The organism is Streptomyces sp. NPDC014727 (assembly GCF_043083485.1).
Taxonomy (GTDB): Bacteria; Actinomycetota; Actinomycetes; order Streptomycetales; family Streptomycetaceae; genus Streptomyces.
On sequence record NZ_JBIBYR010000005.1, the window covers coordinates 1 to 56,863 of the forward strand.

Sequence of the window (56,863 nt, forward strand, 5' to 3'; positions counted from 1 at the left end):
GGTCCGCTCCCCGCTGCGCACGAGAAAGCCGCCCAGGGGCAGGCCGAGGCTCCCGTCCGCCTCCCGGTGGTGCTCGTGGCAGGCCCACGGGTCGTCCACACCGGGGCGGGTAAGGATCTCCGCCGCAATCTCGGTGCCCACCCCGTCCGTGATCGCCAGAACCTCGATGTCGCCGACCTTCATGTATGCCCTCCCGCAGCTGTCATGAGCCCACACCGAACGGGACGCCCGTTCGTGGGCCCTCGGCTTCAACCGTTCTCGACGGCAGGGGATTCCCACGGGCGACGATCTTTTGTCCGGCGAACTCGCCTTCTGCCTGTGCTGGTCACCCACCGAAACGCCCCTGTCCGAACAGGTCCGCGTCGCCGGTGTCCGGCTGGAGCGTCGAGGAGTGCTTCCAGGCCGCCAAGAGCCAGGTCGGACTCGACCACTACCAGGTCCGCAACTGGACCTCCTGGCACCGGCACATCACGCTCGCCATGCTCGCCCTGGCCTTCCTGACCGGCCTCGCCGCCGACGCAGCCCCCGAACGACCCGCCGATACGCACCAGCCCGCCCGCAGCAGCGACCCGATCGTGCTGACCGTCCCGGAGATCCGCCGCCTCCTCGCCGCCGGTCTTCAACCCAACGGCCGTGTCGGCGGCCAGGCTGCTGCACTGGTCCACCTGGCGCAGACACCACCAGGCAACAGCCTGCCGCAGCCACTACCGACGGCGATCCGCCGACGAACCCGCTGGACAGATCACGAAACCACACGGGAGTACTAGCGTCCCTGGACTGACTGCCTGCGCGTCATCGCAGCTCACGGTCGCCAGGACACACGGTGCTCCAGGAGGTGAAGGTACGTGGTGAACATTGCATCCCAGCCATCCGGAAACTTCACCGTGACCCCCAGCTGCACGGGCTCCGTCGACGGGTGCTCGTCCAGGAGCTCCGTGACGCCCGCCCGGCACACCACGACGCAGGCGTGCCGGTGGCGCGAGGCCAGGACGCACAGCCGTCCCGTCTCCAGATGGAACGCCGTGGCGTCCGGGCGGCCGGACAGCGGGTGCAGGACCACCGTCACATCGAACTCGCGGCCCTGGAGCCGGTTCGCCGTGTCCACCGCCACGCCCGTCACCCCCAGCTCCGCGAGCGCCGCCCGTACCGCCGCCGCCTGGTCGCGATGGGCGGTGCCGACCGCGACCCGGTCCGCCGTCACCGGGACCGGCTCGGCGGAACGCTCGCTCGTCGCCGCCCCGCCCCGGTCCAGCAGCCGGCGGACGACCAGCGCCACCGCCCGCACCGCCTCCGGGTCGGTGCGCGGGGTGTGCCGGGCCGGGAGCTCCAGCAGGCCCCAGCCGGACTCCGCGGCCTCGTCCAGCACCCGGTCCGGTGCCGAGCCGTCGGACGCGACGCCGAACGACAGCCGCCGGTCCCCGTGGTCCGTACCGCTGCGGAACGGGGTGTACGGGTAGAACGCGTCCGAGACCAGCGGCGCGGCGGAGGCGGGCAGCCGCCACGACACCGGCAGCCGGTGCTGCGGCAGCCGGGGATTGTGCGCGAGCAGCGTGGAGACCGCGCTCGCGGACGGGTCGTACGACAGCCCCGCCCACTGGTCCGCGCCGACGATCGAGAACGGGTCCAACTGGCCCGGGTCGCCGACGAACAGCGCCCGTTCGAAGAGCCCCGCGACGGCCAGGAGGGCGTCCGAACGCATCTGGTACGCCTCGTCGACGATCGCGTGCCCCCACGGCTCGACGTTCTTCACGTGCGCCCACTTGGCGGCCGTCGAGATGACGACGTCGAGTCCGGCGAGGTCCGACGCCTTGGCCGACTTCCGCACATTGGCCAGGCCGTCCAGCACCTTGTCGTAGGGGTCCGTGTCATTGCTGTGCAGCCGGCCGACCGGCAGTCCCGGATCCTTCTCTGCCAGCCGCACCACCAGGTCGTCGACCTGGGCGTTGGTCTGCGCCACCACCATCAACGGATGCCCGGCCGAAGCGAGTTCGAGAGCGGCGCGCACCACGAGCGTCGACTTGCCCGCGCCCGGCGGGGAGTCCACCACGATGCCGCGCGACGTACCGCTCAGGGTGTCGGCGAGGATCGCGTCGGTCGCCCGCGCGGCCTGGGCGCCCGGGTCGAATGCGGCCGTCACCTGACCTCCCAAGGCATTCCTCGGCCTCCGGGCCGGGGAGGAGTCCGGTTTCTCAGGTGTTGTTGGCGGGGCGGGTCAAGCCGATTTGCCGTCGGGTGAACCTGCGTCTCCCGCAGCGGCTCCGAGCGCGACCTCAAGCAGGTGCACGATCTCAGAGTTGAGGGACCGCCGGTCTCGCTTGGCGTGATCGGCCAGGCGGGTGTGAAGGTCGGTGGGGAGTCGAAGCGTGATGCGGGTCTGTTCATCCATGCCTCCAGAGTAGTTGTGTAGCGACACTGTGCTAGTGGTAGTGTGACACTATGACGACACTGGTAGGGCGGGTTGAAGGTATCGGTATTGCCCGGTACACCTACCGCCTGCGCGTGTCGTCGACCGCCGTGGAGGCGTTGCTCCGCGAGTGGGGTTGCTGCCGGTGGGTGTGGAACGAATGCGTCGCCCAGTCCAAGGCTGCGAGCAGGGCCCGTGAGAAGTGCGGCCCCGCCGGGCTGGACAAGCGGCTAACCGGCTGGCGTGCCGAGCACGCCTGACTTGGTGCTGGGGCTTCGGTCCCGCAGCAGCAGACCATCCGTGACTTCGCCGCGTCCCGTGCCAAGGCGCTGAAGGACATCAAGGACCGCCTCCCCCTGCGGCAGCGCGCGGGTATGCCGAGGTTCAAGAAGAAGTCCGAGGCCAGCTTGACGCTGAACTACAGCATGCGCGGCTTTCGGCTGAAGGACGGGCGCCTGCACCTGGCGGGCGGCATCGCCCTCACCGTCGTCTGGTCCCGCGACCTTCCTGCGGCCCCGTCGAGCGTCCGGATCTACCGCGACAGCCTCGGGCATTGGTATGCGTCCTTCGTGGTCGAGCCCCGGACGCAGCCCCTGCCGGAGACGGGCCGGGTGCTCGGTATCGACTGGGGTGTGAAGGAGACCGCGACCACCACCAGCGACGACCATGACCTCCCTCATCCGGAGCACGGCCGGAAGGCCGCCCAGTGCCTGGCCCGCTACCAACGGCAGATGGCCCGCCGCAGACCCCTGCGGGGGCAAGCCGCCTCCAAGGGCTACCGGGAAGCGCAGCGACAGGCCGCCAAGGTCCACAAGAAGGCCGCCCGGCAACGTCAGGACACCGCTCGAAAGTGGGCGAAGAAAGTCGTCCGGGACTTCGACCATGTCGCCGTCGAGGACTTCCGTCCGAAGTTCCTTGCCAGAACCACGATGGCCCGCAAGGCCGCCGACGCCGCGATCGGCGCGACGAAGACGGCCCTGATCGAGATGGGTCGCAAGCATGGGCGCACGGTGTACCTGGTGCACCCCGCGCATACCACCATGGACTGCGCGCACTGTGGAGCGAGAGCCAAGCACGCACTGCCGCTGTCGGAACGCACCTACACCTGCACCGCGTGCGGAGCCGTCTCCCCGAGAGACAAGAACTCCGCCCGCGTGATGCTCGTCCGGGCAGGTCTGAACCCGGCTGGCGCTGATCGCAGAAGACCTCTCGTCCCGCCGGGGCAAGAGGCAGCGTGAGCCAAAAATCCCCGCACATCCCAGGAAGGGAGGGCAATCCCTCCCTTCGGAGAGGGGAGCAGTCAAAGAAGGTCCTCCGCGGTCACTGGATCGGGGCTCTCGGCCTGCCCGGCAGTGGCGCCCGGCGGGCCGCCGTGCGTCCAGGGCGTTTCCTCGGGGTCCGGCAGCTTCGGGCCGCCGCGCTGATCGTGCTCGAACAGCGTCCAGGAGATCCGGTCACCCTGCTCGGGCACCGAACCCGGGGCCGGTTCCTTGCTCCTGCCCATCCGGTCGGTGATGCGCAGCACCAGCGGCGGCGGGCCGCCGTCCTCGGGTTCCGCGGCGAATCCCACGAACTCGGCGGTCTGCGGCCTGCCTTCGAGCGAGCGGTACACCTTGGTGCGCTCGCCGAGATGCGGGCGCTCGTCCGTGCGGACCGTGATCAGTGGACGCGGGGACGGGCGCTTCGACTCGCTGTACGCCATCACCACCTCCGTCACCTCGCCGACGAACGCCTCACCGGCCAGCCGCCGCCCGGCCAGCACCAGGGGATCGTCCAAGGCCTCCTGCGCATCCAGCTGGGCCTGCGCCGTCTCCCGCGAGGCCAGCTTCTGCGCCGCCGTCACCGCGTCGTCCCGGCGCGGCTGCGGCGGCTCACCGGAACGCACCCGGTCCCGGTGCCCGGTGAACGACCAGCGGTCCCTGGTCCAGCGGTCCTCGGCCCTGGCCCCCTCGGGCAGCTCCCTCAGCAGATCGAGCCCCCGCCACACCGCATCCCACGTCGGCCGCATCACCCCGGCCAGCAGCGCCCGGATCTCCCGCTCGGCGGCGGTCAGTTCGCCGAGCCGGGCATCGGCGGCGAGACCGTCCTCGGCCGCCGCGAGCGAGGTGCGCGCCCGGTCGTACTTCTCGATGGCGGGCGCCAGCAGCCGGTTGTCGAACGCCGGGTCCGTGGCCGGGCCGGCCGGCGGGCACAGCAGCTGGCCTTCGCCGTCCCGGTCCCGTTCCGCACAAAGTGCCGCCCGCGCCCCGGACTCGCCCGCCGGGGCGTCGATCCAGGCCAGCAGCGCGCCCAGATGCTGGTCCTCCAGGCTGCTCTGCCCGGTCGCCCAGTGCCGGTTCAGCAGATCCGTCGTGGCGAGCAGCAGGGAGGAGCCCGGCACCCTGGCCCGCTCCCCGTAATGCGTCAGCCAGCGGCCCAGCAGCGGGACGCGGGCGGGCGCGGGGTAAGGGGCCTCGGGGTCGTCCTCCGCGGTGCGCCGGAACCGCATCGAGCGGCCGAGCAGCCGTACGAAGTCGATGCCCGTCCGGCTCGGCACGATCAACTGCGGTGCGTCCGCGCACAGCTCGACCTCGACCTTGACCTTCTTCCCGGTCTCCGGATCCGTCTCGCTCCGCTCGGCGGGCTCGACGACGTCCTCGTACGTCTCGATGTGCGGCAGCACCGCCTCGGCCAGCTCGGCGAGGAACGCGAACCGCAGATCCCGGTCGCGCGGCTGTGCGACCGTCAGCAGCCGGGGCGCCTCCCGGTCGGTCCCGACGAGCGCGCCCAGTGGGGCGCCGGCCTCACCGGAGGTGGTCAGTGGCACCAGGACGAGCGGCCGGTCGGTGAGATGGCGGTGCAGGACCGTCGTCATCGGCTGTGCCCGGCCGCTCTCCACGGCCTCCAGCCGGGCCAGGGTGCTGATCAGCGACATGCCGGACCGCCCTCCAGGGCCTCGGCGCGCAGCGCCGCCGCCCGCCGCAGGGCCGCGACCGTCGGATCGGCCGGGTCGCCCTCCTTGCCCGCGGCGGCGGCCAGCACCGCACCCACCGTGGTCAGCCCGCCGAGCTCGCCCCGCACACTCCGCCCCAGGGTCTCCACCGCACCGGCCGCGCGGGACTTCGCCCGGCAGTGGAAGGCCAGCTCACAGGCGGACAGACACTCCGGGGCGTACGCCGCGCCGACCGATTCGACCGCCGCGTCCAGCTGCTGCCGGGGGCACTCCGGGTCGAAGGTGGCGCCCTCGGGCAGGGTCGCCGCGATGTCCTCGATCCGGGTCAGCCTGGTCAGCTGGCGCCGGGTGACCGCACGCTGCTTGCGTACGTCGACGACCGAGGCGGTGGGCAGATTGGAGAAGTCCTTCGGGCAGACCAGCAGGACCCGGTGGCCGACCTCGGCGCCCTCGGTCAGCTCCGCGATCCGCTCCAGGGCCAGTACGTAGACGGCGGACTGCCGGGCCGCCGCACCGACCTTCGCGGCATCGGCAGAACCGTCGATCATGGGGAAGGACTTGATCTCGATGACCGTCCAGGTGCCGTCGGGATGCACCGCCACCGCGTCCGGCTCCAGGTAGGCCGGGGAGCCGGCCACCTCCAGGGCCAGCATCGGGTGGTCCAGCAGCGCCCAGCCGCCCGACTCGGTCGCCTCCCGCAGTGCCAGGGCCGTACGCGCCGCGCGGCCCTCGGGACCGGCCGCGGTCAGATCGGGGACCAGCACCTCGCGCGGGGCCTCGCCGTCGCCGCCGAGACGCTCGTGCAGCAGCCGCATCAGCTCCGTACCGCCGTCGGCCTTGACCTTGGCCTCGAAGGCGTTGCCCCGGACGAGAGCGAACTGGGACTGGCCGAAGGGGGCCGGCGAACCGAGCGCGGCGGCCAGCGCGGCCTTGTCCACCCCCGCGCCGTCCAGCAGGGCGCGGCGCCGGCAGCCGGGGTTGGCGGCGAGGGCCGCCAGTGCGCGGGCGTCCAGCGGACGGGCCGCGACGGCCGGGCCCCGCAGCTCAGCGAGCCGCTGCCGGAGCGTCGTCCTGTGCTGGTCGAGCGCCTGTGGGGGCTGCGGTGTCGGCCCGGGACGCGCGGCCGTCCGAGGAGTCTGCGTCGGCCGATGCCGGGGCGTCGGTGGAATCTGCGGAGGTGGTCCGCTGGCCAGGGATTCGCTCACCCGCCGAAGTGTTGCATCCGGCACTGACAACCGGGGACTTCGTGGTCGGGACGAGCCTCGGGAAGCGGGCTTCGAGCCGGTCCCTGATCCGGTCCGCGAGACGCATCACCGGTCCGGCCAGCAGGGCTCCGACGCCCATCACGGCGGCGCCCGCGACCGCGTCGAGGAAGTAGTGGTTGGCCGTGCCCATCACCACGAACGTGGTGACCAGGGGGTACGCGATGCCCGCGGCCCGTACGAGCGGGTGGCGGCCGTGGCGCCACAGCAGGATTCCGCACCAGAGCGCCCAGCCGACGTGCAGGCTCGGCATCGCCGCGTACTGGTTCGTCATCCCGCCCATGCCGCGCGGGGCGCTCGCCTCGTTCCCCCACCACCCGTACGAGCTGTACTGCGCCATCGTGTCGACGAAGCCGTGGCCGGCGTGCAGCAGCCGGGGCGGGCAGGTCGGCAGCAGGGTGAAGCCGATCAGGCCGAGCAGGGTGGAGGTCATCAGCCAGGTGCGGGCCCGGCGGTACAGGGCCGCGCGGCGGCGGAAGAGCCAGACCAGGACGGCCGGGGTGACCAGGTAGTGCAGGGACGCGTACGCGAAGTCGGCGGGTATGCCTATCGAGGAGTGCGCGGTGAGCAGCCGGTTGAGCGGGTGCTCGAAGTTGATGTGGAGCGCCTGCTCCAGGTGCAGGATGCGCAGACCGTGGTCGACGGCCGTGGACACGTCGCCGCGCGCCACCAGCCGGCCCGCCGAGTAGGCTGCGTACACCAGGGCCAGCAGCGGCAGCTCGGTCCACCAACGGGGCCGGGGGCGCGCCACGGGCGCGGTGCTGGCATGCTGCATCCGGAAGCTCTCCATCATGTGTTAATGCGACCGACGGCGGGCGTTCAACCGTACGGTGCGGGCCTGCCGCGATTCCCCCGGGGGTCCCCGTCGAAGTCCTCGTGCGTGTACGGACTTTTCCGCCGGATTTCTTCGCCGGATGTCTCCGCGCAGAGAGGGACGCCTGTTCGGCCCCGGGGGTTGCCTCCCGTACGCGTGCGCGATGATGGGAAAACCGGACGATCCGTTCTGTCCCGATCTCCGGCCTCAGATCTCAGTTTCAGGGAGAGCCGTCATGGCACCGCGTATCCTGCTCGCCCGGCACGGCCAGACGGAATGGTCCGTCAAGGGCAATCACACCGGCAGGACGGACATCCCGCTGCTCGACACCGGTCGTGCTGGCGCCAAGCTCCTCGGCGAGCGGCTGCACCGCGGGCCTTGGGCGGACCTGCCGGGCCTCGAAGTGCGCACCAGCCCACTGCTGCGGGCCAGGGAGACCTGTGAGATCGCGGGTTTCGCGGACCGGGCCGAGCCGTGGGACACGCTCATGGAGTGGGACTACGGGGCGTACGAGGGGATGACTCCGGCAGAGATCAAGGCGATCCGTCCCGACTGGTTCATCTGGCGCGACGGCGTGCCGGAGGGGGAGACCCTGGCCGAGCTGTCCGCCCGCGCCGACGCGATCGTGGACTGGGCCCGCTCGGCCGACCGCGACGTCCTGGTCTTCGCCCACGGGCACATCCTGCGGGCACTGGGGGCACGGTGGCTCGGCGAGGACGTGTCGTTCGCGGCGCGCATCCGGCTCGATCCGACATCGCTTTCGGTGCTGGGGTGGGCGTACGGGGCGCCCGCGCTGGAACGCTGGAACGACACCGGCCACCTGGACCGCTGACCCGGCGTCCGGGACGGCATCGGGCGCTCGCCGGACGACGCCACGCGCCCGCCGAAGCCCCTACGCGCCCGGCTCCGCGACCTCCGCGTACCGCTCCAGAAACCCCCGTACCTCCACCGCACCCCGCTGCGCTGCCAGCACCGCCCTCGCCTCCGCCAGCATCGCCCGGATACGGGACGACTGGACACGGTCCAGCAGGTCCAGCACCTGATGGCCCGCCGTCGCCGCCTCCGCGGCCCGGCCGGCCTGTGCGAGGTCCGTGGTCAGTTCGGCCCGGTACAGCGCCAGGTTCCGGGTGAAGTGCGGGTCCTGGAGCCGCGTCGCCCGCAGCGCGTGGCGGGCCGCCCGCGACCAGTCGCCCAGTGCCGACCAGCACTGGGCCTCCAGCATCTCCAGCTCCGCCTCCCGGAAGAAGGTCATCCACTCCGGATCGGCGTCGCCGGGCCCGCGCCCGAACGCGGTGTGCGCGCGGCCGATCGCCCGTTCGCAGCCCGTACGGTCCCCGAGCCCCGCCCGGCCCCCCGCCTCCCGCAGGGCGAGCAGGGCCAGCAGCCGCGGCGAGCCGAGCGGCTGTGCCGCCCGCTGCCCGGCCTCGGCCGCGCGTACGGACTCGCGGGGCCGTCCCGTGTCCCTGGCCAGGAACGACGTATTGCAGAACGCATGGGCCTCCAGCGCCGCGTCGCCCGCCACCCGCGCGGTGGCGAGCGCCTCCGCGTAGTGCGAGCGGGCGTCCTCGAACCGGCCCGAGTCATGGGCCAGCCAGCCCACCGAGATGGCGAGTTCGCCCGCTCCGGCATGCAGCCGGTCGGCGGTGGACCGCTTGGTGGCGGTCCCGGAGTCGAGCAGCGCGTACGCCGCCCGCAGCGGCCGGGACGCTCTGCGGTACAGGCCGTCGCCGCCGTGCCGGTCGTCGAGCAGCCGGATCTGCCGTACTGCCTTCTCGACGGCGCTCACCTCGGCCTCGCCCACGCGTCGCGGGTCGGGCAGGGGGGCGGCGGCGGACGGGCCGTCCAGGCCGAGGCCCAGGGTCGCGGCCGCCATCGCGGTGGTGCCGCTCGTCATGAATACGCGACGCAGCACGTCGCTCTCCTCATCGGTGTCGCTGTGGAGCGCAGGGGGCGGTGGGGTTTCGGCAGCGGCCCGCGCAGCCCGGCCGCGTACGGATTCGCGCGGCGAGAAGCCCAGGTCCGCCAGGGTCGTTCCGGGGAACATGTGCAGGAAGACCCGCTCGTACGCGTAGTTGGGGCAGCGGATCTCGCCGGACTCCACGCGTCCGATGTACCGGGCGTCGCACGCGACCTGCTCGCCGATCTCGCGGGCGGACCTGCGTACCGCGGCAGCGAACTCCCCGGCGGAGCGCGGGCCGCGCAGCCGCCGGAAGGCGAGGTTGGGAACTGCCCCTGTCGACACCATGGGCTAGGACCTCTCTTCTGCAGCCGGGGTTCCTGCTTCCGGTGTCCCGGCGGAGCAAGAAGGTACCGGCTGTGACGGGTCACACATTCAGCGTTTATGTGCAAAAGGGATATCTCGCCCACGATCCGCCATGAACTGCCACCCTTTGCGGCGGCGTGGCACCGTAGCCCTTGACGCCGTCGCCGCGTTGGTCCATGCGGAGACGGAATCCGGCTCCGCCCGGCGATGAGAGGAGAGGTCCCTTGTTGCATCTCGGCACGGAGACCGGCTCGCGGACGACCGCGACGACCCCGGCCGCAACGGGTGCCACGGCGCCCGCCGCCCGCACGGAGGATCACGGCGCCGAACCCTGCGACCTGGTGACGGTACCGGCCCGCCAGGGCCTGGAGGCCGTGGACATCCTGCGCCGCGGCGCCGACCTGGAGGCCGTCGGCCCGGTCCTGCACGACGGCGCCTGCGACACCCTCGGCTTCCTGGTGCCGCCGGGCACCGCCGAGGCGTGGGACGTACCGGGCAGCGCCTGTACGCAGACCGACGGCCGCGGGCTGCGCGTCCCCGCCGAGCCGCCCGTCACCGGCAGCGGCTGGCTGCTGCCGCCGGGGGAAGACGCCCCGGTCACGGACCCGGCCGCGCTCCGGGCCGCGCTCGACCAGGCGGCCCGGCTGATCGAGGCGGCCGACAGCTGCCGCTGACCACCGCCTCCTTGCCCGCGCGCCCATAATGGGCCGGTGGCCGGATCCCCCCGGCACGGCCGGTTCCGTACCGGCCCGGAACGATGAGCGGTGAGCAGGCGCGAGCAGCAGTGGCACGTCGAGGAACGCCGGGCAGCGGCGCGGGCGCCCGCAAGCGGTCCGACCGCAAGGCCGACGCCAGGTCCGAACGCGTGGGCGGGCGCAGGGCGGAACCCCTCGCCGAACCCGTGGACGGTGGTCTTGCCGAGCTGGTGCCCGACCGGGAGCGCCCGCACGCCTGGACGCTGACGCTCGACGGCGCCCCCCAGTCCCATGTGGACCTCGACGACCCCACGTATCTGTCCTTCGAGTACCAGCGCAGGATCGGCCACGTCGCCGACCTCGTCGCGCCCCCCGGTCAGCCCCTGCACGTCGTGCACCTGGGCGGTGGCGCCTTCACGCTCGCCCGCTACATCGCCGCGACCCGGCCCCGCTCCACCCAGCAGATCGTCGAGGTGGACGCCGCGCTCGTCCAACTGGTCCGCCGGGAGCTGCCGCTGGACCCGCAGGCCAGGATCCGGGTCCGGTCCACCGATGCCCGTGCCGGGCTCGGGAAGATCCAGGACGACTGGGCGGACCTCGTCATCGCGGACGTGTTCAGCGGGGCCCGCACACCCGCGCACCTCACCAGCACCGAGTTCCTCGCCGAGGTGCGCCGGGTCCTGAAGCCCGGCGGGAGCTACGTGGCCAACCTGGCGGACGGGCCGCCGCTGACCCATCTCCGCGGCCAGATCGCCACCGCGGCCACGGTCTTCCCCGAACTGGCGCTCGCCGCCGACCCGACTGTCTGGCGCGGCCGCCGCTTCGGCAACGCCGTGCTGCTCGCCTCGGACCTGCCGCTGAAGGTCGCGGAGCTGACCCGCCGGGTCGCGACCGATCCGCACCCCGGACGCGTCGAACACGGGCGGGGGCTCGCCGACTTCACCGGTGGCGCGGCGGCGGTGAGCGACGCGGACGCCAGACCGTCACCGGCCCCACCGCCGTCGGCGTTCGGTTGAGGGCCCGGCGGCCCCGCTAATCCGCCCGGTTCACCGCCGACAGCACGGCCTGGATCGACGCGGTGAGGACGGACGTGTCCTGGCCCGCCCCCCAGTGCCGCTCCCCGCCGGTGCCGACCCGGCACTGCGTGTACGCCATCGCCGGGCTGCCCCGCCCCGCCGACGTCGCGTGCTCGGTGAAGTCGAGGACGTCCACCTCGATGCCCGCCGCGGCCAGCGCATGAGTGAACGCCGACACCGGGCCGTTGCCGGTGCCCTCGTAGTCGCCCTCCCGGTCGCCCACCCGCAGCGTGCAGATGAACCGGTGCTCGCCGGCCGGGTTCCGGTCGGTGGACCAGGAGGTCAGGGCCACGTTCCCGTCCCGTCCGGGGGCCAGGTACGCCGCCTCGAAGAGCTCCCACAGATCCTTCGGCGTGGCCTCCAGACCGCTGTCGTCGGTCGCGGTCTGCACCGTGCGGGAGAAATCCGCGCGCAGCCCGGCCGGCAGGTCCACCCCGTAGTTGCTGCGCAGCAGATGGGCGATGCCGCCCTTCCCCGACTGGCTGTTGACCCGGATGACCGCCTCGTACGTACGCCCCACGTCCGCCGGGTCGATCGGCAGGTACGGCACCGACCACAGGTCCGAGCCGCTGCTCGCGTGATGGGCCAAGCCCTTGCTGATGGCGTCCTGGTGGGTGCCGGAGAACGCGGTGTGGACGAGATCGCCGCCGTAGGGGTGGCGGGGTGGTACCGGCAGCCGGTTGCAGTGCTCGACCGTGCGGCGGATCTCGTCGATGTCGGAGAAGTCGATCATCGGGTCGACGCCCTGGGCATGCAGGTTGAGGGCCAGATTGACCAGGTCGACATTGCCGGTGCGCTCCCCGTTGCCGAACAGGCAGCCCTCCACGCGCTGTGCGCCCGCCAGGACGGCCAGTTCGGCGCACGCGGTGCCGGTGCCGCGGTCGTTGTGCGGATGGACGGACAGGATCACGGCGTCGCGCCGTTCCAGGTGACGGTGCATGTACTCGATCTGGTCCGCGTACACATTCGGCGTGGCGATCTCCACCGTGGCGGGCAGGTTGTGGATGACCGGCCGGTCCGGGCAGGCGTCCCACAGCTCGGTGAGGCCGTTGCAGAGCTCCAGGACGAAGTCCGGCTCGGTGAGGACGAAGACCTCGGGGGAGAATTCGAACCGGATGTCCGCCGCGGGCCGCGCCCGCGCCAGGCGCTCCATCCGCGTCGCCGCCTCGCGCACCACGCCGTGCAACTCGGCACGGCTGCGGCCGAGCACGACATCGCGCCAGACCGGGGCGGTCGGGATGTACAGATGGACCACCGCGCGGTCCATTCCCTCGATGGATTCGAAGGTCCGCTCGATCAGATCGTGCTTGGCCGGGGTGAACACGACCACGGTGACGTCGTCCGGCACGGCGCCGCTCTCGGCCAGATGCCGGACGAAGTCGAAGTCCGTGCGGCTCGCGGACGGATAGCCGACCTCGATCTCCTTGTACCCCATGGCGACGAGCAGATCGAACATCCGGCGCTTGCGCGGGGTGTCCATGGGTTCGGCCAGTGCCTGATTGCCGTCTCGCAGGTCGACGGGTACCCAGAGCGGGGCCCTCTCGATACGGGCCTCGGGCCAGGTGCGCCCGGTCAGCGGGACCTCGACGCGGTCGAAGGCCGAACGGTAGCGGTGGGACGGCATGGAGCCGGCGCGCTGCGGGTTCCAGCGGGGCGCGTCGGCGGGCACGGGCCCGCGCGGGGTGCAGATGGTGGGAAAGCTGTGCATCGGTGACAGACGGTCGGACATGAAGGCGGTCTCTTCTCGCATCGCCGGATGCGACCGGCACAGCACGGCACCCCGCGGCGGGGTGCCGGTCGCTTCAGGCCCCGCCGCGGCAGCCGAGAAGAAGGAGACCGCTGTGCGTCATGCCCGGTAGAGTAGCCAGGAATCAAGTCCTCAGACAACCTGACAGGTGAAACCCGTGTCCTCGCTCGGTCCGCTCCGCCCCAGCCCCCTGGTCGAACAGGCCACGCACCATCTGCGCGAGCAGATCACGGAGGGGCACTGGCCGGTCGGCACGAAGATTCCCGGCGAGACCACCCTGGCCAAGACACTCGGAGTGGGCCGCTCCACCGTCCGTGAGGCGGTGCGCACCCTGGCCACGCTCGGCCTGCTCCAGTCCCGTCAGGGCGCGGGCGTCTTCGTCATCGCCGACCGCGTGACGGAGGACTGGCCGACGCGACTGCGCCAGGCCTCGGTCACCGACGTCTACGAGGTGCGCATGCTGATCGAGGTCCAGGCCGCCCGGCTGGCCGCGCGGCGCCGCACGGACGAGGACCTGGTCGCCCTCGACGCGGCACTCACCGCGCGGCGGGCGGCGGGCGCGGGAGGGGATGCCGAGTTCGTCGACGCGGACATCGCCCTGCACCGGGCCGTGGTGGTCGCTGCCCACAATCCCGTACTCACCGACCTCTTCGGCGAGTTCGCCCCCGCGCTGCGGCAAGGGCTCATCGATCTCGTCGAGCTGTTCGGCCTGCGCCGCGAGGATCCGCACCACGGCGATGCGAGCCATGACGCACTGGTGCGGGCCGTCGTGGCCGGTGACGCGGATTCGGCGGGCCGGGCCGCGCAGACCGAGCTGGAGGCCACGCTGGCCCGGCTGCGGGCGGCGTAGGGCCGACGGCTCCGACGCGTCGGGGAGGCGCGACCGGCCGCGGGGTGTAAACCGGCCCCGGGGGTCAATGGCGCCGTTGTTGACGCCGAGATCGCTCTCGGCCGTCCGGTGCGGGGCCGTGGTGCCGCGCCGGGTTTCTCCGGAAGGTCATGGGGGCGACCCGGCCACAGCGCCAGCCGGACGACGACGGCGCGGCAGGGCGGTCCGGCGTCGGCCTGCGCCCCGGCGAGATTGAAGATCAAATGAGAAAAATCAAGATTCATGGCTTGGCATCTTAAAAAACTCAAGGTACAAATGAATGACGAACGCGTCGCCGAGAGAAGGGGGCCAGTGTGGACTGGCAGGAACTGACGGACCTGACGCAGGGGCGGCCGTTCGTGGTCGAGCGTGTCCGCCTCACCGGGAGCGGTATCGCGGTCGAGGGGCAGTTCGAGCCGCCGCAGCTGGCTCAGCTCGGCGTCGACGACCAGGTGTTCGTTGCCGCGTTCGTACGGTCGCACGGTTCGATCAAGGAGATGGAGCGGATCTTCGGGGTGAGCTACCCGACGATCAAGTCCCGGCTGAAGCGGATCGGCGAGGCCCTCGATTTCGTCGACACCGACCCGGCGCCCACCAGCGCCGATGTCGTCGACCGCCTGCAGCGGGGGGAGATCAGCGCCCAGGAGGCGCTGGCCGAGCTGGAGAGGCCCCGATGATGCCGTTCCTGGTGACGGTGGGCTATCGCCGTCCCGACGGCCGCCGGTGGCGGCTGCACGTCCCCGTCCTGCCGGTACTGCTGGTGCTGTCGCCGCTGCTGCTGCTCGCCGTGACGGCCGGACTGGTCGCATGCCGCGCCACCCGGGTGAGCCCGGCGGGCGCGCTGCGCGTCACCGGGCAACTGCTGTGGGCACTGCCCGGCACCCGGTTCGAGATCGAGCAGGGCCGAACGGCCGTGCTGGTAAGCGTCAGATGAGTCAGAGGGGAAGAGCAACGATGAACGAGCAACGCCGCCAGATCCTGCAGATGCTGGCCGAGGGCAAAGTCACCGCGGACGAGGCCGAGCGGCTGATCGGCGCCCTCGAACGCCAACAGCCCGAGTCCCCGGCGGGAGCCGCGCCCCGCCCGAAACCCCGACCCAAGTACCTGCGCGTGGTGGTGAACTCGGAGGACGACCCCGGCGGCGACGGGCCGAGCCGGGTCAACATCCAGATCCCGCTCCAGCTGCTGCGCGCCGGGGTCCGGCTCGCGAGCCTTGTCCCTCCGCAGGCGCTCACCAAGGTCAACGCGGAGCTGAACAAGTCAGGGGTACCGATCGACCTCACCGAGCTCAAGCCGCAGCACCTCGAGGAGCTCATCGAGCAGCTCGACGACGTCATCGTCGACGTCGACGACCCCGACGGAAAGGTGCAGGTGTTCTGCGAGTGACACGTGCCACGGCGCCGGACGCCGGCCCGGTCTGCGGATCGGGCGCGGTCGGTCGGCGGCCGCGGGCGTTCAACCCGTCACGCGACGGAGTCGCATTTTCCGATCCGGCCACCGCGCCACTGAGTCCTGGGGTGAAGGGGTGCTCCGGGGCGCTGGCCCCGACGGCGTGGTGATCCAGCTCGTGGAGCGGGTGCCGCCCCGCGGCGCCTGACGGCCCTCGATCCCCGCGCGAACGCCGTTCGCCATGACGTCCGCGTCTGCCACTGAGCGCTCTCGTCTCCCGCGCGGCCTCAACTCACTCGCTCCGCCCAGTCACTTCAGCCTTCGAAGGAGAGAGTTCCATGGCTTCATCTGTCATGCCCACGTCTAGTCGGGGTGGCGGTCGCCCGTCGTCGGCCGCCGTCTGCGCCGTCGGTCTGCGCAAGTCGTACGGCGACAAGACCGTGCTCGACGGCATCGATCTGCACATCCCGGCCGGGTCCGTGTTCGCGCTGCTCGGGCCGAACGGCGCGGGCAAGACCACCGCCGTCAAGATCCTGTCCACCCTCATCACCGCCGACGGCGGTCAGGCCCAGGTCGCGGGCCACGATCTCGCCGCCGATCCGCAGGCCGTGCGTGCCGCGATCGGTGTCACCGGGCAGTTCTCCGCCGTCGACGGTCTGATCACCGGCGAGGAGAACATGCTCCTCATGGCGGACCTGCACCACCTCTCCCGCAGTGAGGGGCGGCGGGTCGCCGCTGAACTGCTGGAGCGGTTCGACCTCACCGAGGCCGCGAAGAAGCCCGCCTCCACCTACTCCGGCGGCATGAAACGCCGCCTCGACCTCGCCATGACCCTGGTCGGAGGCCCGCGGATCATCTTCCTCGACGAACCGACCACCGGCCTCGACCCACGCTCCCGCCACAACATGTGGCAGATCATCCGCGAACTCGTCTCCGACGGCGTCACCGTCTTCCTCACCACCCAGTACCTGGACGAGGCCGACGAACTCGCCGACCGCATCGCCGTGCTCAACAACGGCAAGATCGCCGCCGAGGGCACCGCCGACGAACTCAAACGGATCGTCCCCGGCGGGCACGTCCGGCTCCGCTTCACCGACCCGGCCGCCCACCGAAACGCCGCCTCCGCACTGCACGACACCACCCGGGACGACGAATCCCTCACCCTGCAGATCCCCAGCGACGGCAGCCAACGCGCACTGTTCTCCATCCTCGACCGGCTCGACACGGCCGGCATCGAAGCCGACGAGCTGACCGTCCACACCCCCGACCTCGACGACGTCTTCTTCGCCCTCACCGGCGGCGCCGGCATCCCCAACCAGCCCAAGGAGAACGTCCGATGAGCCCCCTCTCCCTCGCCGTCCGCGACTCGAACACGATGCTGCGCCGCAACCTCCTGCACGCATGGCGCTACCCGTCCGGAACCCTGAACCTGCTGCTCACGCCGATCGTGCTGCTGCTGCTTTTCGTCTACATCTTCGGCGACGTGATGAGCGCGGGCATCGGCGGCGGCGGTGCGGACCGCTCCGCGTACATCGCCTACATCGTCCCGGGCATCCTGCTGATGACCGTCGGCAGCACCGTGATCGGGGCCGCGGTGTACATCTCCATGGACATGACCGAGGGCCTCATCGCCCGCTTTCGTACGATGGCGGTCTACCGCGGCTCCGTGATCATCGGGCATGTCGTCGGCAGCGTGCTGCAGTCGGTCGCCAGCGTGGTCCTCGTCGGCGCCGTCGCCGTGGCCATCGGCTTCCGCTCCACCGATGCCACCGTCCTGGACTGGCTCGCGGCGTTCGGACTGCTCGTGCTCTTCGCCCTGGCGCTCACCTGGATCGCGGTCGGGATGGGCATGGCCAGCCCGAACCCCGAGGCAGCCAGTAACGCGGCCATGCCGCTGATCCTCCTGCCGCTCATCTCCAGCGCCTTCATCCCGGCCGACACGATGCCGGGCTGGTTCCAGCCGATCGCCGAGTACCAGCCCTTCACGCCCGCCATCGAGACCCTGCGCGGCCTGCTGCTCGGCACCGAGATCGGCAACAACGGATGGCTCGCGACCGTCTGGTGCGTCGGCCTGATCGCGCTCGGCTACCGCTGGTCGACGGCGCAGTTCAACCGCGACCCGGAATGAGTGCGCGGGCCGCCTCCCGCAGCCCGTCCCGCTCCGGGGCGGCGTACTCCGACCACCGCGTCGGTGTACGCCGCCCCGTCGGCGTCCTCGGCCTGCCGGGCCGGCCCGGCTCCGGGCCCGGTCGCCCCGGGCCCGGAACGCCGAGTGCGGCGTCGGGTTCGGAGAAAGAACGCGGATGCGCCCCCGACCACCCCCGCCGCGCGGTGCCCCGTTCACCTTCCGGCGGGCGGTCGGCTGTGAATCGGGGATGACGAGGTCCACTCCCGGTGGTGGCCGCAAACGCGGTGCGATGGCGGCTGTTCGGCGTCCCCAGGGTGGCGGCCCTTCTTCGAAAAGTCCTTGGCCTGTGTGTTTTCGGAATCACGCGGACCCGCGGCCGAAGTCGGCGCGTTATGGCAAGACTTGGGCGGGACACGGTCTCGTGACTTGCAGGACACACTCGGGCAACGGAAGCGCCTTCAACTCTTGACACCCACCCCCTCAAGGCAGGAACCTTCCGACATCGGCGCATGGGAGCGCTCCCACATCGTGCGGGGATTCCCGTCCGAACGGCACTGCCCGTGTCCTCCCCCTGAACCACCCGGCACCCGCGCTCACCGGTGCGTATGCCACGCAGTCAGAACGCCAGTCCCACCCTGGAACAAGGAGTAGTGGAATGCGCATCACCCGCACCGTCGCCGACCGGAGCCGCAGAGCCGCGGTTCTGGCCACCACGGGGCTGACAGCCTCGGCCCTGTTGCTGACCGGCTGCAGCAGCGACTCGGATTCATCGGGCAGCACGGGCCCCGATGCGAACGGGAAGGTCACGCTGACCGTCGCCGACTTCGGGCAGTTCGGCTACAAGGAAGCCGGTCTCTTCGCCAAGTACCACGAGCTGCACCCGAACATCACGGTCAAGGAAGACGTCACCTCCGACGAGAAGGTCTACTACCCCAAGCTGCTCCAGCAGTTGAACTCGGGCAGTGGTCTCGCCGACGTCCAGGGCATCGAGGTCGGCCGGATCAAGGAGATCGTCGACACCAAGGCGAACGCCTTCGCCGACCTCAGCAAGGTGATCAACGTCGACGACTGGGTCTCCTGGAAGGAGAAGCAGGCCACCACGCCCGACGGCGCGGTGATCGGCGCGGGCACCGACATCGGTCCGATGTCGCTCTGCTACAACACCGACCTCTTCAAGAAGGCCGGCCTGCCGACCGACCGCGAGGAGGTCGCCAAGAAGCTCTCCGGCGGCTGGGAGGACTACCTCAAGCTCGGTGAGGAGTACAAGAAGAAGGCCCCCGCGGGCACCTACTTCATGGACTCCGCGAGCGCCATGTTCAACGCCGTGGTGAGCTCGAACGCGAAGCAGTACTACGACGAGAGCGGCAAGCCGGTCTACAAGGACAGCCCCAGCGTCAAGCAGGGCTGGAACCTGGCCGCCGAGGCGGCGTCCAAGAAGCTGACGCAGGGCCTCGCCCAGTTCAACGACCCGTGGAAGGCCGCCCTGCGCAAGGGCACCGTCGCCACCGTGGCCTGCCCCGCGTGGATGGCCGGTCAGATCTCCGTCAACGCCGGTGACGCCAACAAGGGCAAGTGGAACATCACCACCGCGCCCGGTGCGACCGCCGCCAACTGGGGCGGTTCGTTCCTCGCCGTGCCCAAGTCCGGCAAGAACGTCGACGAGGCCACCAAGCTCGTCAAGTGGCTGACCGCCCCCGAGCAGCAGGCCGCCGTCTTCAAGGCGATCGGCAGTTTCCCGTCCAACAAGGGCGCGTACGACCTGCCCGACGTGAAGGACGCGAAGCTGGAGTACTTCAACGACGCGCCGATCGGACAGATCTACGCCGACGAGGCCAAGTCGATCCCCGAGACGGTGCTCGGCCCGAAGGACGGCGTCATCAAGGACACCATCTCCACCCAGATCAACAACATGGAGCAGCGCGGCACCAGCCCGGACGACGCGTGGAAGGCGGCGACCAGCGCGATCGACAAGGCGATCGGCTGACCGTCGCCGGTGCGGGCGGCCCCCAGGAGCCGCCCGCTCCGGCACGCGCGCCCCCGTCATCGGCCGCGCCCCCCGTCATCGGCCCAGCCCCCGGCCCACGCCCGCCCCTTACCCGGGCGACCCCGTTACTCAGGGAAGGACTCCCGCCCGTGGCCACCTCGACTCCCACCCGGGACTCATACGCACCGCCACCCTCCGGCGGCTCCCCGCACGCGTCGGTGCCGTCCCGCCGACGGGCCTGGCGGAGCCGGCTGTGGCGGTTCGACGACAAGGCGTCGCCGTACGCCTACATCGCTCCGTTCTTCCTCGTCTTCGGCGCCTTCGGGCTCTATCCGCTGCTCTACACCGGATGGATCGCCCTGCACCGGGTGGAGATGACCGGCCTCGACCGGATGGAGTGGGTCGGCTGGGACAACTTCGACAAGATCCTGCACGACGCGGAGTTCTGGACGGCGGTCGGCAACACCTTCCTGATCGGGGTCATGTCGACGGTCCCGCAACTGCTGGTCGCGCTCGGCCTGGCCCATCTGCTGAACTACCGGCTGCGTGCCAGCACCTTCTGGCGGACGGTCATCCTCACCCCGTACGCCACTTCCGTGGCCTCCGCGGCCCTCGTCTTCGCCCTGGTCTTCCGGGCCGACGGCGGACTGCTCAACTGGGCACTGCACTTCGTCGGCCTCGGCGACACCAACTGGGCCAACGGCCACTGGACCTCGAAGATCGCCATCTCCGTCATCGTGATCTGGCGCTGGACGGGCTACAACACCCTGATCTACCTGGCCGCCATGCAGGCCGTACCGAGCGATCTGTACGAGGCCGCGTCGCTGGACGGCGCGTCGCGCTGGCAGCAGTTCCGCAAGGTGACCATCCCCTCGCTGCGGCCCACGATCCTCTTCACGATCGTCATCTCGACCATCGGTTCCATGCAGCTGTTCGGTGAGCCCCTGCTCCTGGAGGGCGGCACGCTCGGAGCCACCGGAGGCAACGAGAATCAGTACGAGACGCTCAGCGTCTACCTCTACAACTACGGCTGGAACCTCGGGCACCTCGGCCCGGCCGCCGCAGTGGCCTGGGCGATGCTCGCCCTCCTGCTGATCATCGCCGCGGTCAACTGGCTCATCGGCCGCTTCGTACGCACATCCGCGGTCTGACCGGGAGCGATTTCCATGACCATGACCAGCCCCACCACAGCCCCGGAACTCGGCATCCCGCAGTCGGTCCAACGGGCGACGCGGCGCCCCACCCGCTTCAGGCCGGGCGCGGGCAAACAGTTGCAGGGCGGCCCGTTCGCCTACATCGCCCTGGCCGTCGTCGGCATCGGCTCGCTCCTTCCGCTCTACTGGACCCTGGTGGCCGCGTCCCACACGCAGGACGAAGTGCTCGCCACCACACCGCCGTTCCTGCCCGGCGGGCGGCTGCTGCGCAACCTCGACGCCGCCTGGAACCAGGCACACCTCGGCAAGGCGATCGTCAACAGCGTCATCGTCTCCAGCTGCATCACGGCGGCGACGCTCTTCTTCTGCACGCTGGCCGGCTACGCCTTCGCCAAGATGCGCTTCAAGGGCCGCGGTGCGCTGATGACCGGGGTCATCGCCACGCTCACGATCCCGCCGCAGCTCAGCGTCGTCCCGCTGTTCATGATGATGTCCGACATCGGCTGGGGCGGAAAGCTGGAGTCGGTGATCTTCCCGACCCTGGTCAGCGCGTTCGGCGTGTTCTTCATGCGGCAGTACCTGAGCGAGGCGCTGCCCTACGAACTCATCGAGGCCGCCAAGATCGACGGCGCCAACAACTTCCGCATCGTGCGCAGCGTGGTCCTCCCGGTGGCCCGCCCCGCGATGATGGTGCTGGGGATGCTCACCTTCGTACAGGCCTGGAACGACTTCTTCTGGCCCTACCTCGCCCTCAACCAGCAGAACCCCACGCTCCAGGTGGCCCTCGGTCAGCTGAGCGCCTCCTACACCCCCGACCAGAGCATCGTGATGGCCGGTGCGCTGATCAGCACCCTGCCGCTGCTCGTGGTCTTCCTGATCTTCGGCAAGCAGATCGTCGGAGGGATCATGTCCGGCGCCGTCAAGGGCTGACCGGGCGTCATCCGCCCCACCCCGGACGCTCCGTACGGCCTGTCTTCCGACCGCGGGCCGTACGGCCCGGAGCTCCACCCCCTCACCTGCCCCTGTCCGTCCACTCCTGGGAGCGCTCCCGCATGACTGCTGTACGACCCGACATCGCCCCGAAGCAGGCACCCGAGGCAGCGGACTTCCCGACCGGTTTCGTCTGGGGAGCGGCCACCGCCGCCTACCAGGTCGAGGGCGCCGCGGCCGAGGGCGGCCGCACCCCCTCCATCTGGGACACCTTCAGCCGCACTCCGGGCAAGGTCCGCAACGGTGACACCGGAGACATCGCCGCCGACCACTACCACCGTTACCGCGACGACGTGGCGCTGATGAAGCAGGTCGGCCTGAAGGCCTATCGCTTCTCCGTCTCCTGGTCCCGGGTGCAGCCCACGGGCCGCGGCCCCGCCGTCGAACGCGGACTGGACTTCTACCGCAGGCTCGTCGACGAGCTCCTGGAAGCGGGCATCGCGCCCGTCGCCACCCTCTACCACTGGGACCTGCCCCAGGAGCTGGAGGACGCCGGCGGCTGGCCCCAGCGGGTGACCGCCGAGCGCTTCGCCGACTACGCCGCCATCATGGCCGACGCCCTCGGCGACCGCGTCACGACCTGGACCACCTTCAACGAGCCGTGGTGTTCGGCCTTCCTCGGTTACGGCTCCGGCGTGCACGCACCCGGCCGCACCGAGCCGGCCGCCGCCCTGCGCGCGGCCCACCATCTCAACCTCGCCCATGGCCGGGCGATCGAGGTTCTGCGCGACCGACTCCCCGCTGACGCGCAGACCTCGGTCACCCTCAACCTCCACCAGGTCCGCCCGCTGACCGGCAGCGAGGCCGACATGGACGCGGCCCGCCGGATCGACGCGGTGGGCAACCGGGTCTTCACCGGCCCGATGCTGCGCGGCGCGTACCCCGAGGACCTGATCGCCGACACCTCGCACCTGGTGGACTGGTCGACGCTGGTCCGGGACGGCGACCTGGCCGCCATCTCCCGGCCGATCGACGTCCTCGGCGTCAACTACTACACGCCGACGCTGGTCTCCACGCCCGCCGACGGCTGCGGCGACTCGCGCGACGACGGCCACGGCAACAGCGACCACTCGCCGTGGCCCGGCTCCGAGCACGTCGCCTTCCACCTCTCCGAGGGCAAGAAGCGCACCGCGATGAACTGGGCGATCGACCCCGACGGGCTGTACGACCTGCTCGTCGACGTCTCCCGCGAAAACCCCGGCCTGCCGCTGATGGTCACCGAGAACGGCGCGGCCTTCGACGACTACGTCTCGCCCGAGGGCCGGGTGGAGGACCCCGAGCGGATCGACTACCTGCGCGGCCATCTCGACGCCGTACGACGGGCCGTGGCCGACGGGGCGGACGTCCGCGGCTACTTCCTGTGGTCCCTGATGGACAACTTCGAGTGGGCGTACGGGTACTCCAAGCGCTTCGGCGCCGTCTATGTCGACTACGCCACGCAGCGCCGCATCCCCAAGGCGAGTGCCCACTGGTACGCCGACGTCATCCGCCGCCACGCACTGCCCCCCGTCACCCACCTCGGCTGAGCCGACCGGCACACGCCCCCTCCCGAGACCCGGCCGTCCGTGCCGGGTCTCCGTCGTTTCCCGCCGGCTTTGGCGGTCGCGGACCCCGATATGCCGTCCCCGTAGAATGGGAGCGCTCCCATATTCGATGCTGCGGAAAGGCCGCCGGGCCCGGACGAGTGTCAAGGGAGCCGACACCAGGACTTGGTTCGGATATCCGACTGTGAGAAATTGACCGCGAACGGGAGGCAGCCATGGCGGCAGCGCGAGTACGGAGCGGCGGGCGGCCCACGCTCGAAGAGGTCGCGGCACGGGCGGGGGTGGGGCGGGGGACGGCCTCACGGGTCATCAACGGCTCCCCGCGGGTCAGCGCGCACACCCGCGAGGCGGTGGAGGCGGCCGTCGCCGAGCTGGGCTACGTGCCCAATCGCGCGGCCCGCGCGCTCGCGGGAAACCGTACCGACGCCATCGCCCTCGTCGTGCCCGAGCCGGAGACCCGCTTCTTCGCCGAGCCGTACTTCTCCGACATCGTCCGCGGTGTCGGTGCGGCGCTCGCCGACACCGACATGCAGTTGCTGCTCACCCTCGTCGGCAACGACCGCGAGCGCCGACGGCTGGCCCAGTACCTGACCGCGCACCGCGTCGACGGTGTGCTGCTGGTCTCCGTCCACGCCGACGACCCGCTGCCGGACCTGCTGGAACAGCTCGGCATGCCGGCCGTGATGAGCGGCCGCAGGTCCGCCTCCGAATCGCTCGCCTCGGTCGACTCCGACAACTTCGAGGGTGCCCGCGCCGCCGTCGACCACCTGATCGCCCGGGGCCGCCGCTCCATCGCCACGATCACCGGGCGTCTCGACGTCTACGGTGCCCGGCGCCGGCTCGACGGCTACCGCAAGGCGGTCTCCGAGGCCGGTCTCCCCGACGAGCAGTTGATCGCCCGCGCCGACTTCAGCGAGGAGAGCGGTGCTCGGGCCATGCGCGAGCTGCTCGCCCGCCGCCCCGACGTCGACGCGGTCTTCGCCGCCTCCGACGTCATGGCCGCGGGAGCTCGCCAGGTGCTCCGCGAGGCCGGCCGGCGCATCCCGGACGATGTGGCCCTCATCGGCTTCGACGACTCGGCCGTGGCCCGTCACATGGACCCGGCGCTCACCAGCGTGCGCCAGCCGATCGAGGAGATGGGCCGCACGATGGCCCGTGTACTGCTCCAGGAGATCGCCGGCGAGAACCAGGAGCGTCCGCAGATCGTGCTCCCCACGGAACTGATCGTCCGCGACTCCTCGTGACTGCCGTCACACGGCTGCCCGGTGAGGGGGGCTCAGACATGGGAAGGGCCCCGGTCATCGACCGGGGCCCTTCCCATCAGGGTGAGTAACGGGACTCGAACCCGCGACATCCTGGACCACAACCAGGTGCTCTACCATCTGAGCTATACCCACCATGCCCGGTCTTTTCTGACCGGCCGAGAAAAAGTGTACAGGGTCCGAGAGGGTGCTCGCGCCCCCATTGTTCAGCCGCCGGTCCCAGCCCCCGAAAGGCCTATGACCAGCGGCTTCACAAGGACCTACGGCGTGGGCGGCGCGACGTGCGCCGCGATCGCCTTGGCGCGCTCCGAGTCCGGACCGGGCTGCGGTACGAAGATCGCCTCGCGGTAGTAGCGCAGCTCCGTGATGGAGTCACGGATGTCCGCGAGCGCCCGGTGGTTGCCGTTCTTCTCCGGACTGTTGAAGTACGCCCTCGGGTACCAGCGGCGCGCCAGCTCCTTGACCGAGGACACATCGACGATCCGGTAGTGGAGGTAGCCCTCCAGGGCCGCCATGTCCCGCGCCAGGAAACCTCGGTCGGTGGAGACCGAGTTTCCGCAGAGCGGGGCCCTGCCGGGCTCCTTCACGTGCTCGCGGACATAGGCCAGCACCTGGGCCTCGGCGTCGGCCAGGGTGGTGCCCCGGGCCAGCTCGTCGAGGAGGCCCGAGGCGGTGTGCATCTGGCGCACCACCTCGGGCATCGTCTCCAGGGCCGTGTCCGGCGGGCGGATCACGATGTCCACCCCTTCGCCGAGCACGTTCAGCTCCGAGTCGGTGACCAGTGCGGCCACCTCGATGAGTGCGTCTTCCGTCAACGAGAGCCCGGTCATCTCGCAGTCGATCCACACCATGCGGTCGTTCATGGCCCCACCCTACGGGGCACTCCGCTGACCCGGCAGGGTCGGGCGTCCGGCGGAGTACGCGTCGGGTCCCGGTTTGCCGTGCTCCGGCTGCCCCGTCCCGACCGCCGCCGACGTCACGACATGCGGCCCCGGAGGGGCGGCCGCGGCCGTGGCACGACGGCCCGCCGAGGAGCCCTGGGCGGGCACGACCGGCTCGATCGTCGCGGTGACCGGCTCCGCGCCGCCGCCCTGTGGACGACGGGCCCGGTAGGCGGCCCGGTACGCGGCGGGGGAAGAGCCCAGCTGGCGCCGGAAGTGCCCGCGCAGCGCGACCGGCGAGCGGAAGCCGCAGCGGCCCGCGACCTCGTCGACCGAGTACTCGGACGTCTCCAGCAGGCGCTGTGCCTGCAGCACCCGCTGGGTGATCAGCCACTGGAGCGGTGCGCTGCCGGTGAGCGAGCGGAACCTGCGGTCGAAGGTCCGCCTGCTCATGTAGGCGCGCGCGGCCAGCGTCTCCACGTCGAACTGCTCGTGGAGATGCTCCAGCGCCCAGGCCACGACCTCGGCGAGCGGGTCGGAGCCGATCTCCTCAGGTAAAGACCTGTCGAGGTAGCGCTCCTGCCCGCCACTGCGCCGCGGCGGCACGACCAGCCGACGGGCCAGTGCCCCGGCGGCCTCCGTGCCGTGGTCCGTGCGGACTATGTGCAGGCAGAGATCGATCCCGGCCGCCGTCCCGGCGGAGGTGAGCACGTCGCCGTCGTCGACGAAGAGCTCGCGCGGGTCGACGTGCACCGACGGATAGCGCTTGGCCAGCGTCGGCGCGTACATCCAGTGCGTGGTCGCCGGGCGGCCGTCCAGCAGGCCGGCGGCGGCGAGCACGAACGCCCCGGTGCACAGCCCGACGATGCGGGCCCCCTCTTCATGCGCGCGGCGCAGCGCGTCCAGCGCCTCCGCGGGCGGCGGCGAGGTGATCGAACGCCAGGCGGGCACCACGACGGTGCCGGCCCTGCTGATCGCCTCCAGCCCGTAGGGCGCGGTGAGTTCGAGTCCCCCGGTGGTCCGCAGCGGCCCCTCTTCCCCGCCGCAGACGAGGAGTCGGTAGCGCGGAACTCCCGCGTCCTGTCGGTCGATTCCGAACACGGAGAGCGGGATCGAGCTCTCGAAGATGGGGCCGCCGCTGAACAGCAGCACGGCGACGACTTCCCGTCGTCGTCGTCCACTGAGCTTCCGTACAGCCTCCGTTGCGGCGGCGGAGTCCTGGCTCATGACGCTAAGCCCCCCTCGGTGTTCGCGTCTTTCTGGTCCTTACGGGCCTGTCGCTCCTGCACTTTTCCCCTCGGTCCTGCACGAGTCCCCAGTCTTCGATACCCAAGATCGAATCTACTGCGTCCCGTGGTGCCGGCGTGACAAGTTCACCAACCGGCGTTATGTCGACAAGGCAACTTGGCGGGAAGCATTCGATCACGAAGGGTTTCACTCGGCGGCCGTGCAGGGAAGTGCGCCTCGCCTTGATGGCCCAACCCCGTCGGGTAGAAGCGTACCGCGCGGTCTCTTCCTGCCTGGTGGCAAGGGGGTTGATCGGCCAATTCGGCAAGGATGCGACAGGGGTATGAAGTTGGCTGAAAATAGATGGTTGTGCGTACGTGATTCAGTCAGTCGACCGGCGCACAACCGTGATGAGTGGTTGCTTCTTTGCGCCCCTCGGCAGGTGGGCGGCCGATCGCGGGGAGTGGCGCGGCGGCCTCGCCGGGCAGCTGAATCCTGCCCGACGGACCGACATGCGCCCCCGGTCGGGCGGCGGGCTCCGGGCGGGGCGGGCGGGCCGGGGTGACGCCGGGGTGACTGCCGGGGTCGGATCGCGGGGCCGACGGTCGAGGGTGGAGCGGTGATCCAATCCGGGTGCGCGGCGGCTGCGCGGTGCGGCGGAGGGAGTGACGGACGGGGGCCCGCCGGTCACCCGGCGGAGCCGTCCGGGCCCGGCGTCGTCGATGTACCGCGCAACCGGCATTGCCATACGGGTCCGCCTCGGGCATGCTCCGTGAAACGTCGCGCGCGCTTTGCGCGGGTCTGGGCAGTGGAGGAGTGGCGCCGTACCCTTGGGGGTAAGGGGTTGGGAAGATGATTCCCGGACACCGCAACACCGCCCGCTGACGCACCTTCCCCAAGTCGCTCTCCTCACGAGGACTCTCTTCGCCGAGACACCGATGGCCGGTCACGAAATCCCCGAACCCGCCGACCGCAAGCAGGTAGCCGACCCCATGTCGGACCCGCAGGCGGTCGAAGAGACACGTCATTCCTGCGATCCAGCCTTCCGGCATGGGGTCGTGGTCGGCTTCGACGGCTCGACCTCCAGTGAGCGCGCCCTCGCCTACGCCATCGGCATGGCCCGAAGATCAGGTTCCGGCTTGATCATCGTCCATGTCGCCAATCGGCTGCCGACCACGGTCTGGGCAGGCTGCGAGCCGCCCGTCTTCGTCGACGTGCCCGATCACCGCACCGAGGTGCTCGGCCTGGAGCTCGCCTGTGCGGACTACCTCTCCGAGGTTCCCTGGGTGCTCGTCGAGCGCGGCGGGGACATCTGTCACGAGTTGGAGGAAGTCGGCCGGGAGTACTCGGCGGACGCCATCGTCGTCGGCTCCACGCACGGCATCGCCGGCCGCATCTTCGGCTCGGTGGCGGGGCGGCTCGCGCGTCGCGCGCAGCGGCCGGTCGTCGTCATTCCCTGACTGTTCCGCGTCCCGGCGGTCCCTGTCGCCACCCCTGTCACCGGGGTGGCTTTCTTCGCCGACGTGGCGTCAACTCGCCTGTGGAAACCGGCAATCCATTGCCGCGCACAGGTGGATTGTGCGCTTGTGAAGGGTACATAAGCCTCATTGGGAAGCAGGATCACCGCAGGTGAAGGGAGCCCGCCGTGGACAATGACGTCTCTGCGGGAAGCACAAGCACCGCTGCCCTCGGCCATCTCGCCCTGGGGCTCACCCTGTTGGGGTTCGGTATCGGTCACACCGGGGCCGTGGACGGCGTGACGGCGGCCGACGCCGTCTCGCTCGCGCTCTACGTCGGCGGTATCGCCCTGTTCGTCGCCGGACTCCTCGAGTTCCGCGCGGGCAGCGGCTTCACCGGCACGGCCTTCGCCGGACTCGGCGCCTTCTGGTTCGCCTGGGGCACCGGCGCGGGCGTCCATGTCTCCAGCCACGCGGCAGGGCTGTTCCTGCTGCTCTGGGCCCTGTTCGCACTCAGCCTGACCCTCGGGGCGGCCGGCGGCGGTCTGCTCGGCCAGGGGATGTACGCACTGCTCTTCCTGGCCCTCCTGCTCCTGGGCGTGGGGCGGCTCGCGGGCAGCGGGAGCCTGGCCGAGGCGGGCGGCTGGTTCGCCGCGGTGTCCGGCCTCGCCGCCTGGTACCGGGCTACGGCGGCCCTGGCCCACTGGCCCACGGCACTGCCGGGGCGCGCTGCCGGCCGGGGGGTGACGGCCACCGGCTGAGGCGGCGGCCGGGCCGGTGCGCAAGGGGTTCTTGTCCGGACCGGGCCGGACCGGCACGCGGGTCCGGCGCCGGGGCACGCGAGCCCGGCGGGACCGGGACGAGAGGCCTCTGGGGCAGGCAGCGGCCCGCACGGGAGCGGTCCCGCACCCACGACGGCGGTGGGTGCGGGGCCGCTCTGCCGGGTACGGCCCGTGCGGGCCGCTACTCGACGGTGACGGACTTCGCCAGGTTGCGCGGCTTGTCGATGTCACGGCCCATGGCCAGCGCCGTGTGGTACGCGAAGAGCTGGAGCGGGATGCCCATCAGGATCGGGTCCAGCTCGTTCTCGTTCTTCGGCACGACGATGGTGTGGTCGGCCTTCTCCTGGACCTGGTGGGCGACGGCGAGGATGCGGCCGCTGCGGGCCTTGATCTCCTCCATCGCGGCGCGGTTCTTCTCCAGCAGATCGTCGTCGGGCACGATCGCGACCGTCGGCATCGCGGGCTCGATCAGCGCCAGCGGCCCGTGCTTCAGTTCGGAGGCGGGGTACGCCTCCGCGTGGATGTACGAGACCTCCTTGAGCTTCAGCGAGGCCTCACGGGCGACGGGGTAGCCGCGTACCCGGCCGATGAACATCATCGACTTGGCGTCCGCGTACTGGGCCGCCATCTCCTTGATCTCGTCCTCGTTCGCCAGGATCTCGCTGATCTGGGCGGGCAGCCTGCGCAGTCCGTCGATGATCCGCTTGCCGTCGGCGACCGACAGATCGCGGATCCGGCCCAGGTGCAGGGCGAGCAGCGCGAACGCGACGACCGTGTTCGTGAAGCACTTGGTGGAGACGACACAGACCTCGGGGCCGGCGTGGACGTACGTACCGCCGTCGGCCTCCCGGGCGATCGCCGAACCCACCACGTTGACGACACCGAGCACCCGGGCGCCCTTGCGCTTGAGCTCCTGGACGGCGGCCAGCACGTCGTACGTCTCACCGGACTGGGAGACCGCGACATACAGCGTGTCCGGGTCGACGACCGGGTTGCGGTAGCGGAACTCCGAGGCGGGCTCGGCGTCCGCGGGGATACGGGCCAGCTCCTCGATCAGCTGCGCGCCGATCTGGCCCGCGTGGTACGAGGTGCCGCAGCCCAGGATCTTGATCCGGCGGACCCCGCGCGCCTCCCGGGCGTCCAGGTTGAGCCCGCCCAGGTGCACGGTGGCGAAACGGTCGTCGATCCGGCCGCGAAGCACCCGGTCGACGGCGTCGGCCTGCTCGGAGATCTCCTTGTGCATGTACGTGTCGTGGCCGCCCATGTCGTACGACTCGGCCTCCCACTCCACGGTGGTCGGCGTGGCCGTCGTGGACGAACCCTCCGTCGTGTACGTACGGAAGTCGTCGGCCTTGAGGGTGGCCATCTCGCCGTCGTCGAGGGTGACGACCTGACGGGTGTGGGCGACCAGCGCGGCGACGTCGGAGGCGACGAACATCTCCTTCTCGCCGATGCCGAGGACGACCGGGGAGCCGTTGCGGGCGACCACGATGCGGTCGTTGAAGTCGGCGTGCATGACGGCGATGCCGTACGTGCCCTCGACCGAGCGCAGCGCCTCGCGGACCTTCTCCTCCAGGGTGTCCGCCTGGGCACGGGCGATCATGTGGACCAGCACCTCGGTGTCGGTCTCGGAGAGGAAGACGACTCCGTCGGCGACGAGCTTCGCACGCAGCTCGTCGGCGTTGTCGATGATGCCGTTGTGGACGACGGCGACCCTGTTGTCGGCGTCCAGGTGCGGGTGCGCGTTCTCGTCGCTCGGAGCGCCGTGAGTGGCCCAGCGGGTGTGGGCGATACCGGTGGTGCCGGTGAAACGCTTGGGGACGCGGGCCTCCAGCTCGCGGACCCGGCCCTTCGCCTTGACCATCTTCAGGGCGGCGGGCTTCCCGGCCGACGCCTTGCCGGTGATGACGATGCCCGCGGAGTCGTAACCCCGGTACTCCAGCCGCTGCAGCCCTTCCAGCAGCAGCGGGGCCACATCACGCTTCCCGATATACCCGACGATTCCGCACATAGAGTCTCTGCCCCTCCATCGACGTACCTGTGGTGCTCGTTGCTCAGCCGTAGACGATGCGGCGCAGCTGGCGGAGCGAGAGCTCCGGCGGCGCGACCGCCCGGTGCGGCAGCTCGGCCGCGATCTGCTCGAAGATCTCCGCGTTCACCAGGCCGCCGGACTGCAGTTCGCGGTGGCGGCGGCGGACGAAGTCATCGGTCGTCTCGTCGAAGTACGCCAGCACGTCGAGGACCACCCGGGCGGCCTCGCCGCGCTGGAGCGCGGTGCTGCGCACCAGGTGATCGATGAGGTCGTCATGCGACGAGCGGCGTTCGAGCACTCGTCGATATTGCGGTGGGCGGAGCACTTACGCAACAATTCTGCCCGATATCGGGCAGAGCTGGGTGTGATTGCGCTCTCGGGCGGGCTCGGAGGTGATCGATGAGTGCCTCAGGACGCCTCCGATTCACAGACGCTTCAGGACAGCCTGCTTGGCGGAGGTGAACTCGTCGTCGGTGAGGATCCCGGCCTGACGCAGCTCACCGAGCTCCCGCAGCCGGCGCAGCAGCGCATCGTGGTCGTCCGCGGGCGGTGCGGGGGCCGGCGTCGCCGGTCCGGCCGGAGCAGGGGCCGGGATCTCTGCGCGCCGTGCGGCTCCGGCCTCCTTCGTCGCCGCGCCCGGCAGCCGGACCAGTACCGCCGCCGCGACCAGTGCCGCGGTGTACTCCTTCTTGGACAGTCCCCACAGATCCAGCGAGTAAGGGTCGAACTCGGCCGCCGGGGCCGGAGCCGTGGCCGCACCCCGCACGAAGCGCAGATGCCCGTTCTCCAGGCCGATGGCGGGCATCCAGTGCACCCCGGTCACCTCCGACACCGGGAAGGCGACCGGGCCGGCCGAGCTCTTGACCTCCTTGGCCTTCCAGTTCCAGGTGAGGCGGACGGTCTCCCCGTCGAACGAGGCCGTGCCGTCCCCACCGCCCCCGGCCACCGGCACCGAGGGGCCCGGCAGCAGGAAGCCGTCCACCGGCCCGGTGGGCACCTGCTCGATCAGCAGGGCGCTGCGCACCTCCCCGACGAAGTACTCCGCTACTCCACCGCGGTCCTTCTCCACGGCCAGCTGGTACGGATCCGAGGCGTCCTTGAGCCTGCCCTCCGCGGCGCGCAGGACCGGGCACGCGCCGTCGCGCAGCCGCAGTCGCAGCCGGCCGCCCTTGCGGCCGGGTTCGAAGGAGATGCCCGCCAGGGCCCGGAGCGGGACGACTTGTTCGCCCAGCTCCTGCCGGAGGGGATGGATGCCCTTGCCTCCGCCCGGCACGATCCGCACCGTCTCGCCGTCGAACGTCCATGTCCCGTCGCGCTGGATTATTTCCGCCATGAGCCGGATTCTCTCAGCCGCAGAACGGGGAAGTGGTCTACACCTTGACCATCCGTGGGGCAGGCGATACGCATGGTGATGGTTCGGTCAGGAGATCCACAGGTGTGCACCCGTCGAAAGGGACCCGGCTTGTGAGGCTGCACAGGACACAGCGCATCGCTCTTCCCCGTCTTCTCGGCTCGCTGCTGCTCGTCACGGCGGCCGGCATCTCCAGTGTCGGCGCGGCGCCGCAAGGGCACGCGGCGAGCGGCGGGCCGACCACGGCCGCCACGCCCCGTCCGCTCGGGCAGATAGTGCCCGCCCCCGCCGAGGCGAAGCCCGGCGGCACGCCGTACACCATCACCGCGGACACCAGGATCCGCGTCGAGGGCGACTCCCGCGAGGCCCGGAAGATCGGTGACTACCTGGCGGGCGTGCTCCGCCCGTCCACCGGGTACGCCCTGCCGGTCACCGGCCGGGGCGGCGACGGTATCCGGCTCCGCCTCGACCCCCATGACAAAGGGACGGGTGCCGAGGGCTACACGCTGAAGTCGAACCGCGGCTCGGTCACCATCACCGCGCGCGGCCCGGCAGGGCTCTTCCACGGCGTCCAGACGCTGCGCCAGCTGCTCCCGGCCGACGTGGAGAAGGACAGCCGCCAGAAGGGCCCGTGGAAGGTCGCGGGCGGCACGGTCAAGGACGCGCCCCGATACGCGTACCGGAGCGCGATGCTGGACGTCTCGCGCCACTTCTTCTCCGTCGCCGAGGTCAAGCGCTACATCGATCAGCTTGCCCTGTACAAGATGAACAAGCTCCATCTGCACCTCTCCGACGACCAGGGCTGGCGCATCGCCATCGACTCCTGGCCGCGGCTCGCCACGTACGGAGGGCAGACCGAGGTCGGCGGGGGAGTCGGCGGCTACTACACGAAGAGCGACTACAAGGAGATCGTCCGGTACGCGTCCTCCCGCTATCTGGAGGTCGTGCCGGAGATCGACCTGCCCGGCCACACCAACGCGGCGCTCGCCTCGTACGCGGAGCTGAACTGCGACGGTGTCGCGCCGCCGCTCTACACCGGCACCAGCGTCGGTTTCAGCTCGCTCTGCGTCCCGAAGGCGGTCACGTACGACTTCGTGGACGACGTGGTCCGTGAGCTGGCCGCGCTCACCCCGGGGAAGTACCTCCACATCGGCGGCGACGAGGCGCACTCCACCAGCCACGCGGACTACGTGGCCTTCATGGACAAGGCGCAGACCATCGTCGGCACGTACGGCAAGACCGTGATCGGCTGGCACCAGCTGACCGGGGGCACGCCGGTCAAGGGCGCGGTCGCCCAGTACTGGGGCTACGACCAGACAGGCGCGGCCGAGCGCAAGCAGGTGGCGGACGCCGCCGTGAACGGCACGAAGCTGGTGCTGTCCCCGGCGGACCGGAGCTACCTCGACATGAAGTACGACAAGGACACCAAGCTGGGACTGGCCTGGGCCGGTTATGTCTCCACCCAGCGCTCCTACGACTGGAACCCGGCGACGTACCTGGACGGGGCCCCGGAGGGCTCCGTCCTCGGCGTCGAGGCGCCGCTCTGGTCGGAGACTTTGACCAACAGCGACGAGATCGAGCAGATGGCGTTCCCGCGCTTGCCCGGGGTGGCGGAGCTGGGGTGGTCGCCCGCCGCCACGCACGACTGGGAGACGTACAAGGTGCGGTTGGGCGCGCAGGGGCCGAGGTTCTCGGCGCTCGGCATCAACTACTACCGGGCTCCGCAGGTCCCCTGGGCCGCGGAGTGAGGTGACCGGGGTCGTGCGGCGACCGTCGGGTGACGCGTCGCCGGACGGCCCCGGTCTCACGGCCTCACGGCCTCGCGATCGGGTTCCGCAACGTGCCGACCAGCTGCAGTGCCCCCGACGGATCGGCCAGATCGACCATCTGCCGGTTGTTCCGCACCTGCAGCCGGTTCAGGCAGGACAGCGCGAACTCCTGTGTGAACATGTCGTACTGCTTGAACTTCTCGGCGAGACGCGGCACCGACTCCTGGTACCCGCTGACGCATTCCGCGACCGTCCGCCAGAACGTCTCCTCGTCGAGGACGCCCTCGCTCGCCAGCCCCGCGCCCAGGAAGCGCAGGAAGCAGTCGAAGACATCGGTGAGGACCGAGAGCAGCTTCATGTCCTCGGGTACCTCGGCCCGGATCCGCTCGACCCGTGGCGGCAGCACCGCGTCCGGGTCCATGACGGCGATCTCCTCGGCGATGTCCTTGAAGACCGTGCGCCGTACGACCCCGTCCTCGACGACCAGGATGACGTTCTCACCGTGCGGCATGAACACCAGGTCGTACGCGTAGAAGCTGTGCAGCACCGGCACCAGGTAGGCGTCCAGGTAGCGGCGCAGCCACACCGCGGGCGCCAGTCCGGACTCGGCGATCAGCGCGCCGGCGACGGAGTGGCCCTCGTGGTCGGTGTGGAGCAGCGAGGCCATGGTCGCGACCCGTTCGCCGGGGGCCAGGCCCGGAACGGGGCTCTCCCGCCACAGCGCGGCGAGCATCTTCAGATACGGGGAGCCCTTGGTGGTGGCCGCCTCGTACGTCCGGTGGTGGTAGCCGACGGCCGCCCGCTCCCGGATGATCGAGAAGCGGGCCTCGCGCAGCAGTTCGTCGCGCTCGATCAGCTCGGCCAGCCAGTCGTTGATCGCGGGGGTGGCCTCCATGTACGCGGCGGAGAGCCCGCGCATGAACCCCATGTTGAGGACGGACAGCGCCGTCTTCACGTAATGCCGCTTTGGCGCACTGGTGTTGAAGAAGGTACGGATGGACTGCTGGGCGAGATAGGTGTCCTCGCCCTCGCCCAGGCAGACCAGATGCCGCTGCGCGAGCTCCCCGGCGAAGGTGACGGCCAGCTTGTTCCACCACTGCCAGGGGTGGACGGGGATCAGCAGGTGGTCGTCGAGGTCGAGCCCGAGGCCGGACATCGTGGCGGCGAACCGGGCCAGGGTCTCCTCGCCCAGCTCGCCCGCGATCAGCGTTCCGTAGTCGAGCCCGGCGCCCGCGGTGAAGGTGGCGCGGTCGCGGCGGGCGGCGAGCCAGACCAGACGGACGCCGGACGCGGCCTCGGGGGCGTACGCCCGGTACTCGTCCACACCGAAGCCGAGCCGCCCGTTGTTGGCGACGAAGCAGGGGTGGCCCTCGGTCATGCCGGTCTCGATCGCCTGGAACCCGGCCCGCACCAGTTCGGCGGAGGTGACGGGAGGCTTGGTCAGCTTGTACGCGGTACCGGCCAGGGTGGCGGAGATCTCCTCCAGATAGACCGGCAGGATCTCCGCCGAGAGACCGAGTGCGCAGCGCAGCTCCACGAAGAACTCACCAGCATCCAGCGGGAGTTCGGAGCCGTGCCGGTGACGCGACAGGGAGTCCGGCTCGACCTGCCAGTGGTCGAGGGCGAAGAGCCGCGCGGTGAAGCGGTACTCGGTCGCCGCGTCGTCGCTGCGCACCGCGTAGCGGTCGCCGCCGAGCGGGGCGGGGGTCAGCAGCCGCTCGTGGCTGAACTCGGCGAGGGCCTTGCGGATCAGCAGCCGGTTGGCGGTGGCCCAGTGCTCCGGGGTGAGGTGGGCGACGCTGTCGATGGAGGCGGACATCAGGCCGGGCCTCCGGTCGCTGCGGCGAACTGTTCCCGTGTGCAGGCGCTGAGCAGGGCGTTCTTCTCCGGCTTGGCTATGTCACCCAGCACCTCGAAGCCCACCGCCTTGTTGAGCGCGTGCACCGCGCTGTTGCGCACATCGGGTTCGACGACCACCCGGCGTACGGACGGGTCGGCGAACAGCGTCCGCATCACGGCTGTGATCACACCCAGCGTGAAGCCGTGCAGCGGGGTGTCGGCCGGGGCGACCAGGAAGTGCATCCCGATGTCACCGGGCTCGGCCTCGTACAGCCCTTTGAGTTCGACCTCGGCGGGGTCGTACCGCTCCATCAGGAAGGCCGGCTCCCCGTCGTGCAGTCCGATGAAGGCGTCGTGGTGCGGGTGGGCGGCGATCGCCATGTACTCCCGCTCGACATCCTGGAGCTCCGCGTCGCCCATCAGCCAGAAGGCGGCCTTGGGGTGGGTGACCCAGCCGTGCACCAGCTCGGCGTCGGCGAGGGGGTCGAGGGCGCGGACAAAGAAGGTGCCGAGGGCGGTGTGCCCGGCGTCGGCACGGTTCTGCGGGCTCATACGGCGAACTCCTGGAAGGCGATGGACTTCTCGACGGGGTAGTACTCACGGCCGAGCAGCTCGCCGATGATGTACGCGTTGCGGTAGGCGCCCATGCCCAGGTCGGGTGAGGTGATCGAGTGGGTGTGCGTGCCCGCGTTCTGCAGGAAGACGCCGTGGCCGGTGGTGTCGACGGAGTAGTTGCGGGCCACGTCGAAGCGGCCCCGTCCGTCCCGGCGCAACCGGTCGTCGATGCCCTTGAGGAACGCGGGTGGGCGGTAGCGGTAGCCTGTGGCGAGGATCAGGCCCTCGGTGGTGAGGGTGTAGTCCTTGCCCTGCTCCTCCTGGTGCAGGCCCAGCGTGTACGTACCGCTGCTCTCGTCATGACTCACGGTGTTCAACGAGGAGTTGGTCAGCAGTCGGGTCGGCACCGGGCCGGGCAGGTTCTTCTGGTAGAGCAGGTCGAAGATCGCGTCGATCAGCTCGCCGTCGATGCCCTTGAAGAGGCTCTTCTGTCCGGACTCCAGCCGGTAGCGGGTCTCCTCGGGCAGGGCGTGGAAGTAGTCGACGTACTCTGGGGAGGTCATCTCCAGCGTCAGCTTGGTGTACTCCAGCGGGAAGAACCGGGGCGAGCGCGTCACCCAGTTCAGCCGGTAGCCGTGCACATCGATCTCGGAGAGCAGGTCGTAGTAGATCTCGGCCGCGCTCTGCCCGCTGCCGACGAGCGTGATGGACCTCTTCGCCTGAAGAGCCGCTTTCCCTTCCAGATAACGGGAGTTGTGCAGGTGGTCGCCCCCCAGTCCCTGGCAGGCGTCCGGGATGTACGGGGAAGTGCCGGTGCCCAGCACGAGCCGCGGGGCGCGGAAGACGTCGCCGGTGGCGGTGCGGACGGTGTAGAGCGTGCTGTCGTCGTCGTAGGTGACCGACTCGACGGTCTCCTCGAAGCGGACGCTGCTCAGTTTGGCGGCGGCCCAGCGGCAGTAGTCGTTGTACTCGGTCCGCAGCGGGTAGAAGTTCTCCCGGATGTAGAAGGAGTACAGCCGCCCGCGCTCCTTCAGGTAGTTCAGGAAGGAGTACGGCGACGTCGGGTCGGCCATCGTGACCAGGTCCGACATGAACGGCGTCTGGAGATGGGCGCCTTCGAGGAACATCCCGGAGTGCCATGCGAAGTCCGGCTTGGACTCCAGGAACACTCCGTTCAGTTCGTCGATCGGCTCGGTCAGACAGGCGAGCCCCAGATTGAACGGGCCGAGCCCGATCCCGATGAAGTCGTGGGGGCCGCGGGAATCACGGGGTTCAGGAAGCGCGGTCAAGGGAGTCTCCCAGGTACTGCTCGGCGTGGCCGGAGATCAGGTCGAGTACCGCGGCGATGTCCAGCGCGGTCGTTTCGGGGTTGAGCAGGGTGAACTTCAGGTACTGGCGGCCACCGACCTTCGTGCCGGCGACGACGGCCTCGCCGGAGGCGAAGAGCGCCTTGCGGGCGTGGAGATTGGCCCGGTCGATCTCGGTGGGCGCGGTGACGCCGGACGGGATGTAGCGGAACACCAGGGTGGAAAGCCGCGGCTCCACGACGACGTCGAAGCGCGGATCGGCGGCCAGCAGCCGCCAGCCCTCGGCGGCCAGGTCGCAGACCTCGTCGAAGAGCCGACCGACACCGTCGGCGCCCATCACGCGCAGCGTCATCCACAGTTTCAGCGCGTCGAATCTGCGGGTGGTCTGCAGCGACTTGTCCACCTGGTTGGGGATGCGTTCGGCGGCCATCCGCTGCGGGTTGAGGTACTCGGCGTGGTACGTGGCATGGCGCAGCGAGGCCCGGTCGCGGACCAGCACGGCGGACGAACTCACCGGCTGGAAGAAGGATTTGTGGTAGTCCACGGTGACGGAGTCGGCGTGCTCGATGCCGTCGAGGAGGTGTCGGCGCGTGGGCGAGGCGAGCAGCCCGCAGCCGTACGCGGCGTCGATGTGCAGCCAGGTGGAGAACTGCCGGCAGAGCGCGGCGATCTCGGGCAGCGGATCGATGGATCCGAAGTCGGTGGTGCCCGCGGTGGCGACGACCGCCATCGGCACGGCACCTTCGGCGACGCACTGTTCCAGGGCGCGGGCCAGCGCCACGGCCTGCATGCGCTTGTTCTGGTCGACGGGGACGGGGACGACCGAGTCCGGTCCGAGACCGAGGAGTTTCGCCGACTTCTGGACGCTGAAGTGGCTGCATTCCGAGGTGAAAACGCGCAGCCGGGTGAAGTGGTGGGGCGGCGTCTTGGCCTCCTCGCGGGCGAGCAGCAGGGCCTGCAGATTGGACTGCGTGCCGCCGCTGGTGAAGATGCCGTCGGCGGCCGGACCGAGCCCGATCCGCCCCGCGGTCCAGCCGATCAGACGGCGCTCGATCAGGGTGCCTCCGACGCTCTGGTCCCAGGTGTCCAGCGAGGAGTTGACGGCCGAGAGCACGGCCTCGCCGAGTACGGCGGGAATGACCACCGGGCAGTTGAGGTGACCCAGATAGCGGGGGTGATGGAAGTAGACGGCGTCTCGGAGGTAGACGCGGTCGAGCTCGTCGAGGGCGGCGGACGCATCGCCCAGTGGCCGGTCCAGATCGATCGCGTCAACGACGGGAGTGAGCTCGTCGACGGAGATACCGGTGAACGGCCGGTCCGTGGCGGCGAGTTTGGCTGCGACCCGTTCGACTCCTGCGGTCACGGAGCGCCGGTAGTGCTCCGCGGTCGTGTCGTTGAGCAGGTGCGAACGCATGAAGGGGTCCTCCCGGGTGCGGGGAAACTTCATCGGCCCTCAGGGCAGAAGGAGGGGCGAGGGCTCGATGTTGAAGTAAGGTTAGCCTAACCTAACTTCGCATCTTTGTTTCTCGCCCCCGCGGGACGCAGAGGTTGTCTGATTTCGCGTACGGGCGGCCGCTTCCGGTCGGCGGGCCGTGCGCGGCTCGCGGTCCGCGCGGCTCTGCTTCTGGGTGCGCGGCGGCCTGAGCGCCGGGGGCGCGCGACGGTCCGCGCGGCCGTGGCGGCGGCCTACTCGTCCGCGGCCGTCGCCGTCTCGCGCAGCTGCTCCTCGCTCATCCCACGCCGCCAGTACCCGACGAACGTCACGCGCCTGCGGTCGAACCGGCGTTCCTGCACGAGATGGCGGCGCAGTGCCCGTACTTGTGACGACTCACCCGCGATCCAGACGTACGGCGTCCCCTCGGGCAGCTCGGCCGCGCGGACGGCCTCCAGGGCGGAGGGTGCGCCCTCGTCCCGGACGAGCCAGCTGATCCGGGCCTTGGCCGCGGTGGTGAGGGCCTGGCGGTCCTCGGTGTGCTGGACCTCCAGCCAGACCCGGGCCCTCATTCCGGCAGGCAGCCACTCCAGGGCGGCGGACGCGGCGGGCAGTGCGGTCTCGTCTGCCCAGATCAGCACCCAGTCGGTGTCCTGCGGTGGGCGGAAGCGGACGGCGGTGTTGTCCTCGACGGCCGGGCCCAGCGCCTTGAGCGGAGCGCCGGGGGAAGCGGTGGTGGCCCAACGGCATGCGGGGCCGCCGTCCCCGTGCAGCGCGAAGTCGATGTCGATCTCGGTCGCCCCGTCGGGCGTCTGGCGCTGGGCGCGCACGGTGTACGAGCGAATGACGGCCCGTACGTTCTCCGGAAGGGCGCGCCAGGCGGCGAACCAATTGCCGTCGTGATCGACCGGAACGATTGGTTCCGCCTGGCCGGGGTGCGGCAGGAACAGCGACAGGCTCTGGTCGCGGCCCCCGGCGGCGAAGCCGTCCAGTCCCGGGCCGCCGAAGGTGACCCGGAGCATGGAGGGTCCGAGCCGCCGGGTCCGCAGGACGGTCAGGTCGAAGAACCGGAAGGGGCTGATGGGGGGTGCGACGGACGTCGTCATGCGGGGTCCTCCCAGGAACAGGAAGCGAAGCCGGGAATCGGCCGCCGGTGTGTTCGAAGGAAGGTTAGCCTAACCTCATTGAGTATTCGAGGGTTCCCCAGGGTCGCTCACCAGACCAGGACCCCGCCGCCCACCGCTCGGGCCCGCAGGGCGGCGGCGGTGATGTTGGAGAGCCGGGCCACCACGTAGTCCTCCCGGTAGGCGCTGTGCGAGGCCAGCACCGCCGTGTGCCGGTGGAGCAGCTTGCACTCGGCGAGGAAGGCTTCGATGTCCGCGGGCTCCACATGCAGATCGCCCGTGGCCAGCTCCAGGAAGAACCGGGCGCCGAGCGCCCGCGCCGCCTCGGAACCCCACAGCTTGGTACGGCAGTTCTCGAAACCGGCCATGTCGCTGCCGTCCTCCGGGTCGTCGAGAAGATGGCACTCCCCCTGCTCGTCAAGGACGAAGGTGTGCACCAGAAGCGTCATGCCCCGAACTCCCCCCGGCAGCCGTCGAGCCCTTCGACGGTGACGTCGACGTCCCGGTGCTCCTCCCAGCGGTCCCGGTCCAGCCGCAGCCGCTGCAGAGTGACGGGCGCACCCCGTACCGCGGCGACCTCCAGTCCGTCCGGCAGATATCCGAGTCGCCGCGAAACGCCCAGCGAGCGCGGGTTGTCGGTCATGGCGGCCGAGACGGCGGTCCGGGCGCCGAGTCCGGCGAAGGCCAGATGCAGGGCGGCGGCCCGCATCTCGGTGCCGATGCCCCGGCCCTGATGAGCGCGACCCAGCCACGATCCGGTGCTCACCTCACCAGTCACGGCGAAGTCCTTCGCCATCACGTCCTGCCGCCCGACCACCTTCCCCTCGTACAGCACGGCGAGGCTCAACGCCCAGTTCCGCACGGACCAGTCGGCGACGGTGGCCAGCACGTGCTGGAACACGACCTTCCCGCGCTCGGCCGGCGGCGCGTCGGTCCAGGGAACGGTGAACGGCATATCCGCCGGCGGGTGCACCCCTGCGACGGCGACCGACGCGAGGTCGTCCAGCAACTCAAGGTCCGGAAGGCGCAGTTCCAGACGCGGCGTGCGGATACGGAGACCGTACAGGGGCCAGTGTTGCGGCTTCATGTACGGACTCTGCCGTTCGGGTCGCGCCCTGTCGAACGAATTGCGCCCCCCGCCGCGATGGTCGGGCCGAACCGGCCCGGTAGGGTAGGAACCTTCGGTCGGCGCAAGCCCCGGAGCCCCGAAGGCGAACGCCCATGACACAGCCCGCCCCGCACCCCGCCCGACTTCGCCTCGATGCCGCGCTGGGCGGCCTGAGCGCCACCTTCCGAGGGATGACCGCTCGCCCCGACGAGCACAACTGCGAGTGCCACTGGGGCAGCGCACAGGAGCTTGCCCAGCTCAAGGTGGCGGACAAGGAACTGGACCCCGACCTCCTGCAACGCACCTGGCGGGCTCCCGACTGGAGCGACCACCCCTCCGTGCTGCGCCGCATCCTGCCCCAGTTCGCCCGGACCCTCGTCGGCGGCCGCATCGAGCCGTTCTTCGGTATGGACGACGGCGGCCGGTCGTTCGCTCGCGGCCACTGGCAGCAGTGGCCCGACGAGCAGGCCGCAGCGGTGTGGGAATTCCTCCAGGCCTGGTGGTCCCACACGCTCACCGATCCGGCCCCCGCCGTCCCCGCCCACGAACTCCTCGCACTGAACGTCGAGGCGTCCGGCACGCTCGGCCCGTGGCTCGCCCACTGGGAGTCGCTGACCGGCGCCCCGGCCGACCAGCACCTCGCCGAAGCCGCCGCCCACTGGGAGCGAGACCTACTCGGCGACGAACTTCCTTGGGGTGTATGGGAGAACGAGGGCGAGAAGTGCGCTGAGCTGACGGCTTGGCTGGTCGGCCACGCCCAGGCTCGGCTCGCCGCCCATGGCGCATCCGACGAACTGCTCCACCGGATACGACTGCTCGGCCTCACCGGTCCCCGCCGCTGGGAGGACCCGCACTGGCCCGGGTATCGCTACTGAGGCGCTGTACTCAACGGCCGGTTTCCGTTGTGCCCGCCGTGAGCCGGCTCGTGAAGCCCGCGCGGCACAACCGCTCGTACGCCGCCGTGACCTCGTTGGGGACCGGATCGGCGATCATGAAGCCTTGGGCGGGGTAGACCATGAGACGTTGCAGCGCGCCGACGAGCATGTCGATCACCAGGCGGTCGTCCTGGATGGAGGCCACGTACTCCTCGAACGTCATCGGGCTCGACGCGCTCACGAACTCGACGCCCGGCCACAGCTTGCGCGCCGTGGCGTGGGCGCGGCGTTCCTCGTACGGCTTGCTGATCAGCAGTACGGACGAGACGTCGGCGCCCGACTCTTCGAGCAGAGCCCGCGAGAAGCGGATGTTCTCTCCCGTGTTGCGGGCGCGCGGTTCCACGAGCACGGCACTGTCCGGAACACCGAGCTCAAGCACCCGCTCCCGGTAGTGGACGGCTTCACCACGGGGCATGCGCTCACGTGTGGTGCGGCTGGTCGCGCCGGTGAAGACGATGAGCGGCATCATGCCGCGCCGGTAGAGATCCGCCGCCGTGTCGGCCACGCCGAGGTCGTGACTTCCCAGTCCGACCGCCACCGAGCAGGGGCGCGGATCATGGTGCATCAGGTGGTGGCTCCAGAGGAGCCGGGCATCGGCCCACGCCTGTGCCGAGATCACGACACTTCGCCTCTGTCCTGTGCCGAGTCCGGAACCTTGAAGTCGTAAGCCCATCTGAAGCGGGAGGCGGCGTGCACGCCTATGGCGAATTCGACCACTGTGCCATCCGAGGTGAAGGAGGTTCGGTGAAGTTCGACGACCGGCTCGCCGCTGGGCAGGAGGAGAAGCTTCATCTCCTCGGATGTGGGGATGCGGGCGAACAACTCTTCCCTCATGTGGTCGATCTCGTAACCCGCGTCGTACAGCACTCGAAAGCCGCCACCTCGACCGGCGGGGCCCGGGGTCGGGTCGATGATGAGAGTGCCCTCCACGTGCTCGGGCCGGTAGTAACTCGTCAAGGTATGGGTGGGGTGCCCGTCCTCCTTCACGAGCCGGGCTCGGGCGTAGACCTCGGCATCAGCCGACAGGCCAAGGGCGGCGGCAACGGAGGGTGGGGCCTGAACGCGGTCGACTGACTGTGTCTGATCGCCTCGGCGGTATGCGCGTCCCGAGGCGACGCGGTCGGCGATGAATGCCACCTCATCGCTGTCGCGCCATTTGGCCTTGTCGTACCGCTCGATGCCGAGCCTTTTGAGGGGAACCAGTGGCCGCACAATCGTGCCGTGCCCGCGTGACGAGGTGACGAGACCTTCAGACTCCAGTGCCTTGTACGCCGCGTGCACTGTGGACTTGGAGCCCTCGCCTGCCGCGACGAGGTCCCTGATGTGCGGCAATTGCTGCCCTGGTGCGTAGTCGCCGTTCCTGATCTTGTCGGCCAGTTTCTCCGCAAGCTCTCGCCACTTGGGCGCCATGCGTCGCTCCTCTCCTCAGGAAGCAGTGAAGCACAGTCCCGAGACTGTTGACAGTCCCGAGACTGTTGACAGTCCTGGGACTGCCGGACATTCTTGTTGTTAAGTAGTCGTAGTCCTAGGACTGAATAAAGGCGGGGCTGAGATATGGCTGGCAGCAGCAAGGCACGGCGAAACCTGTCCCGGCTGACGGGCGAACTCGCTACGGACGGTGTCCTTATCGTCCCGAAGGCCGACCCCGGTGCGGACGGCGCGGATCTCGTGCCCGGTGCCGCGCTTCGATGGCCGCCGTGTGAGTGCGGGCACTCGTTGTGCCCCGACTACGTGGCTCCGGAGAACGAGGCATGAGGCTCCGCCCGGTTCAGGAAGAGCTCCGCATCGGCATGGTCGTCTTCGACCGGTCCCACGACATGGTGGGTGTGGTGGATGGACTCGTCGGCCCAGTTGTCAGGTTGTCGCGGGCCTGAAGAGGTGAGCCGCAGATCGGACGGAGACGGCATGCCGACGGGGCGGGCCCGGAACCCGGACCCGCCCCGTACACTGCCCGTACGTCAGGCCGGCAGTCCCAGCTCCCGGGCGATCAGCATCCGCTGCACCTCGCTCGTGCCCTCGCCGATCTCCAGGATCTTGGAGTCGCGCCACATCCTGGCCACCGGGTACTCGTTCATGAAGCCGTAGCCGCCGTGGATCTGGGTCGCCTCGCGGGCGTTGTCCACCGCGACCGTCGACGAGTACAGCTTCGCGATGGCCGCCTCCTTCTTGAACGGTTCGCCCGCCACCAGGCGCGAGGCCGCGTCACGCCAGCCGACCCGGGCCATGTGCGCCCGCGTCTCCATGTCCGCGATCTTGAACTGGATGGCCTGGTTGGCGCCGATCGGCCTTCCGAAGGCGTGGCGCTCCTTGGCGTACTTCACCGACTCGTCCACACACCCCTGTGCCAGGCCCGTGGACAGCGCGGCGATGGCGATCCGGCCCTCGTCCAGGATGCGCAGGAACTGGGCGTAGCCGCGCCCCTCCTGCCCCAGCAGGTTCCCCAGGGGCACGCGGACGTCGGAGAAGGACAGCTCGCGGGTGTCCGAGGCGTTCCAGCCGACCTTGGAGTACGGGGCGGCGACCGTGAAGCCGGGGGTGCCGGACGGCACGATGATGCAGGAGATCAGCGGGGCGCCGTTCTCCTTGCGGCCGGTCACCGCCGTGACCGTGACGAGTTCCGTGATGTCCGTGCCGGAGTTGGTGATGAAGCACTTGGAGCCGTTGATCACCCACTCGCCCGTCGCCTCGTCGCGCACCGCCGTCGTGCGGGTGCCGCCCGCGTCGGAACCGGCGTCCGGCTCGGTCAGGCCGAACGCGCCCAGAGCCTCGCCCGAGCAGAGTTTCGGCAGCCACTGCCGCTTCTGCTCCTCCGTGCCGTAGTGGTACACGGGCATCGCCCCGAGCGAGACCCCGGCCTCCAGCGTGATCGCCACGGACGAGTCGACGCGGGCCAGTTCCTCCAGGGCGATCCCGAGGGCGAGATAGTCGCCGCCCATGCCGCCGTACTCCTCGGGGAACGGCAGCCCGAACAGGCCCATCCGTCCCATCTCCCGCACGATCTCGTACGGGAATTCATGGCGCTCGTAGAAGTCGCCGATCTTCGGGGCGATCACATCGTGCGCGAACTCCTCGACGGTGCGTCGCAGTTCCTCGTGCTCGGCGGTCAGCCGGTGGTCCAGGGACATGGCAGTGTCACTCCTTGTGGGACTGGGGGGACCGCACCGAGAGCGCGCGGACGGTACGGGACGGGCTGGGTCGGCCCAGCTGTTCGGCGAGCCACACGCTGGTGGCGATGAGCGCGTCGAGGTCGACCCCGGTTTCGATGCCGAGGCCGTCGAGCATCCACACGAGGTCTTCGGTGGCGAGGTTTCCGGTCGCGCTCTTCGCGTACGGGCAGCCGCCGAGGCCGCCCGCGGAGGCATCCACGGTGGTCACACCGTGCTGGAGCGCGGCGAGGGTGTTGGAGAGGGCCTGACCGTACGTGTCGTGGAAGTGCACGCCGATGGTGTCGGTGGGCACGCCCTCCTCGTTCAACCGGGAGAGCAGGACCTGCACATGGCCGGGGGTGGCGACGCCGATGGTGTCGCCGAGGGAGAGTTCGTCGCAGCCGAGGTCCATCAGCGCCTTGGCGACCCGGACGACCTGGTGGACGGGGACGGGCCCCTCCCACGGGTCGCCGAAGCACATCGACAGATAGCCGCGGACATGCACCTTGTCGGCCTTGGCCCGTGCGACGACCGGTTCGAACATGGCGAGCGACTCGTCGACGGTGCGGTTGAGATTGCGGGCGGCGAACGTCTCGGTCGCCGAGCCGAACACGGCGATGCGGCGGGCGCCGAGCGCGAGCGCCCGGTCCAGTCCGCGTTCGTTCGGTACGAGTACGGGCAGGGCGACCTCCCCGATGTCTCCCAGACGTGGGAACAGCTCTTCCGCGTCGGCCAGTTGGGGCACCCACTTCGGGTGCACGAAGCTGGTCGCCTCGATGGTGGTCAGGCCCGACGCGGCGAGGCGGTGGATGAACTCCGCCTTCACTTCGGTCGGCACGACCGCCTTCTCGTTCTGCAGCCCGTCACGGGCGCCGACCTCGTGGACGCGCACCCGTGGGGGCAGGTCCTGGGCGGGCACGGTCATGGGCAGGGTGCGGGGTGTCATGCGTCCTCCCCGGGAGCTCCGGCGGGTGCCACCACGGCCAGGACCTGGTCCATGGCGACCGTGGCACCGGCGATGACATCGAGCTCGGTCACGGTCCCGGCGTGCGGGGCGGAGATGACGTGTTCCATCTTCATCGCCTCGACGACGAGCAGGCTCTGACCGGCCACGACCTCGTCCCCGACCGCCACCTTCACGACGGTGACGGTGCCGGGCATGGGCGCGGCGAGCGTGTCCGCCCCGGAACGGGCGGCACCGGCCAGCGCCGCCTCCACCGGGTCGTGGTCCTGGACGTGCCAGGTGTCGCCGTCGCGGCCCAGCCAGGTCCCCTCCGAAGAGGCCGCGTGGGCGAACGTGTGGGTGACACCGGCGAGTTCGATGACGATCCGGTGCGCGGTCAGCTCCACCGTCTTCGCCGTCTCCCTGCCGCCGGGCATCGGGGCCAGCGGACCGCAGGCGCCCGTCGCGGGCTCCGGCGGCTGTGCGCCCTCTCCGACATGGCCGAACGTCAGATCGGTGCCCGCCGGGCAGGTGCGCAGCGAGACCTGGACGGGGTCGTGGCCCGGCAGCCGGAAGTGGCGCACCGTGAAGGCCGGGGTGCCGCCCAGCCGCCAGCCGCTCGCCACCGAGAACGGGTCCACCCAGGCCGCGGCGGGCTCGGACGCCGGTACGCCCTGCCGCAGCAGTGCCGCCGCCGCGTAGACCTCCTCGGGCACCCCCTCCGGCACCAGCCCGTCGACCTCGCGCTCCACCAGACCGGTGTCCAGATCGCCGGCCACCACGGCCGGGTGGGCGAGCAGCCGGCGCAGGAAGCCCGCGTTCGTCGGGACGCCGAGGATCACCGTGTCCGCGAGCGCCGCACGCAGCCGGCGCAGGGCGGCGGCGCGGTCGGGGCCGTACGCGATGACCTTCGACAGCATCGGGTCGTAGAGGCTGCCGACCTCGCCGCCCGCGCCGAGCCCGGAGTCCGTCCGTACGCCGTTGCCCTGCGGCTCGTGCAGCGCGAGCACCGTGCCGCCGGACGGCAGGAATCCGCGGGACGGGTCCTCCGCGCAGATCCGGGCCTCGATCGCGTGACCGGTGAGCCCGATGTCCTGCTGCGCGTAGGGGAGTCGCTCGCCCGCCGCGACCCTGAGCTGCCACTCCACCAGGTCGAGGCCGGTGATCAGCTCGGTGACCGGGTGCTCGACCTGGAGGCGGGTGTTCATCTCCATGAAGTAGTACGAGGCGGGGTCGTTGCCCGGGACGATGAACTCCACCGTGCCCGCGCCCACGTATCCGCAGCTGCGGGCCGCCTGGACGGCCGCCGCGCCCATCGCCGCCCGGGTCTCCTCGTCGAGCAGGACGGACGGCGCCTCCTCGATGATCTTCTGGTGGCGGCGCTGGAGCGAGCACTCGCGCTCACCGAGGTGGACCACGTTGCCGTGGGTGTCCGCCAGGACCTGGATCTCGATGTGCCGGGGCCGGTCGATCCACCGCTCCACGAGCAGCGTGTCGTCGCCGAACGAGGCCCGTGCCTCACGCCGGGCGGCGGCGATCTCGTCCGCGAGCAGCGTCGCGTCGCGCACCAGCCGCATGCCCTTGCCGCCGCCGCCCGCCGAGGGCTTCAGCAGCACCGGTGTCCCGATCTCACGGGCGGCGTCGCCCAGCTGGGCATCGCTGAGCCCGCTCCCCGACGAGCCGGGCACCACCGGCACCCCGGCCGCCGCGACCGTCTCCTTGGCCCGGATCTTGTCGCCCATCAGCGAGATGGCGTCGGCGGGCGGACCGATGAACACCAGCCCCGCCTCCGCGCACGCCCGCGCGAAGCCCGCGTTCTCGGCGAGGAACCCGTACCCGGGATGGACGGCCTGCGCGCCGCTGCGACGGGCGGCGTCCAGCAGCGCGGGCACGCTCAGATAGCTCATCGAGGCGGGCGCGGGCCCGATCCGTACCGCCGTGTCGGCCTCCCGTACATGCCGGGCGCCCGCGTCCGCGTCGCTGAAGACGGCGACCGAGCGGACGCCGAGCTCGCGCAGCGTACGGATGACACGTACCGCGATCTCGCCGCGGTTGGCGACAAGAACGGTGTCGAACATCGTCATCTGTTCCTCACATCCGGAAGACGCCGAAGCCGGGCGCCGCAGGGTCCTTCTGGGGGAGTGGGGCGTTGGCGCACGCGGTCAGGGCGAGCCCCAGCACCTGCCGGGTCTCCATCGGGTCGATCACACCGTCGTCCCAGAGCCGGGCCGTGGCGTAGTACGCGTTGCCCTGGGTCTCGTACTGCTCGCGGATCGGGGCCTTGAAGGCCTCCTCGTCCGCCGTGCTCCAGTCGTCGCCCAGCTGGTCGCGCTTGACCGTCGCGAGGACGGACGCGGCCTGCTCGCCGCCCATGACGGAGATCTTCGCGTTCGGCCACATCCACAGGAAGCGCGGCGAGTAGGCCCGCCCGCACATCGAGTAGTTGCCGGCTCCGTAGGAACCGCCGACCACCACCGTCAGCTTCGGCACACGGGTGCAGGCGACCGCCGTCACCATCTTGGCGCCGTGCTTGGCGATGCCGCCCGCCTCGTAGTCGCGCCCCACCATGAAGCCCGAGATGTTCTGCAGGAAGACCAGCGGAATGCCGCGCTGGTCGCACAGCTCGATGAAGTGGGCGCCCTTCTGGGCGGACTCGGAGAACAGGATGCCGTTGTTGGCGACGATGCCGACGGGGTGGCCGTGGATGTGGGCGAAGCCGGTGATCAGCGTCGTCCCGTACTCCGCCTTGAACTCGGCGAACCGCGAGCCGTCCACCACCCGGGCGATCACCTCCCGTACGTCGTACGGCGTCCGGGAATCGACCGGGACGGCCCCGTACAGCCCGGCGGGATCGACCTTCGGCTCCTCGGCCGGCCGCACCGGCCACGGAAGCGTCCCGCGCTCCGGCAGCGTGGCCACGATGTTCCGCACGATCCGCAGCGCGTGCGCGTCGTCCTCGGCGAGGTGGTCGGTCACCCCCGACGTACGGGAGTGCACCTCGCCGCCGCCCAGCTCCTCGGCCGTCACGACCTCGCCGGTCGCGGCCTTCACCAGCGGCGGACCGCCCAGGAAGATCGTGCCCTGGTTCCGTACGATCACGGCCTCGTCGCTCATCGCGGGGACGTACGCCCCGCCCGCCGTGCACGACCCCAGCACCGCCGCGATCTGCGGGATCCCGGCCCCCGACATCCGGGCCTGGTTGTAGAAGATCCGCCCGAAGTGCTCCCGGTCCGGGAAGACCTCGTCCTGCATCGGGAGGAAGGCCCCGCCCGAGTCGACGAGATACAGACAGGGCAGCCGGTTCTCCAGGGCCACCTCCTGGGCGCGGAGGTGCTTCTTCACGGTCATCGGGTAGTACGTGCCGCCCTTGACGGTGGCGTCATTGGCGACGATCACGCACTCCCGCCCGCTGACCCGGCCGATCCCCGCGATCACCCCGGCCGCCGGGGCGGCGCCCCCGTACAGCCCCTCGGCCGCCAGTGGGGCCAGCTCCAGGAACGGCGACCCCGCGTCGAGCAGGGTGTCCACCCGGTCCCTGGGCAGCAGCTTGCCGCGCGCCACATGCCGGGCGCGGGCCCTCTCACCCCCGCCGAGCCTGGCCGTGGCGAGCCGCTTGCGCAGCTCGTCGGCGAGCGCGTGATGCGCCGCCTCGTTGGCCTGCCAGGCCTCGGAGGCGGGATCGGCCGCGCTCGCCAGCACCGGTGCCTGCTGCATCGTGTCGAGCCCCCTTGCCCGTACCGCAGTGGTTAATGAGCGTTAACGTCTTCCTTCAGGTTAACGACCGCTAACCCGCCTGTCTAGAATCGAATCCATGACCACCAGGACCGACGCCCCCACCCGCCGCGAGCAGATCCTCAAGGAGGCCGCCCGCCTCTTCGCCGAGCGCGGCTTCCACGGCGTCGGCGTCGACGAGATAGGAGCCGCCGTCGGGATCAGTGGCCCCGGCCTCTACCGGCACTTCCCCGGCAAGGACGCGATGCTCGCCGAGCTGCTGGTCGGCATCAGCGAGCGGCTGCTGGCGGGCGGGCGGCTGCGCGTGTCCGAGGACGCGGCCTGTGGGGACGGCTCCCCGAAGGCCCTGCTCGACGCGCTCATCGAGGGGCACATCGACTTCGCCCTCGACGACCGCCCCCTGATCACCCTCCACGACCGCGAGCTGGACCGCCTCCGGGAGGCCGACCGCAAGCGGGTCCGCCAGCTCCAGCGGCAGTACGTCGAGGTGTGGGTGGAGGTGGTCCGCGAGCTGTATCCGGAGCTGCCCGAGCACGAGGCCCGCGCCGCCGTCCACGCCGTCTTCGGGCTCCTGAACTCGACCCCGCACCTGGGCCGCCCCGGCGCGCAGCCGGACCGCGCGGACACGGCGGCGCTGCTGCACCGGCTGGCGCGCGGGGCGTTCGAGGCGGCCGCGCGGGCGTAACGGTCTGGTGCGCGACAGCGAGCGGGCCCCGGCGGATGCGTCGTCATCCCCGCGCGGCACCGCTTCCGCCGGCCCTTTGAACATATGAATTGATGTAAAAGGGAGAAGCGGCTCCTCAAATTCTCCTTCCTTTTCCTCGGCGAGCTCCGCAGGTCGGAGTGTCGCGATGACCCTCAGGCATATGGTTTGAGCTGTCTCGCCCACGCCTGATGGGGAATTCAAATGAAAACATGTCAGGTTTCGGTCGTTGTCCCCTGCTTCAATGAGGACGAGGTGATCGAGGCATTTCACCGTGCACTGATCTCCGTCCTCGAACCGACGCGGCGGACCTTCGAGATCTGTTATGTCGACGACGGCAGCAGCGACCGCACCAGGCTCCGGATCGGATCGCTCGCCACCGCGGACCGACGGGTCCGCTACACCTCCTTCAGCCGCAATTTCGGCAAGGAGGCCGCCATGCTCGCGGGGCTGCGCATGTCCCGCGGCGACGCCGTCGTCCTCATGGACGCCGACCTCCAGCACCCGCCCGAACTGCTGCCCCGCATGCTGGAGCTGCGGCGGCGCGGCTACGACCAGGTCGTCGCGCGGCGGGACCGCACGGGCGAAGGCGCCCTGCGCACCGTTCTCAGCGCCGCCTACTACCGGGCGATGGGCCGGTGCATGGACGTCGAGGTCGTCGACGGCGAGGGCGACTTCAGGCTGCTGTCGCGCAACGCCGTGGACGCGGTGCTCGCGATGCCCGAGACCAACCGGTTCTCCAAGGGGATCTTCTCCTGGATCGGCTTCGACACCGTCAGCTTCACCTACCAGAACACCCAGCGTGCGGCGGGACACTCGAAGTGGGGCGGCCGACGGCTGTTCAACTACGGGATCGACGGACTGATCTCGTTCAACAGCCGCCCGCTGCGCCTGGCCATCCACGTCGGCCTCGCACTCGCGCTGGCCGCGCTGGGATACGCCCTGTGGATCATCGCCGAAGTCGCCCTGCACGGTGTCGGCGTGCCCGGCTACACCACCCTGCTGACGGCCGTCGTGGCGCTCGGCGGAATCCAGCTCGCCACGCTCGGCATCATCGGCGAGTACGTGGGACGCATCTACTACGAGGCGAAACGCCGCCCCCACTACGTGGTGCGCGAAACGGATGAATCCCCGCACGTCCCGCCGGTCGACATTCCGGCAGAGGTCCGTTCGGACCCGCCCGCCACCGGGGTCAGGAGGCCGCTCGCGGGGCGCACCGGATCGACCGCGATCGGGGCGTCCAGATTCCGTACCGTACGCCAGTTCATCGTTTTCGGGATGATCGGCGTCGTCAATACGGCGGTATATCTGGCCGTGTACGTCTCACTGAACACCTGGATTCCCTATCTTGCCGCGCACGTCATCGGATACGCGGTCAGCATCGTGGGATCGTTCCTGCTCAACTCGTACATCACCTGCCGTACGAAACCGACCTGGCAGGCCTTCGTCCGGTATCCCCTGTCGAGCGTCGTCAATCTCGTGCTCACCGGCGTTCTGCTCTACCTCGGCGTGAGTGGACTCGGCATGGACAAGAACATCGCCGCCGTGGCCGCGGGAATCCTCGCCACCCCCTTCTCGTTCCTGCTCGCCCGCTGGGCCATCGACTCGGGCGCCGCCCTGGCCCGGCAGAGCGCCGGCCCGGCCGAGAGCCCCGCCCGGCACCCCATCCCCTGAATCCGCACCCCCACCTCCCGCACCCCCACCTCCCGCACCCCCACCTCCCGCACCCCCACCTCCCGCACCCCCACCTCCCGCACCCCCACCTCCCGCACCCCCACCCCTGCATCCACACCGCCTGAACCTCTCGGCGCGCAAGACGCGAGCAACGTACGAAGGGCACCAGTGCACATGACCGCGGACACGTCCAAGACCGCTGACACACAGAAGCAGAGCGAGGAGTCCTCCCAGGAGGCCCGTCCGGGCCCAGCGCGACGCTGGGCGTCGATCTGGACGGTGGCCCTCACCCTGGTGCCGCTCACCCTGCTCGGCGCGGCCTTCTGGATCGGCCGCCTGGTCCGTCCGGGAGGGGACGACTGGTGCTTCCTCCCGGTCGTACGGGACGACGGCGCCTCCGGGATGATCGCGAAGTTCTTCCTCCACGACAACGGCCGGATCGCCAACGCCTTGCTGGTCATCGCGTACGGATCCTTCGGCGTCGCGGGCCATCGGTGGTTCGCCCTGGTCAGCGGGGTGCTCATGCTGGGCATCCTCTGGGCGCTGACCGCCTCCGCGCTCCGCAGGGCCCGACTGACCGCGCCGCGCGGTCTCGCGCTGCTGGTGGGCGCGATGATGGCAGTGGTCTTCTTCTTCGCGTCGCCCAACCCGTACAAGACGTTCTACTGGCCCGCCTCCTCCGTCTCGCACACCGTGTCACCGGTGCTGGCCTGCGCCGCCGTGATCCCGCTGCTGCGCGCACGGACCAGGCGGGGACGCGACTTCGCGGTGGGCATCGCCTTCGTGGTCGGCGTCTTCATCGGCATGCTGTCGGAGGAGACGGCGGTCGTCGCGTTCGTCGTGCTCACCGCCGCGCTGCTGCTCAGCCACTGGGTGGCTCCCGGTACCGGCCGGACCCACGCGCGCTTCTGGTGCGCGTTCGCCTTCGCCGGAGTGGCGGTCGGCTCGGCCATCCTGTACCTGTCGCCCGGCGCACGCACCCGGCGCGCACGGTTCGGCGCCGACAGCTCCTCCATGTTCGGCCCGGAGGCGCTGACCACGGGGCTGCGGGCGTTCGGGCACATCCTGGGGACGATCCTCACGACCTGGCAGTACGTGGGAGCGGTCGCCGTCGGCGTACTGCTGGGCCTGCTGGTGCGCGGCGCCGGACGGGGAACGGACGGGCCGGCCGGAGCCCTGCGCCGCAGGCCCTTCCTCCTGGTCCTCACCGGATGCCTCACCTTCCTGGTCTCCGGCTACCTCTGCACCGTCGTCGCCTACCCCGCCTTCGGGGCGAGCGTGGTGTACGCGTCCCGCGTCTGGGGCGACTTCCTCCTGCTGTACGTGATGCTCCTGGTCGGCATCGGCGCCCTGCTGGGACGCGCGCTGCGGGCCCGCGGACGGGGGATCCGTACGGCGACGGCCGTGGCCGCGGGCGCCGTATGCGCCCTGGCCTGCGTCGGCCTGGCGGTTCCGCTGCTCCACCTGGAGCGGCAGATGGACGTGCGCGCTCAGCGCTGGGACCGTCAGGACCACTTCCTGCGGACAGGGGCGGCGCGCGGTGCCCAGGTGCTTCCGTACACACCGGTGTCGGTCAGCGGAATGGGGGAGCCGTTCGGCAACCACGGCAAGAACCAGTGGCCGGCGCGGTGCGTCGCCCAGTACTACCACCTCAAGAAGATCACGTACTCGACCCGCCTTCCCTGAGCGGCCGGTCCGTCCGTCGCGCAAGACACCCGGCACACTGCGCACACCTGACGGCACAATGGGTTCATGCCGATACCCAGCCGTGCCGCCCTAGTCGAACACCTCGTCCGTACGCGTATCGCCGGAGACGTCGCCACACCCCGCGACAACAACCTCTCCCACTACCGCAAGCTCGCCAACGGCGACCGCCACTACTGGCTGGGTCTGGAACTGGGCGACCGGTGGCGCGACGAGCAGGACGTGCTGGCCGTGATGGCCGAGCGCTGCGGGGTCAGCGACGACCCGGAGCACCGGTTCGGGCAGGACACCATCGACCCGGAGCTGACGGTCGACGCCTTGGAGCGGATGGCGGCGCGGCTGCGGAAGGCGGCGGCGGGCAGGGAGCGGGTGCTGTTCGCGACGGGGCACCCGGGCGGGCTGCTCGACGTCCACCGGCAGACAGCCCAGGCGCTGCGGGCCGCCGGCTGCGAGATCGTACGGATTCCCTCGGGGCTGGTGGCCGACGAGGGCATGGTGTTCCAGTTCGCGGACGTCGCGGTGCAGGAGCGCGGCGCGACGCTCTGGCACACCCACTCGCCCGCCCCGATGGCCGCCGTCCTGGACGGTCTGGAGCGCGAGGGCCGGCCGGTGCCGGACCTGGTGGTCGCCGACCACGGCTGGGCGGGGTGCGCGGCGCAGCGCGGGCTGGACGCGGTGGGGTACGCGGACTGCAACGACCCGGCGCTGTTCCTCGGCGAGGCGGAGGGAACGCTCCAGGTGGCCGTTCCGCTGGACGACCATGTGCTGGACCCGCGGTTCTACGACCCGCTGACGGACTATCTGCTGGACGCGGCGGGGCTCATCTGACGCCGGCGGGTCCGACGCCGACCGGTCCGCGGTCGGCGTCGGGGGACGTGTCAGCCCCGGGGGACGCGGACCACGCCCTCCTGGATGACGGTGATCGCCAGCCGGCCGTCCTGCGTGTAGATACGGGCCTGGCCGAGCCCGCGCCCACCGGACGCGGACGGCGACTCCTGGTCGTACAGCAGCCATTCGTCGGCCCGGAACGGCCGGTGGAACCACATCGCGTGGTCCAGGCTCGCCCCGACCACGTCGCCGACCGTCCAGCCCCCGAGCCCATGGGCGAGGAGCACCGAGTCGAGCAGCGTCATGTCGGAGACGTACGTCGCCATGCAGACATGCAGCAACGGGTCGTCCGCGAGCTTGCCGTTGGTGCGGAACCACACCTGGGAGCGGGGTTCGCGCGGTTCGCCGACCGTGCCGAAGGGCGGGGCGTCCACGTACCGCAGGTCGACCGCGGCCCGCGCCTCGATCAGCCGGTCCACGACCCCCGCGTCGCTGAAGCGGTCCGCGTACCGGGGCAGCATCTGCGCGGCCGTGGGCAGGGTCTCCGGGTCCGGGGCGGGCGGCATGGCCGCCTGGTGCTCCAGGCCCTCCTCGTGCGTCTGGAACGACGCCGAGAGATGGAAGATCGGCTGGCCGTGCTGGACGGCGACGACCCGGCGGGTGGTGAAGGACCGGCCGTCCCGGATGCGGTCGACGCTGTAGACGATCGGCGCGCCGGGGTCGCCCATCCGCAGGAAGTAGGAGTGCAGGGAGTGGGCGGACGGTGTCTCCCCTGCTCGATCGGGGACGGTACGGCCGGCGGCCACCAGGGCCTGGGCCGCGACCTGGCCGCCGAAGACACGGGGGACGACCGCCGAGCGGCTCGTACCCCGGAAGATGTCCTGCTCGATCCGCTCCAGGTCGAGCAGATCGAGCAGGGAATCGAGTGCTGAGCTCATGGGGAGAACGTAACCGCTCTACAGGCCCATGGACTTGGCGATGATCGACTTCATGACCTCGCTGGTGCCGCCGTAGATGCGGTTGACCCGGTTGTCCGCGTAGAGACGGGCGATCGGGTACTCGTTCATGTAGCCGTAGCCGCCGTGCAGTTGGAGGCAGCGGTCGATCACGCGGTGCGCGACCTCGGTGCAGAACAGCTTCGCCGAGGCGGCCTCGGCGGCGGTCAGCTCACCGGCGTCGTGGGCCTCGATGGCGCGGTCGCAGACGGCCTCGGCGGCGTCCACCTCGGCCTGACAGGCGGCCAGCTCGAACTTGGTGTTCTGGAACGACGCGACGGTCTTGCCGAAGACGGTGCGCTCCTGCACGTAGCTCTGGGCGAACCGGACGGCGGCCTTGGCCTGGGCGTACGCGCCGACGGCGATGCCGAGGCGCTCCTGCGGCAGGTTCTGGCCGAGGTACGAGAAGCCCTTGTTCTCCTCGCCGAGGAGGTCCTCGACCGGCACCTTGACGTCGACGAACGCCAGCTCGGCGGTGTCGGAGGTGCGCAGTCCCAGCTTGTCGAGCTTGCGGCCGACCGAGTAGCCCTCGGCCTTGGTGTCGACGACGAGGAGGGAGATGCCGTGCCGGCGGTCGTCCGCCTTGGGCGCGTCCGTACGGGCGCAGACGATGACCCGGTCGGCGTGGACGCCACCGGTGATGAACGTCTTGGCGCCGTTGAGGATGTAGTGCGTGCCGTCCTCGGAGAGCTTGGCGGTGGTCTTCATGCCCGCCAGGTCGGAACCCGTGCCCGGCTCGGTCATGGCGATGGCGTACATCGTCCTGCCGCTGACGAAGTCCGGCAGCCAGCGCTTCTTCTGCTCCTCGGTGGCGTACGCCTTGATGT

At 70.5% G+C, this 56,863-nt stretch carries 49 protein-coding genes, 1 tRNA gene and 3 pseudogenes (1 of these 53 cut by a window edge); 24 read left to right on the top strand and 29 right to left on the bottom strand.

Annotated elements, in window-relative coordinates; translation table 11 throughout:
* A partial coding sequence (locus tag ACF1B9_RS10265) for a hypothetical protein (RefSeq protein WP_391795899.1) occupies positions 1-183 on the bottom strand: 183 nt, incomplete at its 3' end.
* Between the two features lie 151 nt (positions 184-334).
* Between ACF1B9_RS10265 and ACF1B9_RS10270 the strand changes: the two are divergent.
* Positions 335-515: pseudogene (locus tag ACF1B9_RS10270) on the top strand (IS701 family transposase); the annotation flags it as partial.
* Between the two features lie 287 nt (positions 516-802).
* Here ACF1B9_RS10270 and ACF1B9_RS10275 read toward each other — a convergent pair.
* A complete protein-coding gene (locus ACF1B9_RS10275) occupies positions 803-2,137 on the bottom strand; it encodes an AAA domain-containing protein (protein WP_391741072.1) in 1,335 nt (444 codons plus the stop codon).
* 75 nt (positions 2,138-2,212) lie between these two features.
* Complete coding sequence (locus tag ACF1B9_RS10280) at positions 2,213-2,386, bottom strand: Arc family DNA-binding protein (protein WP_391741071.1); 174 nt, start codon at positions 2,384-2,386, stop codon at positions 2,213-2,215.
* Positions 2,387-2,436: 50 nt separating this feature from the next.
* Here ACF1B9_RS10280 and ACF1B9_RS10285 point away from each other — a divergent pair.
* A pseudogene (locus ACF1B9_RS10285) lies at positions 2,437-3,642 on the top strand (RNA-guided endonuclease InsQ/TnpB family protein).
* A gap of 62 nt (positions 3,643-3,704) precedes the next feature.
* Here the strand turns inward: ACF1B9_RS10285 and ACF1B9_RS10290 are convergent.
* The 3 genes and pseudogenes from ACF1B9_RS10290 to ACF1B9_RS10300 all read right to left on the bottom strand — a co-directional run.
* On the bottom strand, positions 3,705-5,318 hold the full coding sequence (locus ACF1B9_RS10290) for a hypothetical protein (RefSeq protein WP_391741070.1): 1,614 nt from the start codon (positions 5,316-5,318) through the stop codon (positions 3,705-3,707).
* A complete protein-coding gene (locus ACF1B9_RS10295) occupies positions 5,309-6,541 on the bottom strand; it encodes a hypothetical protein (RefSeq protein ID WP_391741068.1) in 1,233 nt (410 codons plus the stop codon). Before ACF1B9_RS10295 ends, ACF1B9_RS10290 begins: the two co-directional genes overlap by 10 nt.
* A gap of 181 nt (positions 6,542-6,722) precedes the next feature.
* Positions 6,723-7,391 (bottom strand): annotated as a pseudogene (locus ACF1B9_RS10300) (phosphatase PAP2 family protein); the annotation flags it as partial.
* Between the two features lie 256 nt (positions 7,392-7,647).
* On the opposite strand from ACF1B9_RS10300, the gene ACF1B9_RS10305 reads away from it, so the two are divergent.
* On the top strand, positions 7,648-8,244 hold the full coding sequence (locus ACF1B9_RS10305) for a histidine phosphatase family protein (RefSeq protein WP_391741066.1): 597 nt from the start codon (positions 7,648-7,650) through the stop codon (positions 8,242-8,244).
* Between the two features lie 60 nt (positions 8,245-8,304).
* Here the strand turns inward: ACF1B9_RS10305 and ACF1B9_RS10310 are convergent, their stop codons facing one another.
* On the bottom strand, positions 8,305-9,657 hold the full coding sequence (locus tag ACF1B9_RS10310) for a tetratricopeptide repeat protein (protein WP_391741065.1): 1,353 nt from the start codon (positions 9,655-9,657) through the stop codon (positions 8,305-8,307).
* 242 nt (positions 9,658-9,899) lie between these two features.
* Here ACF1B9_RS10310 and ACF1B9_RS10315 point away from each other — a divergent pair, with 242 nt between their 5' ends.
* Together ACF1B9_RS10315 and ACF1B9_RS10320 are read left to right on the top strand one after the other, a co-directional pair.
* On the top strand, positions 9,900-10,349 hold the full coding sequence (locus ACF1B9_RS10315; RefSeq protein WP_391741063.1) for a hypothetical protein: 450 nt from the start codon (positions 9,900-9,902) through the stop codon (positions 10,347-10,349).
* 110 nt (positions 10,350-10,459) lie between these two features.
* A complete protein-coding gene (locus tag ACF1B9_RS10320) occupies positions 10,460-11,386 on the top strand; it encodes a spermidine synthase (RefSeq protein ID WP_391741062.1) in 927 nt (308 codons plus the stop codon).
* A gap of 16 nt (positions 11,387-11,402) precedes the next feature.
* Here the strand turns inward: ACF1B9_RS10320 and leuA are convergent, their stop codons facing one another.
* The gene (leuA, locus tag ACF1B9_RS10325; protein WP_391741060.1) at positions 11,403-13,196 is read right to left on the bottom strand and encodes a 2-isopropylmalate synthase; all 1,794 of its coding nucleotides are present in this window, start codon (positions 13,194-13,196) and stop codon (positions 11,403-11,405) included.
* Between the two features lie 154 nt (positions 13,197-13,350).
* Here leuA and ACF1B9_RS10330 point away from each other — a divergent pair, with 154 nt between their 5' ends.
* The 11 genes from ACF1B9_RS10330 to ACF1B9_RS10380 all read left to right on the top strand — a co-directional run bounded on the left by ACF1B9_RS10330 (position 13,351) and on the right by ACF1B9_RS10380 (position 24,494).
* Positions 13,351-14,043, top strand: a complete 693-nt coding sequence (locus ACF1B9_RS10330; protein ID WP_391741058.1) for a FadR/GntR family transcriptional regulator — start codon at positions 13,351-13,353, stop codon at positions 14,041-14,043.
* A gap of 332 nt (positions 14,044-14,375) precedes the next feature.
* Positions 14,376-14,738: a DUF2089 domain-containing protein gene (locus ACF1B9_RS10335; protein ID WP_391741057.1), complete on the top strand. Its 363-nt coding sequence runs from the start codon at positions 14,376-14,378 to the stop codon at positions 14,736-14,738.
* On the top strand, positions 14,735-14,995 hold the full coding sequence (locus tag ACF1B9_RS10340) for a hypothetical protein (RefSeq protein WP_391741055.1): 261 nt from the start codon (positions 14,735-14,737) through the stop codon (positions 14,993-14,995). Before ACF1B9_RS10335 ends, ACF1B9_RS10340 begins: the two co-directional genes overlap by 4 nt.
* A 20-nt stretch (positions 14,996-15,015) precedes the next feature.
* Positions 15,016-15,447 carry a hypothetical protein gene (locus tag ACF1B9_RS10345; protein WP_391741054.1) on the top strand — a complete coding sequence of 144 codons (432 nt, stop codon included), beginning with the start codon at positions 15,016-15,018 and terminating at the stop codon, positions 15,445-15,447.
* Positions 15,448-15,803: 356 nt separating this feature from the next.
* Entirely contained in the window at positions 15,804-16,790 is a 987-nt protein-coding gene (locus tag ACF1B9_RS10350) for an ATP-binding cassette domain-containing protein (RefSeq protein ID WP_391741053.1), read from the top strand.
* A complete protein-coding gene (locus tag ACF1B9_RS10355; RefSeq protein ID WP_391741051.1) occupies positions 16,787-17,578 on the top strand; it encodes an ABC transporter permease in 792 nt (263 codons plus the stop codon). Before ACF1B9_RS10350 ends, ACF1B9_RS10355 begins: the two co-directional genes overlap by 4 nt.
* 655 nt (positions 17,579-18,233) lie before the next feature.
* Positions 18,234-19,562 (top strand): ABC transporter substrate-binding protein, encoded by a 1,329-nt coding sequence (locus ACF1B9_RS10360; RefSeq protein WP_391741049.1) that lies wholly within the window; start codon positions 18,234-18,236, stop codon positions 19,560-19,562.
* Positions 19,563-19,711: 149 nt separating this feature from the next.
* On the top strand, positions 19,712-20,713 hold the full coding sequence (locus tag ACF1B9_RS10365) for a sugar ABC transporter permease (protein ID WP_361448913.1): 1,002 nt from the start codon (positions 19,712-19,714) through the stop codon (positions 20,711-20,713).
* 15 nt (positions 20,714-20,728) lie between these two features.
* Positions 20,729-21,646 (top strand): carbohydrate ABC transporter permease, encoded by a 918-nt coding sequence (locus tag ACF1B9_RS10370; RefSeq protein WP_391741047.1) that lies wholly within the window; start codon positions 20,729-20,731, stop codon positions 21,644-21,646.
* Positions 21,647-21,768: 122 nt separating this feature from the next.
* Entirely contained in the window at positions 21,769-23,232 is a 1,464-nt protein-coding gene (locus ACF1B9_RS10375) for a GH1 family beta-glucosidase (RefSeq protein ID WP_391741045.1), read from the top strand.
* A gap of 233 nt (positions 23,233-23,465) precedes the next feature.
* Entirely contained in the window at positions 23,466-24,494 is a 1,029-nt protein-coding gene (locus ACF1B9_RS10380) for a LacI family DNA-binding transcriptional regulator (RefSeq protein ID WP_391741043.1), read from the top strand.
* 80 nt (positions 24,495-24,574) lie between these two features.
* On the opposite strand, the gene ACF1B9_RS10385 is transcribed toward ACF1B9_RS10380, so the two are convergent.
* From ACF1B9_RS10385 to ACF1B9_RS10395, 3 genes are all read right to left on the bottom strand, one after another.
* Positions 24,575-24,647, bottom strand: a tRNA-His gene (locus ACF1B9_RS10385).
* Between the two features lie 125 nt (positions 24,648-24,772).
* Complete coding sequence (gene orn, locus ACF1B9_RS10390) at positions 24,773-25,375, bottom strand: oligoribonuclease (protein WP_391741042.1); 603 nt, start codon at positions 25,373-25,375, stop codon at positions 24,773-24,775.
* 9 nt (positions 25,376-25,384) lie between these two features.
* Positions 25,385-26,620, bottom strand: coding sequence for a helix-turn-helix domain-containing protein (locus ACF1B9_RS10395; RefSeq protein WP_391741041.1), 1,236 nt, complete (start codon positions 26,618-26,620; stop codon positions 25,385-25,387).
* 938 nt (positions 26,621-27,558) lie between these two features.
* Between ACF1B9_RS10395 and ACF1B9_RS10400 the strand changes: the two genes are divergently transcribed.
* A complete protein-coding gene (locus tag ACF1B9_RS10400) occupies positions 27,559-28,080 on the top strand; it encodes a universal stress protein (RefSeq protein ID WP_266361344.1) in 522 nt (173 codons plus the stop codon).
* A 185-nt stretch (positions 28,081-28,265) separates the two neighbouring features.
* Positions 28,266-28,838: an acetate uptake transporter gene (locus ACF1B9_RS10405; protein ID WP_391741040.1), complete on the top strand. Its 573-nt coding sequence runs from the start codon at positions 28,266-28,268 to the stop codon at positions 28,836-28,838.
* A 202-nt stretch (positions 28,839-29,040) separates the two neighbouring features.
* On the opposite strand, the gene glmS is transcribed toward ACF1B9_RS10405, so the two are convergent.
* The 3 genes from glmS to ACF1B9_RS10420 all read right to left on the bottom strand — a co-directional run bounded on the left by glmS (position 29,041) and on the right by ACF1B9_RS10420 (position 32,224).
* A complete protein-coding gene (glmS, locus tag ACF1B9_RS10410) occupies positions 29,041-30,870 on the bottom strand; it encodes a glutamine--fructose-6-phosphate transaminase (isomerizing) (RefSeq protein ID WP_351073242.1) in 1,830 nt (609 codons plus the stop codon).
* Between the two features lie 43 nt (positions 30,871-30,913).
* A complete protein-coding gene (locus tag ACF1B9_RS10415) occupies positions 30,914-31,189 on the bottom strand; it encodes a hypothetical protein (RefSeq protein WP_391741038.1) in 276 nt (91 codons plus the stop codon).
* A gap of 126 nt (positions 31,190-31,315) precedes the next feature.
* Positions 31,316-32,224, bottom strand: a complete 909-nt coding sequence (locus tag ACF1B9_RS10420) for a DUF4429 domain-containing protein (RefSeq protein ID WP_391741037.1) — start codon at positions 32,222-32,224, stop codon at positions 31,316-31,318.
* A gap of 131 nt (positions 32,225-32,355) precedes the next feature.
* Between ACF1B9_RS10420 and ACF1B9_RS10425 the strand changes: the two genes are divergently transcribed.
* Entirely contained in the window at positions 32,356-33,990 is a 1,635-nt protein-coding gene (locus ACF1B9_RS10425) for a beta-N-acetylhexosaminidase (protein ID WP_391741036.1), read from the top strand.
* A 64-nt stretch (positions 33,991-34,054) separates the two neighbouring features.
* On the opposite strand, the gene ACF1B9_RS10430 is transcribed toward ACF1B9_RS10425, so the two are convergent.
* The 7 genes from ACF1B9_RS10430 to ACF1B9_RS10460 form a co-directional block, all read right to left on the bottom strand.
* On the bottom strand, positions 34,055-35,830 hold the full coding sequence (locus ACF1B9_RS10430; protein WP_391741034.1) for an IucA/IucC family protein: 1,776 nt from the start codon (positions 35,828-35,830) through the stop codon (positions 34,055-34,057).
* Positions 35,830-36,402: a GNAT family N-acetyltransferase gene (locus ACF1B9_RS10435; RefSeq protein ID WP_391741032.1), complete on the bottom strand. Its 573-nt coding sequence runs from the start codon at positions 36,400-36,402 to the stop codon at positions 35,830-35,832. Before ACF1B9_RS10435 ends, ACF1B9_RS10430 begins: the two co-directional genes overlap by 1 nt.
* A complete protein-coding gene (locus ACF1B9_RS10440; protein WP_391741031.1) occupies positions 36,399-37,694 on the bottom strand; it encodes a lysine N(6)-hydroxylase/L-ornithine N(5)-oxygenase family protein in 1,296 nt (431 codons plus the stop codon). The genes ACF1B9_RS10435 and ACF1B9_RS10440 overlap by 4 nt, the downstream gene beginning before the upstream one ends.
* Positions 37,678-39,126, bottom strand: a complete 1,449-nt coding sequence (locus ACF1B9_RS10445; protein ID WP_391741030.1) for a pyridoxal phosphate-dependent decarboxylase family protein — start codon at positions 39,124-39,126, stop codon at positions 37,678-37,680. Before ACF1B9_RS10445 ends, ACF1B9_RS10440 begins: the two co-directional genes overlap by 17 nt.
* A gap of 272 nt (positions 39,127-39,398) precedes the next feature.
* Positions 39,399-40,250, bottom strand: coding sequence for a siderophore-interacting protein (locus ACF1B9_RS10450; RefSeq protein WP_391741029.1), 852 nt, complete (start codon positions 40,248-40,250; stop codon positions 39,399-39,401).
* A 107-nt stretch (positions 40,251-40,357) separates the two neighbouring features.
* On the bottom strand, positions 40,358-40,717 hold the full coding sequence (locus tag ACF1B9_RS10455) for a hypothetical protein (protein ID WP_391741028.1): 360 nt from the start codon (positions 40,715-40,717) through the stop codon (positions 40,358-40,360).
* Complete coding sequence (locus tag ACF1B9_RS10460) at positions 40,714-41,355, bottom strand: GNAT family N-acetyltransferase (RefSeq protein ID WP_391741027.1); 642 nt, start codon at positions 41,353-41,355, stop codon at positions 40,714-40,716. Before ACF1B9_RS10460 ends, ACF1B9_RS10455 begins: the two co-directional genes overlap by 4 nt.
* 134 nt (positions 41,356-41,489) lie before the next feature.
* Here ACF1B9_RS10460 and ACF1B9_RS10465 point away from each other — a divergent pair, with 134 nt between their 5' ends.
* The gene (locus ACF1B9_RS10465; RefSeq protein ID WP_391741026.1) at positions 41,490-42,251 is read left to right on the top strand and encodes a hypothetical protein; all 762 of its coding nucleotides are present in this window, start codon (positions 41,490-41,492) and stop codon (positions 42,249-42,251) included.
* Positions 42,252-42,261: 10 nt separating this feature from the next.
* Here ACF1B9_RS10465 and ACF1B9_RS10470 read toward each other — a convergent pair whose 3' ends face one another.
* From ACF1B9_RS10470 to ACF1B9_RS10495, 6 genes are all read right to left on the bottom strand, one after another.
* Positions 42,262-42,930: a YdcF family protein gene (locus ACF1B9_RS10470; protein WP_391741025.1), complete on the bottom strand. Its 669-nt coding sequence runs from the start codon at positions 42,928-42,930 to the stop codon at positions 42,262-42,264.
* On the bottom strand, positions 42,927-43,721 hold the full coding sequence (locus ACF1B9_RS10475) for a GntR family transcriptional regulator (protein ID WP_391741023.1): 795 nt from the start codon (positions 43,719-43,721) through the stop codon (positions 42,927-42,929). The genes ACF1B9_RS10470 and ACF1B9_RS10475 overlap by 4 nt, the downstream gene beginning before the upstream one ends.
* Positions 43,722-44,269: 548 nt before the next feature.
* On the bottom strand, positions 44,270-45,436 hold the full coding sequence (locus tag ACF1B9_RS10480; protein WP_391741022.1) for an acyl-CoA dehydrogenase family protein: 1,167 nt from the start codon (positions 45,434-45,436) through the stop codon (positions 44,270-44,272).
* A 7-nt stretch (positions 45,437-45,443) separates the two neighbouring features.
* A complete protein-coding gene (locus ACF1B9_RS10485) occupies positions 45,444-46,403 on the bottom strand; it encodes a hydroxymethylglutaryl-CoA lyase (RefSeq protein WP_391741021.1) in 960 nt (319 codons plus the stop codon).
* Positions 46,400-48,484 (bottom strand): biotin carboxylase N-terminal domain-containing protein, encoded by a 2,085-nt coding sequence (locus ACF1B9_RS10490; RefSeq protein ID WP_391741019.1) that lies wholly within the window; start codon positions 48,482-48,484, stop codon positions 46,400-46,402. Before ACF1B9_RS10490 ends, ACF1B9_RS10485 begins: the two co-directional genes overlap by 4 nt.
* 7 nt (positions 48,485-48,491) lie before the next feature.
* Positions 48,492-50,114: a carboxyl transferase domain-containing protein gene (locus ACF1B9_RS10495; RefSeq protein WP_376270262.1), complete on the bottom strand. Its 1,623-nt coding sequence runs from the start codon at positions 50,112-50,114 to the stop codon at positions 48,492-48,494.
* 97 nt (positions 50,115-50,211) lie between these two features.
* On the opposite strand from ACF1B9_RS10495, the gene ACF1B9_RS10500 reads away from it, so the two are divergent.
* The 4 genes from ACF1B9_RS10500 (at position 50,212) to ACF1B9_RS10515 (ending at position 55,041) form a co-directional block, all read left to right on the top strand.
* On the top strand, positions 50,212-50,817 hold the full coding sequence (locus ACF1B9_RS10500) for a TetR/AcrR family transcriptional regulator (RefSeq protein WP_391741018.1): 606 nt from the start codon (positions 50,212-50,214) through the stop codon (positions 50,815-50,817).
* A gap of 222 nt (positions 50,818-51,039) precedes the next feature.
* Complete coding sequence (locus ACF1B9_RS10505; protein WP_391741016.1) at positions 51,040-52,509, top strand: glycosyltransferase; 1,470 nt, start codon at positions 51,040-51,042, stop codon at positions 52,507-52,509.
* Between the two features lie 174 nt (positions 52,510-52,683).
* Complete coding sequence (locus tag ACF1B9_RS10510) at positions 52,684-54,195, top strand: DUF6056 family protein (protein ID WP_391741014.1); 1,512 nt, start codon at positions 52,684-52,686, stop codon at positions 54,193-54,195.
* Between the two features lie 66 nt (positions 54,196-54,261).
* Entirely contained in the window at positions 54,262-55,041 is a 780-nt protein-coding gene (locus ACF1B9_RS10515; protein WP_391741012.1) for a phosphatase, read from the top strand.
* 50 nt (positions 55,042-55,091) lie between these two features.
* On the opposite strand, the gene ACF1B9_RS10520 is transcribed toward ACF1B9_RS10515, so the two are convergent.
* Together ACF1B9_RS10520 and ACF1B9_RS10525 are read right to left on the bottom strand one after the other, a co-directional pair.
* The gene (locus ACF1B9_RS10520; RefSeq protein WP_391741011.1) at positions 55,092-55,979 is read right to left on the bottom strand and encodes an acyl-CoA thioesterase; all 888 of its coding nucleotides are present in this window, start codon (positions 55,977-55,979) and stop codon (positions 55,092-55,094) included.
* An 18-nt stretch (positions 55,980-55,997) separates the two neighbouring features.
* Positions 55,998-56,863 carry the 3' portion of an acyl-CoA dehydrogenase family protein gene (locus tag ACF1B9_RS10525; RefSeq protein ID WP_391741010.1) on the bottom strand. Its footprint extends 292 nt past the window's final position, so the window shows 866 of its 1,158 coding nt (coding positions 293-1,158); the start codon falls outside the window, past its right edge — the gene reads right to left on this strand; the stop codon is at positions 55,998-56,000.

What these genes read in the sequence shown, in the direction of transcription:
- ACF1B9_RS10350 (WP_391741053.1), top strand. Translation starts at nt 15,804, where the DNA reads ATGCCCACGTCTAGTCGGGGTGGCGGTCGCCCGTCGTCGGCCGCCGTC.
- ACF1B9_RS10400 (WP_266361344.1), top strand. Translation starts at nt 27,559, where the DNA reads ATGGCCGGTCACGAAATCCCCGAACCCGCCGACCGCAAGCAGGTAGCC.
- ACF1B9_RS10455 (WP_391741028.1), bottom strand. Translation starts at nt 40,717, where the DNA reads ATGACGCTTCTGGTGCACACCTTCGTCCTTGACGAGCAGGGGGAGTGC.
- ACF1B9_RS10520 (WP_391741011.1), bottom strand. Translation starts at nt 55,979, where the DNA reads ATGAGCTCAGCACTCGATTCCCTGCTCGATCTGCTCGACCTGGAGCGG.
- ACF1B9_RS10500 (WP_391741018.1), top strand. Translation starts at nt 50,212, where the DNA reads ATGACCACCAGGACCGACGCCCCCACCCGCCGCGAGCAGATCCTCAAG.
- ACF1B9_RS10495 (WP_376270262.1), bottom strand. Translation starts at nt 50,114, where the DNA reads ATGCAGCAGGCACCGGTGCTGGCGAGCGCGGCCGATCCCGCCTCCGAG.
- ACF1B9_RS10480 (WP_391741022.1), bottom strand. Translation starts at nt 45,436, where the DNA reads ATGTCCCTGGACCACCGGCTGACCGCCGAGCACGAGGAACTGCGACGC.
- ACF1B9_RS10475 (WP_391741023.1), bottom strand. Translation starts at nt 43,721, where the DNA reads ATGGCGCCCAAGTGGCGAGAGCTTGCGGAGAAACTGGCCGACAAGATC.
- glmS (WP_351073242.1), bottom strand. Translation starts at nt 30,870, where the DNA reads ATGTGCGGAATCGTCGGGTATATCGGGAAGCGTGATGTGGCCCCGCTG.
- ACF1B9_RS10360 (WP_391741049.1), top strand. Translation starts at nt 18,234, where the DNA reads ATGCGCATCACCCGCACCGTCGCCGACCGGAGCCGCAGAGCCGCGGTT.
- ACF1B9_RS10290 (WP_391741070.1), bottom strand. Translation starts at nt 5,318, where the DNA reads ATGTCGCTGATCAGCACCCTGGCCCGGCTGGAGGCCGTGGAGAGCGGC.
- ACF1B9_RS10465 (WP_391741026.1), top strand. Translation starts at nt 41,490, where the DNA reads ATGACACAGCCCGCCCCGCACCCCGCCCGACTTCGCCTCGATGCCGCG.
- ACF1B9_RS10460 (WP_391741027.1), bottom strand. Translation starts at nt 41,355, where the DNA reads ATGAAGCCGCAACACTGGCCCCTGTACGGTCTCCGTATCCGCACGCCG.
- ACF1B9_RS10420 (WP_391741037.1), bottom strand. Translation starts at nt 32,224, where the DNA reads ATGGCGGAAATAATCCAGCGCGACGGGACATGGACGTTCGACGGCGAG.
- ACF1B9_RS10490 (WP_391741019.1), bottom strand. Translation starts at nt 48,484, where the DNA reads ATGACGATGTTCGACACCGTTCTTGTCGCCAACCGCGGCGAGATCGCG.
- ACF1B9_RS10380 (WP_391741043.1), top strand. Translation starts at nt 23,466, where the DNA reads ATGGCGGCAGCGCGAGTACGGAGCGGCGGGCGGCCCACGCTCGAAGAG.
- ACF1B9_RS10515 (WP_391741012.1), top strand. Translation starts at nt 54,262, where the DNA reads ATGCCGATACCCAGCCGTGCCGCCCTAGTCGAACACCTCGTCCGTACG.
- orn (WP_391741042.1), bottom strand. Translation starts at nt 25,375, where the DNA reads ATGAACGACCGCATGGTGTGGATCGACTGCGAGATGACCGGGCTCTCG.
- ACF1B9_RS10510 (WP_391741014.1), top strand. Translation starts at nt 52,684, where the DNA reads ATGACCGCGGACACGTCCAAGACCGCTGACACACAGAAGCAGAGCGAG.
- ACF1B9_RS10305 (WP_391741066.1), top strand. Translation starts at nt 7,648, where the DNA reads ATGGCACCGCGTATCCTGCTCGCCCGGCACGGCCAGACGGAATGGTCC.
- ACF1B9_RS10485 (WP_391741021.1), bottom strand. Translation starts at nt 46,403, where the DNA reads ATGACACCCCGCACCCTGCCCATGACCGTGCCCGCCCAGGACCTGCCC.
- ACF1B9_RS10355 (WP_391741051.1), top strand. Translation starts at nt 16,787, where the DNA reads ATGAGCCCCCTCTCCCTCGCCGTCCGCGACTCGAACACGATGCTGCGC.
- ACF1B9_RS10505 (WP_391741016.1), top strand. Translation starts at nt 51,040, where the DNA reads ATGAAAACATGTCAGGTTTCGGTCGTTGTCCCCTGCTTCAATGAGGAC.
- ACF1B9_RS10310 (WP_391741065.1), bottom strand. Translation starts at nt 9,657, where the DNA reads ATGGTGTCGACAGGGGCAGTTCCCAACCTCGCCTTCCGGCGGCTGCGC.
- ACF1B9_RS10345 (WP_391741054.1), top strand. Translation starts at nt 15,016, where the DNA reads ATGAACGAGCAACGCCGCCAGATCCTGCAGATGCTGGCCGAGGGCAAA.
- ACF1B9_RS10370 (WP_391741047.1), top strand. Translation starts at nt 20,729, where the DNA reads ATGACCATGACCAGCCCCACCACAGCCCCGGAACTCGGCATCCCGCAG.
- ACF1B9_RS10340 (WP_391741055.1), top strand. Translation starts at nt 14,735, where the DNA reads ATGATGCCGTTCCTGGTGACGGTGGGCTATCGCCGTCCCGACGGCCGC.
- ACF1B9_RS10445 (WP_391741030.1), bottom strand. Translation starts at nt 39,126, where the DNA reads ATGCGTTCGCACCTGCTCAACGACACGACCGCGGAGCACTACCGGCGC.
- ACF1B9_RS10375 (WP_391741045.1), top strand. Translation starts at nt 21,769, where the DNA reads ATGACTGCTGTACGACCCGACATCGCCCCGAAGCAGGCACCCGAGGCA.
- ACF1B9_RS10395 (WP_391741041.1), bottom strand. Translation starts at nt 26,620, where the DNA reads ATGAGCCAGGACTCCGCCGCCGCAACGGAGGCTGTACGGAAGCTCAGT.
- ACF1B9_RS10435 (WP_391741032.1), bottom strand. Translation starts at nt 36,402, where the DNA reads ATGAGCCCGCAGAACCGTGCCGACGCCGGGCACACCGCCCTCGGCACC.
- ACF1B9_RS10450 (WP_391741029.1), bottom strand. Translation starts at nt 40,250, where the DNA reads ATGACGACGTCCGTCGCACCCCCCATCAGCCCCTTCCGGTTCTTCGAC.
- ACF1B9_RS10280 (WP_391741071.1), bottom strand. Translation starts at nt 2,386, where the DNA reads ATGGATGAACAGACCCGCATCACGCTTCGACTCCCCACCGACCTTCAC.
- ACF1B9_RS10430 (WP_391741034.1), bottom strand. Translation starts at nt 35,830, where the DNA reads ATGTCCGCCTCCATCGACAGCGTCGCCCACCTCACCCCGGAGCACTGG.
- leuA (WP_391741060.1), bottom strand. Translation starts at nt 13,196, where the DNA reads ATGCGAGAAGAGACCGCCTTCATGTCCGACCGTCTGTCACCGATGCAC.